46 protein-coding genes (2 of these 46 cut by a window edge) are annotated in these 57,671 nt (G+C 41.2%); 30 read left to right on the plus strand and 16 right to left on the minus strand.

The window, feature by feature from the left end; genetic code table 11:
* The 4 genes from TOL2_RS19145 to TOL2_RS19160 form a co-directional block, all read right to left on the minus strand.
* Nucleotides 1-1,605: the 5' portion of a tetratricopeptide repeat protein gene (locus TOL2_RS19145; protein WP_158406144.1), read on the minus strand. The gene continues 843 nt to the left of window position 1, outside the view; 1,605 of the gene's 2,448 nt are visible here — the first part of the coding sequence; the start codon lies at nucleotides 1,603-1,605; the stop codon falls past the left edge of the window.
* A 350-nt stretch (nucleotides 1,606-1,955) separates the two neighbouring features.
* Nucleotides 1,956-2,987: a sigma-54 interaction domain-containing protein gene (locus TOL2_RS19150; RefSeq protein WP_051012592.1), complete on the minus strand. Its 1,032-nt coding sequence runs from the start codon at nucleotides 2,985-2,987 to the stop codon at nucleotides 1,956-1,958.
* Between the two features lie 29 nt (nucleotides 2,988-3,016).
* Nucleotides 3,017-3,370 (minus strand): response regulator, encoded by a 354-nt coding sequence (locus TOL2_RS19155; protein ID WP_269764184.1) that lies wholly within the window; start codon nucleotides 3,368-3,370, stop codon nucleotides 3,017-3,019.
* Nucleotides 3,371-3,632: 262 nt separating this feature from the next.
* On the minus strand, nucleotides 3,633-5,165 hold the full coding sequence (locus TOL2_RS19160) for an HD domain-containing phosphohydrolase (protein ID WP_014958939.1): 1,533 nt from the start codon (nucleotides 5,163-5,165) through the stop codon (nucleotides 3,633-3,635).
* Nucleotides 5,166-5,404: 239 nt separating this feature from the next.
* Here TOL2_RS19160 and TOL2_RS19165 point away from each other — a divergent pair, with 239 nt between their 5' ends.
* The 3 genes from TOL2_RS19165 (at nucleotide 5,405) to cutA (ending at nucleotide 7,584) form a co-directional block, all read left to right on the plus strand.
* Nucleotides 5,405-5,866, plus strand: coding sequence for an Lrp/AsnC family transcriptional regulator (locus tag TOL2_RS19165; RefSeq protein ID WP_014958940.1), 462 nt, complete (start codon nucleotides 5,405-5,407; stop codon nucleotides 5,864-5,866).
* A 14-nt stretch (nucleotides 5,867-5,880) separates the two neighbouring features.
* Entirely contained in the window at nucleotides 5,881-7,179 is a 1,299-nt protein-coding gene (gene lysA / locus TOL2_RS19170) for a diaminopimelate decarboxylase (protein WP_014958941.1), read from the plus strand.
* A gap of 90 nt (nucleotides 7,180-7,269) precedes the next feature.
* Nucleotides 7,270-7,584: a divalent-cation tolerance protein CutA gene (cutA, locus tag TOL2_RS19175; RefSeq protein WP_014958942.1), complete on the plus strand. Its 315-nt coding sequence runs from the start codon at nucleotides 7,270-7,272 to the stop codon at nucleotides 7,582-7,584.
* A 67-nt stretch (nucleotides 7,585-7,651) separates the two neighbouring features.
* On the opposite strand, the gene TOL2_RS19180 is transcribed toward cutA, so the two are convergent.
* Nucleotides 7,652-8,134, minus strand: coding sequence for a flavodoxin family protein (locus TOL2_RS19180; protein WP_014958943.1), 483 nt, complete (start codon nucleotides 8,132-8,134; stop codon nucleotides 7,652-7,654).
* Between the two features lie 392 nt (nucleotides 8,135-8,526).
* On the opposite strand from TOL2_RS19180, the gene TOL2_RS19185 reads away from it, so the two are divergent.
* Nucleotides 8,527-10,398 (plus strand): GNAT family N-acetyltransferase, encoded by a 1,872-nt coding sequence (locus TOL2_RS19185; protein WP_014958944.1) that lies wholly within the window; start codon nucleotides 8,527-8,529, stop codon nucleotides 10,396-10,398.
* 9 nt (nucleotides 10,399-10,407) lie between these two features.
* On the opposite strand, the gene TOL2_RS19190 is transcribed toward TOL2_RS19185, so the two are convergent.
* The gene (locus tag TOL2_RS19190; RefSeq protein ID WP_014958945.1) at nucleotides 10,408-12,168 is read right to left on the minus strand and encodes an acyl-CoA synthetase; all 1,761 of its coding nucleotides are present in this window, start codon (nucleotides 12,166-12,168) and stop codon (nucleotides 10,408-10,410) included.
* A 170-nt stretch (nucleotides 12,169-12,338) separates the two neighbouring features.
* Between TOL2_RS19190 and TOL2_RS19195 the strand changes: the two genes are divergently transcribed.
* A complete protein-coding gene (locus tag TOL2_RS19195) occupies nucleotides 12,339-13,301 on the plus strand; it encodes a tRNA dihydrouridine synthase (protein ID WP_014958946.1) in 963 nt (320 codons plus the stop codon).
* Between the two features lie 87 nt (nucleotides 13,302-13,388).
* Nucleotides 13,389-13,673 (plus strand): HU family DNA-binding protein, encoded by a 285-nt coding sequence (locus tag TOL2_RS19200; RefSeq protein WP_014958947.1) that lies wholly within the window; start codon nucleotides 13,389-13,391, stop codon nucleotides 13,671-13,673.
* A gap of 7 nt (nucleotides 13,674-13,680) precedes the next feature.
* Here the strand turns inward: TOL2_RS19200 and TOL2_RS19205 are convergent, their stop codons facing one another.
* The gene (locus TOL2_RS19205) at nucleotides 13,681-15,096 is read right to left on the minus strand and encodes an MFS transporter (protein ID WP_014958948.1); all 1,416 of its coding nucleotides are present in this window, start codon (nucleotides 15,094-15,096) and stop codon (nucleotides 13,681-13,683) included.
* A gap of 84 nt (nucleotides 15,097-15,180) precedes the next feature.
* Between TOL2_RS19205 and TOL2_RS25670 the strand changes: the two genes are divergently transcribed.
* The 3 genes from TOL2_RS25670 to dusB are packed head-to-tail and all read left to right on the plus strand — an operon-like array spanning nucleotide 15,181 to nucleotide 17,545.
* The gene (locus tag TOL2_RS25670) at nucleotides 15,181-15,579 is read left to right on the plus strand and encodes a hypothetical protein (protein ID WP_014958949.1); all 399 of its coding nucleotides are present in this window, start codon (nucleotides 15,181-15,183) and stop codon (nucleotides 15,577-15,579) included.
* Nucleotides 15,576-16,523 carry a DUF1848 domain-containing protein gene (locus TOL2_RS19215; RefSeq protein WP_014958950.1) on the plus strand — a complete coding sequence of 316 codons (948 nt, stop codon included), beginning with the start codon at nucleotides 15,576-15,578 and terminating at the stop codon, nucleotides 16,521-16,523. The genes TOL2_RS25670 and TOL2_RS19215 overlap by 4 nt, the downstream gene beginning before the upstream one ends.
* Entirely contained in the window at nucleotides 16,520-17,545 is a 1,026-nt protein-coding gene (gene dusB / locus TOL2_RS19220; protein ID WP_014958951.1) for a tRNA dihydrouridine synthase DusB, read from the plus strand. Before TOL2_RS19215 ends, dusB begins: the two co-directional genes overlap by 4 nt.
* A 5-nt stretch (nucleotides 17,546-17,550) precedes the next feature.
* On the opposite strand, the gene queF is transcribed toward dusB, so the two are convergent.
* A complete protein-coding gene (queF, locus tag TOL2_RS19225; RefSeq protein WP_014958952.1) occupies nucleotides 17,551-17,955 on the minus strand; it encodes a preQ(1) synthase in 405 nt (134 codons plus the stop codon).
* A 395-nt stretch (nucleotides 17,956-18,350) separates the two neighbouring features.
* Here queF and TOL2_RS19230 point away from each other — a divergent pair, with 395 nt between their 5' ends.
* A complete protein-coding gene (locus tag TOL2_RS19230) occupies nucleotides 18,351-19,106 on the plus strand; it encodes a hypothetical protein (protein WP_014958953.1) in 756 nt (251 codons plus the stop codon).
* 66 nt (nucleotides 19,107-19,172) lie between these two features.
* Here TOL2_RS19230 and TOL2_RS19235 read toward each other — a convergent pair whose 3' ends face one another.
* Genes TOL2_RS19235 through hisI form a run of 6 tightly spaced genes read right to left on the minus strand, consistent with a single transcriptional unit; the run spans nucleotide 19,173 to nucleotide 23,393 of the window.
* The gene (locus TOL2_RS19235) at nucleotides 19,173-19,466 is read right to left on the minus strand and encodes an HNH endonuclease (RefSeq protein WP_014958954.1); all 294 of its coding nucleotides are present in this window, start codon (nucleotides 19,464-19,466) and stop codon (nucleotides 19,173-19,175) included.
* A 5-nt stretch (nucleotides 19,467-19,471) separates the two neighbouring features.
* A complete protein-coding gene (gene era, locus TOL2_RS19240; RefSeq protein ID WP_014958955.1) occupies nucleotides 19,472-20,368 on the minus strand; it encodes a GTPase Era in 897 nt (298 codons plus the stop codon).
* Nucleotides 20,361-20,954, minus strand: coding sequence for a ribosome biogenesis GTP-binding protein YihA/YsxC (gene yihA, locus TOL2_RS19245; RefSeq protein WP_014958956.1), 594 nt, complete (start codon nucleotides 20,952-20,954; stop codon nucleotides 20,361-20,363). The genes era and yihA overlap by 8 nt, the downstream gene beginning before the upstream one ends.
* Nucleotides 20,954-22,108, minus strand: coding sequence for a pyridoxal phosphate-dependent aminotransferase (locus tag TOL2_RS19250; protein WP_014958957.1), 1,155 nt, complete (start codon nucleotides 22,106-22,108; stop codon nucleotides 20,954-20,956). The genes yihA and TOL2_RS19250 overlap by 1 nt, the downstream gene beginning before the upstream one ends.
* Nucleotides 22,109-22,984: an ATP phosphoribosyltransferase gene (hisG, locus tag TOL2_RS19255; RefSeq protein WP_014958958.1), complete on the minus strand. Its 876-nt coding sequence runs from the start codon at nucleotides 22,982-22,984 to the stop codon at nucleotides 22,109-22,111.
* A 22-nt stretch (nucleotides 22,985-23,006) separates the two neighbouring features.
* Entirely contained in the window at nucleotides 23,007-23,393 is a 387-nt protein-coding gene (gene hisI / locus TOL2_RS19260) for a phosphoribosyl-AMP cyclohydrolase (protein WP_014958959.1), read from the minus strand.
* 254 nt (nucleotides 23,394-23,647) lie between these two features.
* Here hisI and TOL2_RS19265 point away from each other — a divergent pair, with 254 nt between their 5' ends.
* The 16 genes from TOL2_RS19265 (at nucleotide 23,648) to TOL2_RS19330 (ending at nucleotide 41,466) form a co-directional block, all read left to right on the plus strand.
* Nucleotides 23,648-25,558, plus strand: coding sequence for a PAS domain S-box protein (locus TOL2_RS19265; RefSeq protein ID WP_051012464.1), 1,911 nt, complete (start codon nucleotides 23,648-23,650; stop codon nucleotides 25,556-25,558).
* Between the two features lie 36 nt (nucleotides 25,559-25,594).
* Nucleotides 25,595-27,661: a sensor histidine kinase gene (locus TOL2_RS19270; RefSeq protein ID WP_158406145.1), complete on the plus strand. Its 2,067-nt coding sequence runs from the start codon at nucleotides 25,595-25,597 to the stop codon at nucleotides 27,659-27,661.
* A 48-nt stretch (nucleotides 27,662-27,709) separates the two neighbouring features.
* Nucleotides 27,710-27,841, plus strand: a complete 132-nt coding sequence (locus tag TOL2_RS25835) for a response regulator (protein ID WP_269764185.1) — start codon at nucleotides 27,710-27,712, stop codon at nucleotides 27,839-27,841.
* A 9-nt stretch (nucleotides 27,842-27,850) separates the two neighbouring features.
* Nucleotides 27,851-28,060, plus strand: coding sequence for a response regulator (locus TOL2_RS19275; protein ID WP_269764206.1), 210 nt, complete (start codon nucleotides 27,851-27,853; stop codon nucleotides 28,058-28,060).
* A gap of 354 nt (nucleotides 28,061-28,414) precedes the next feature.
* Nucleotides 28,415-28,519, plus strand: coding sequence for a symporter small accessory protein (locus TOL2_RS25895; RefSeq protein ID WP_332370614.1), 105 nt, complete (start codon nucleotides 28,415-28,417; stop codon nucleotides 28,517-28,519).
* A gap of 59 nt (nucleotides 28,520-28,578) precedes the next feature.
* Nucleotides 28,579-30,183: a sodium:solute symporter family protein gene (locus tag TOL2_RS19280; RefSeq protein ID WP_014958962.1), complete on the plus strand. Its 1,605-nt coding sequence runs from the start codon at nucleotides 28,579-28,581 to the stop codon at nucleotides 30,181-30,183.
* A gap of 408 nt (nucleotides 30,184-30,591) precedes the next feature.
* Entirely contained in the window at nucleotides 30,592-30,753 is a 162-nt protein-coding gene (locus TOL2_RS25675) for a hypothetical protein (RefSeq protein WP_232507968.1), read from the plus strand.
* A gap of 5 nt (nucleotides 30,754-30,758) precedes the next feature.
* Complete coding sequence (locus TOL2_RS19285) at nucleotides 30,759-31,007, plus strand: ATP-binding protein (protein WP_332370624.1); 249 nt, start codon at nucleotides 30,759-30,761, stop codon at nucleotides 31,005-31,007.
* A gap of 48 nt (nucleotides 31,008-31,055) precedes the next feature.
* Nucleotides 31,056-32,393, plus strand: a complete 1,338-nt coding sequence (locus TOL2_RS19290; protein ID WP_014958964.1) for a sigma-54-dependent transcriptional regulator — start codon at nucleotides 31,056-31,058, stop codon at nucleotides 32,391-32,393.
* An 18-nt stretch (nucleotides 32,394-32,411) separates the two neighbouring features.
* Nucleotides 32,412-32,969, plus strand: a complete 558-nt coding sequence (locus TOL2_RS19295; protein ID WP_014958965.1) for a hypothetical protein — start codon at nucleotides 32,412-32,414, stop codon at nucleotides 32,967-32,969.
* Nucleotides 32,970-33,375: 406 nt separating this feature from the next.
* Entirely contained in the window at nucleotides 33,376-36,579 is a 3,204-nt protein-coding gene (carB, locus tag TOL2_RS19305; RefSeq protein WP_014958967.1) for a carbamoyl-phosphate synthase large subunit, read from the plus strand.
* 445 nt (nucleotides 36,580-37,024) lie between these two features.
* Nucleotides 37,025-37,429 (plus strand): hypothetical protein, encoded by a 405-nt coding sequence (locus TOL2_RS19310; RefSeq protein WP_014958968.1) that lies wholly within the window; start codon nucleotides 37,025-37,027, stop codon nucleotides 37,427-37,429.
* 28 nt (nucleotides 37,430-37,457) lie between these two features.
* Nucleotides 37,458-39,956 (plus strand): helix-turn-helix domain-containing protein, encoded by a 2,499-nt coding sequence (locus TOL2_RS19315; protein ID WP_014958969.1) that lies wholly within the window; start codon nucleotides 37,458-37,460, stop codon nucleotides 39,954-39,956.
* A 114-nt stretch (nucleotides 39,957-40,070) separates the two neighbouring features.
* Entirely contained in the window at nucleotides 40,071-40,427 is a 357-nt protein-coding gene (locus tag TOL2_RS19320) for a hypothetical protein (protein ID WP_014958970.1), read from the plus strand.
* Nucleotides 40,428-40,603: 176 nt separating this feature from the next.
* Nucleotides 40,604-41,074, plus strand: a complete 471-nt coding sequence (locus TOL2_RS19325; RefSeq protein WP_014958971.1) for a PaaI family thioesterase — start codon at nucleotides 40,604-40,606, stop codon at nucleotides 41,072-41,074.
* A 38-nt stretch (nucleotides 41,075-41,112) separates the two neighbouring features.
* On the plus strand, nucleotides 41,113-41,466 hold the full coding sequence (locus tag TOL2_RS19330; protein ID WP_014958972.1) for a DsrE family protein: 354 nt from the start codon (nucleotides 41,113-41,115) through the stop codon (nucleotides 41,464-41,466).
* A gap of 68 nt (nucleotides 41,467-41,534) precedes the next feature.
* On the opposite strand, the gene TOL2_RS19335 is transcribed toward TOL2_RS19330, so the two are convergent.
* The gene (locus TOL2_RS19335) at nucleotides 41,535-42,017 is read right to left on the minus strand and encodes an adenosine-specific kinase (protein WP_014958973.1); all 483 of its coding nucleotides are present in this window, start codon (nucleotides 42,015-42,017) and stop codon (nucleotides 41,535-41,537) included.
* Nucleotides 42,018-42,170: 153 nt separating this feature from the next.
* Between TOL2_RS19335 and TOL2_RS19340 the strand changes: the two genes are divergently transcribed.
* From TOL2_RS19340 to TOL2_RS19350, 3 genes are all read left to right on the plus strand, one after another.
* Nucleotides 42,171-42,842: a lysophospholipid acyltransferase family protein gene (locus TOL2_RS19340; RefSeq protein ID WP_014958974.1), complete on the plus strand. Its 672-nt coding sequence runs from the start codon at nucleotides 42,171-42,173 to the stop codon at nucleotides 42,840-42,842.
* 79 nt (nucleotides 42,843-42,921) lie between these two features.
* Complete coding sequence (locus TOL2_RS19345; RefSeq protein ID WP_014958975.1) at nucleotides 42,922-44,718, plus strand: DEAD/DEAH box helicase; 1,797 nt, start codon at nucleotides 42,922-42,924, stop codon at nucleotides 44,716-44,718.
* Nucleotides 44,719-44,993: 275 nt separating this feature from the next.
* Entirely contained in the window at nucleotides 44,994-45,392 is a 399-nt protein-coding gene (locus TOL2_RS19350) for a hypothetical protein (RefSeq protein WP_014958976.1), read from the plus strand.
* 185 nt (nucleotides 45,393-45,577) lie between these two features.
* Here TOL2_RS19350 and TOL2_RS19355 read toward each other — a convergent pair whose 3' ends face one another.
* Nucleotides 45,578-57,412 carry a type I polyketide synthase gene (locus tag TOL2_RS19355; RefSeq protein WP_014958977.1) on the minus strand — a complete coding sequence of 3,945 codons (11,835 nt, stop codon included), beginning with the start codon at nucleotides 57,410-57,412 and terminating at the stop codon, nucleotides 45,578-45,580.
* Between the two features lie 245 nt (nucleotides 57,413-57,657).
* Here TOL2_RS19355 and TOL2_RS19360 point away from each other — a divergent pair, with 245 nt between their 5' ends.
* Nucleotides 57,658-57,671: the 5' end (the start) of a sigma-54-dependent transcriptional regulator gene (locus TOL2_RS19360; RefSeq protein ID WP_014958978.1), read on the plus strand. It continues 1,471 nt past the right edge of the window; the window shows 14 of its 1,485 coding nt (coding positions 1-14); its start codon is at nucleotides 57,658-57,660; its stop codon lies off the right edge, out of view.

Consider the following 57,671-nt stretch of genomic DNA (forward strand, 5'->3'; position numbering starts at 1 on the left):
TTGCATCAGCTTAACCGCTTCATACCGCAAGCCTCTGGGATGCGTGGATAACAAATCTTCTATTTCAGTAATGCATTTGTTGTATTCACCATTTGCCTGATAAATTTCTGCCAGACGCATCATTGAGATTCTGGCAAATTTATTTTCAGGAAATTTATTTTTGATCATCGTATATATATCAATTTTTCCCTGATCTTCTTTCAGATACCGGGCAATCCCTATGGAACTTGCAATATACCCTTGGGAATCAGGAAATTTTTCCCTGACCAGCTCATAAACTCTAATGGCCTTTTCATGATTGTTCTCCATACCATAGGTATCACCTATTTTACTCAAAACAAGATCCCGGTCTTCAATTTCAGGAAACAAATTCAATACACGAGTCAGTGTTTGCCTTGCAGTTTTGATCCTGCCAACCTCAAAATCAGCATTCCCGATATGAAGCAACAGTTCATGGGAAGCATACACTTTTCCGGGATTTGATTGAACAACATAATTTAAAACCTCTAATGCATCCAGATATTGCCTCTTCTTGAAAAGAGCTTTTCCATATCCGATACCGGCATCAGGTATATAACTATTTTCCATGGCATCCTCAAAAACCTTTTTATAATAGGTTAATGCTTTATCCTCATACCCTTTCTGGTCATATATATCTGCCAGATTATACAAAATTTCAGCAAGTCCTGAATACTCGGGATAGCCTTGTTTGACGATATTAAAATAACCTTCGGCAACTGAAATATTATTTATTTTTTTTTGAATCATTCCAATGGCAGCATACCCGTATGGAACCAATGAGGAATCAGGATAAGATACCAAAGCATCCTGAAAAAATCTTTGTGCCTTGACCAGTTGGTTAAAATCACCCTTTTTCACACCAAGATAAAATGCATAGGCCTTTAAAAAAGATACCTGTTCAAGACATGTAAAATTTTCCTGGGAAACATATTGATCCAGAACATCTAAAGCCTCCTCATATAAATTCTTTTTTAAAAAAAGAAGACAATTGGCGATCTGTTTTGAATCGCATCCCATCTTTTCAATGAAATGGACAAGGTCACTGATATCCCCGTTATACTTGCCTTTTTCTCTTTTGGATGGAATATGGACAGACCCGGTCAAAATTTTTGCAGGCTTTTTTAATAAGGGTTTAGCGACATCCTTTAATGTTCCGGGCGATGAAGAGGATTGAATGTTTTCTTTTGCTTTTTCTTTTTGAGACAATTGTTGTTTCAAGGCCACAGCAGATTTTACAGCAGATTTTTTTACAACTTTTTTTTGTCTTCCTTGATCATTGTCTTTTTTTTCAAGGTTAATAAAAAAACTCAAATCAGATGTATTAAATCCTGATTTAATATATCCATACGGACGGTAGCCGGTTAAAATAAAAGCCATAACATTGCCTTGCAAATTTTCTATGGCAATATCCTTAATTGAAGACCGACCGTTTCCTTTTATTTTGAATCCTTTTTCCAACTTCACATTTTTAAATGCAACCAGAATCTCTTTTTTTTCAACCTGAATAAGTTTAACCGGGACTTTTTGCGTCACAAAAATTTTCACAGACAAAGGATTGTCTTGTATTTGTACATTCTTAATCATTGCCTGTTTGGCCAATACAGCATACGGCAAAAAAAGCAACACAAGGATAGATATAGCCAAGACCTGCAAAATGTTTAACAATTTATAGATTGATTTGATCATAATCTTTACTCTAGCTTATGGATTCATATCATCTCAAGATATTCTATTATGCGACCATCTCAAGAAACCGCCTCAAAACTGGAAAAGCAATAATCATGCCATTTTTCAAACACCCACACGCATCATAGCAAATGAAATCAAAATATTAAACAAAGACTCACGTTACACTGATTTTACAAAAAGGCTGGTATTGAATTCAGATGGCTGTAAAGCCATGGAAATGTCAAAAAACTGACATGGGACTATAATCAAAAAAATGGTGTCACACGTTCTTGATCAATATTCATCTTTTTTATTCTTTCCACAAGAGTGGTTCTGTTCATTTTCAGAAGGTCTGCAGCCCTTGCTTTTACCCAGCCGGTTTCATTCAAAGCATGCAGTATCAAAGACCTTTGATACTGATCCACAGCTTCATTAAATCCGATCCCGTTATTAAGAACAGATTCTACGGGAACTGATGTGTTGTCAGACGAGGCATTGGCAATATATTCCGGCAAATCATGAAGCTCAATGTTTCTATCCTCAACAAGAACGGATATTCTTTCAATTAGATTTTCAAGTTCCCGGATATTTCCGGGCCAGTCATAGCGAAGCAATGCCTGCTTGGCACTTTGAGAAAAGGTTTTTATCTGATAACCTTTGACCCTTTTGATCAGATTGTTTTGAAAATGATCTGCAAGTGATAGAATATCCTCTTTTCGTTCACGCAATGGAAGAATCTGTATGGGAATAACGTTCAGGCGGTAAAAAAGGTCTTCTCTGAATAATCCTTCTGCAATTGCAGCGGGCAAATCTTTATGTGTTGCTGAAATCACCCTGATGTCCACTTGGATGGTAGATGTCCCCCCAACGCGTTCAAAGCGTCTTTCCTGAATGGCCCTTAATAATTTGACCTGCAGGTCTGGACTCATATCGCCGATTTCATCCAGAAAGATAGTTCCCTGATCTGCAATTTCAAACCGTCCAACCCTTGAACGATGGGCACCTGTGAAAGCCCCTTTTTCATGTCCGAACAGTTCACTTTCAAGCAGTTCGCCCGGAATGGCACCGCAATTGATCACGACCATGGGGCCATCGCGCCTTGAACTGTTTTTATGAATGGCTTTTGCTATCAATTCTTTTCCCGTACCGCTTTCCCCTGTAATCAGTACGGAAGAATCTGATTTGGAAACTTTTCTTGCCGTATCAAGTACTTTTATAAGCCCTTTGCTGACACCGGCTATTCCTAACCGGTCAAATTCCTTTTTTTCAGATTCCCGGTGAAGGTTATTCTCAGGCATACTTTTTGATCCGGACATGGGGACAATTATCATTTTAAAATCTTTTTAAGCTTGTCGGAAATCGCTTCAGCTGTAAACGGTTTAACAACATAATTTGAAACACCTGCCTGAACCGCTTCAATAACATTTTGCTTTTGAGCTTCAGCCGTAACCATTAGAAAAGGAGTTTTCTTATGCCTATCGCTTGCACGAACTTTCTTCAAAAGTTCAAGTCCGGTCATTTTAGGCATATTCCAATCTGATATAATCAAAGCAATACTCTGCTCTTCCAACATATCCCAGGCAGTTGTACCATCATCAGCTTCAACAAGATTCTTAAATCCAAGCTGTTTTAAAATATTTTTAAGAATACGGCGCATGGTAGCAAAATCGTCAACAATCAAAATTTTGATGGATGTATCCATTGCCAGATTTTCCTCCTATATAGATTAAAAACCTCTTTTCCATCTTTCAAAGCACACTTCAAATGATTTTTTCCATGAATTTCAACAAGATCCGGATTGTTTTTACATATCTTGTTCTGGAATACTTACGGTTTTCATTATTACTATTAAAGACTGCCATAGCAGATTTACTCCATGCTTTTTCTTTTCATGCAGTTAATTTTAAAGCAAGGTAGCACATTTTAATACAACGCTCAAGCCATTAAAAATCATCTGGAAATTCCTGATTTGCAACTTTTAGAAACGCCTCAACAACAATTGGATCAAACTGAGTTCCAGAGTTCTCTTTGATAATATCAAGGACTTTGCTTTTTTTCATTTTTTTTCTATACGCCCTGTCAGAAGCCATGGCATCAAATGAATCAGCAACACATAAAATTCTTGCAAGCTTAGGAATTTGTTCTCCTTTTAAACCATCGGGATAGCCTTTTCCGTCAAATCGCTCATGGTGATGCCGAATAATCTTCATTTCCCGATCCCAAAGCCCCAGCTTACTTATAATATCCGCACCAATAACAGGATGTTCCTTGATTTTTTCGTATTCATCATCTGTCAGCCTGCCCGGTTTTAAAAGGATATCATCTCTGATACCTATTTTTCCGATATCGTGAAGACTGCCGGCAAAACTGATAATATCAAGTTCTTCTTCATTACATTGCATTTCTACGGCAATCATATGTGCGTATTTTGCCACTCTTGTCGAATGTTTTCTCGTATACAGATCCCTTACTTCAAGAGCTGTTACAAATGCGTACAATGTTGAAAAAAGGTTATCATAAATATTTTCATACAAGGCAATATTTTCAATAGCAGCAGCTGCCTTCCGGGTAATAAAACTCATATAATAGATATCTTTTTCATTAAAAAAATTATCCGACCGGAATGAAAAGGCACTGGCAATACCGAATATTTTGTCCCGGATTTTCAACGGGGCCAGCATTAATGAATGAACTACATCATCCAGCCGATCATTGTTTCCCGCTTCTGAAATAAGACATGGGTTGTGATCAGTGCTTAAAAAATCAAGAATAAATTCATGGACATTTGTTGAAAAATCTTTTCCAAATAATGAACATACTGTTTCATCTTCAATACCACAATCCGAACTTGCAACAAGTGCAAGAGATTTCTCCTGCTCCGAATACAGATGAAAAAAAACTTTATCCGCTTTTAATTCTTCCACTCCTAAATCAACAACCTTATTAAAGACACCATAACTTGAATCTGTTGAAGAAAAGTCCTCCATCACCCGGTTCAATGTATTAACTTCGTCAATTCTTTCAAGCAGTTCATGATTTAATTTTTTTAACCGTTCCTGCCGTTCAACTTCTTCTTTTAAAATTAAATTTTCGACAAACAGTGCGCGTTCCCGCAAGATTCTTTTGAGGGTTAACTCCATTTGCTCAAGGTTCATCGGCTTAATCAGATAATCAACAACACCATTTTTCAATGTCTGTATGGAATTCTCCAATGACGGGCACCCCGTCATTACAACTACAGGAAGAGTACTCTCGTGAGCCCTGATCTTTTCAGCCAGCTCCAGTCCATCCATCATCGGCATATTAATATCGGTAAAGACACACCCTATTTTTACCCTGTTCAAAACGTCAAGAGCTTCAATCCCATTGCAGGCAGTATAAACCTCGTAGCCCTTTCTCTGAAAATACCCTTCGGTTACCTCAAGAATACCTTCCTCGTCATCAACAATTAAAATTTTGATTGGATCGTCTCTCATCTTTATTACTATCAACCTTATTTTACAAAATAATATAAATTATACTATCGGTCGAATGTATCTGAAACATTTCATTTTATCAACAAAAATCAAAATCCGACATGCTTCCAAGCCAAAAAAAAGAATATAATTCGCCATAACACACACATAAAACATACATATTCTTGACAAATATAAAAAAAGAGAATATTGTGCTTGAAATAATTGATTATTGAAAATAAACTGGGAAAATTGAATAAATGGACAACACAGACCTTCAAATCCTGAAAATTTTACAGAAAAAAGCCAGGATTCCCAATGTGGAAGTCGCCAGAAAAATTGGAATGGCACCATCTGCGGTTTTGGAACGGATCAAGAAGTTAGAAGCCCAGGGCGTGATTGAAGGCTATGAAGTTCGCCTTAACCCTGACATGTTTAATTGCTCAATGATTGCATTTATCCAAATCAAAACGGCAAGTCCGGGACAACTCATTGAAACAGGAGAAAAGCTTTCAAAAATAGAGCAAATCCAGGAGGTACACTACCTGGCCGGACAGGATTGCCTGATGATTAAGGTGCGCGTGTCCGACAATACCGAGCTTGAAACCATTTTAAGAAAAAAAATTTCACATTTAGATGTTGTCAAAGCCACCAAAACGTTTATTGCACTTTCAACTTACAAGGAAAGTGCCAAAATATTGTTACCCGAAACACTCGAATAAGGAATAGTTTTATCATGCCAATGTCAAACTCATATCAACAAAGACTTGCCGGCATTCTACCACAGATTGTAAATACATTTGGAACCCCTTTCCATATTTATGATGAAAAAGGAATCAAAGAAACCTGCAACAACCTGAACACAGCCTTTGAAAAAATTAACGGGTTCAAGGAATTTTTTGCAGTCAAAGCTCTGCCCAACCCGTCAATCATGAAAATCATGCAGGAAATGGGATTTGGATTTGACTGCAGTTCCATACCGGAAATTCAATTGTCCAGGCAGATCGGCAGCTTTAAAGACGATATCATGTTCACCTCGAACAACACCAGCAACATCCAGTTTGAAACAGCCCTGGACAATGGCGGATGTATCCTGAATCTGGATGATATTTCCTTGATTTCAAAATTAGCAAACATTCCCGATCTTATCTGTTTTAGATACAATCCCGGTCCTTTGCGAAAAGGAAATAAAATCATTGGAAATCCAGTGGAAGCTAAATATGGTGTCAGTCATGATCAAATCATGGATGCCTACCACCGCTCCATTCAGCTTGGAATCAAACGGTTCGGAATTCACACCATGCTGGCATCCAATGAACTCAACTATGAATACATGGTTGAAACCACCCGAATGCTGCTGGATATGATCAAACAGATCAGTGAAAAACTCAATATCACCTTTGAATTCATCAATATTGGCGGGGGCTTGGGCATTCCTTATACACCTGATGCAAAACCATTTGACCTTGATGCCATGGCCAGAGAAATCACCATTATTTTTAAAGAATTTAAAACCATCAATGGATGGGCACCCAAACTCTACATGGAAAGCGGCCGATACATCACAGGCCCCCATGGTGTCCTGGTCACATCCGTGATTAACCATAAAAACATTTACAGAAAATATGTGGGAGTGGATGCGTCCATGTCAGCCCTCATGAGACCGGGCATGTATGAAGCCTACCACCACATCCACATTCACGGCAAAGAAGATTCAACCACACTGGAAACAGTTGATGTGGTCGGTGCTTTATGCGAAAACATAGATAAATTTGCCGTTCAACGAGATCTGCCGGCTACGGTTGAAGGCGACATACTGGTTATCCACGACACCGGGGCACACGGACATGCCATGGGTTTCAACTATAACGGCCATTTAAGGCCCAAAGAATTGCTGTTAAAAGAAGATTCAAGTGTTGAACTGATCAGAAGAGCTGAAACCATGGAGGATTATTTTTCAACACTGACTTTTGAACCCAAGGCAGTCACTTTTACTAACAGCCATGGCATATTGAGCAGCAACAACAAAAAATAAAAGAGTTATGATATCAACCGTTATACATTCTTTCGTATCAAAACTCTGAATTTACACTTAAATCTTTATTTAAAAAAGCATAAAAAAATTATGGAATACTGCATTGTCCTGACAACCTGTCCCAATAACAACGAGGCAAAAACACTTGCTTCAAAACTAATTAAAGAAAAACTGGCCGCCTGTGTCCAGCTAAGTTCCATCACAAGTTACTATACCTGGAAAGGAGACATGCATAATGAAACCGAGATCAGACTGATTATCAAAACAAGATCCCGGCTTTATGAAACTATTGAACAATTCATTCAAAAAAATCATAGTTATGACGTGCCTCAAATTGTTCAAATTCCCATTAATGACGGGTCAGACGAATACCTTGACTGGATAGATGAAAACACAACTGATTAGTTAGTGCCTGACCGAAAAAATTTTCAGTTTTCCGGTCAGGCAATAGTTATAAATTTGACAGCATGCACTAATCCGACAGCTTCAGTGCCAGCTGTGCAACTCTTGCCCCTAATTTTTTAGCATTTTCTTTGATTTCATCATCCGGAGTGCCTACACAGGCAACGCCATAATGACCGGTGGCAGACAAAGGATCACCCGTTATAACCATGCCATATATCAAGAATGCCTGAATAATTGACATCATGGTGGTTTCCTTGCCGCCGCTTGGGTCGCCTGATGTGGTGAATGCAGCCCCCACCTTTCCTTCCATTTTTCTGCGGGTGCTGACAAAATTATCAAATACAGCCTTGAGTTGCGCAGCCATGTTACCAAAATAGACCGGCGACCCGGCAATGATCCCGCCAGCTTCAATAAAATCCTCTTTTGTTACCTCATCCGTACTTTTTAATACACCCTGAACCGCCTCGACACTATTAACACCCTCAACAATTTCCCGGGCAAGCTTTTTGGTATTGCCTCCCTTTGAATAATAAAGAACAAGAACTTTCATATACCCTCCTGTTTAAGCCAATTTATATGAAAGTCTCCAAAAAATCCAAACCGTGACTTTCATGTTTTGTTATGGGCACACCAAAAAGCGATGACAGGTCTGCCCGTGGCAGTTATTAGATGCTCAAACCATACCATTTGATGATATCTTTTGACAAGCCTGCAGATGAACCGACAGATGATGAAATCTATAATTTTCAAGCAACTCATACCGAACAAAAAACAGCAATCAATCGTTTTTATTATAAATATCGTGACCCTTAAGGACGGGGTTTCTACGTCGTACTAAAAATTAAAAACAAATCTCTTGTTTTTCCTGTACTTTAATTAAAATTTATTTAATAATTAGCCAATTTAATGAATTATCTTTTTATCCGCAGCAGGAGAAATTGAATGAATCTTAGGGAAACATGCCCGGAAAAAGTACTGAGTGCAGAAGACAGTGTCAAAAAAATTAAAAACGGCTCAAGGGTATTTATCGGCACCGGGTGTGGAGAACCGCAACGATTAATCAAAGCAATGATTGAAGATCTGTCCATACAGGATATTGTCATTTATCAAATGCTTTCTTCCACTCTGTCAAAATATGTCAATGATGACAATTTTCTTTCAAGATTCTCCATCAAACTATTTTTTATTTCCGCATTAATGCGGCAATCCGCATTTGAGGGAAAAATCGACTATATCCCGGTCTATCTGTCACAAATCCCTGAAATTTTTGAAAACCACGAAATAGGCCTTGATGTTGCCCTGATACAGGTCAGCCCGCCGGACCATCATGGATATTGCAGCCTGGGTATTTCAGTTGACATCACCCTTTCCGGAATGAAAAATGCAGATATTGTCATTGCCCAGGTCAATCCTGAGATGCCCAGAACATGGGGAGACAGTATTGTCCACATTGATGAAATCAATTATCTGGTCGAACATACAGAGCCTATACTTGAATCCCTTCCCGGAATCAAAAACCAGGAAGTCATTGAAAGAATTGGCCATTACGTCAATATACTGGTGGATGACGGTGCCACACTTCAAATTGGATTCGGCCACCTGCCGGATGCCGTGGTTTCCTATCTTTCAGACAAAAAAGATCTGGGTATACACACTCAGGTTATCACCAACGGACTTTTACCGCTGTTTAAAAAAAAGGTCATCACCAACAAAAAAAAATCTCTTCTCCCGTACAAGGTTGTTGCATCGCTTTGTATGGGTTCTAAAGAATTATATGATTATGTTGATAACAATCCAATCTTCTATTTTAAATCTTCTGAATTTGTAAATGATCCCAATGTCATTGCCAAAAACGACAATTTCATTTCCATCAGTTCAGCCCTTGAAGTGGACCTGACAGGTCAGGTCTGTACGGATTCAAAAGGATATCTTTTTTACAGCGGCATTGGTGACCAGGTTGATTTTATAAGAGGTTCAGCCATGTCAAAAGGTGGATTTTCCATTATTATCATTCCATCGACAGCTCAAAATGACAAAATTTCAAGAATCGTCCCCCATTTAAGTGAAGGCGCTGGTGTGGCAACAACCAGGGGAGATATTGATATTATCGTCACAGAGTACGGCATAGCTGAAATGAGAAGAAAAAGCATCTATCAACGGGTTATGGAACTTGCCCGGATTGCTCATCCGAAATTCAGAAAAGAACTCATAGAAGAAGCGAAAAAAAGACATTATATATTCCCGGACCAGATTCCCCCGACAACCCAGGATCTTTTGTTTCTGGATCAATACCACTATTCATTGAAACTGACCAATGGCAAAAACATTCTTTTCAGGCCGCTTTTGCCGTCTGATGAATTTGAATCCAGGCATTTTTACTATTCTTTGCAGGATGACTCTATTTATTACCGTTTTTTTAACAAACGCAAAGTGTTTTCAAGAGACATGCTTCAAAAGCAATGGGCAGATGTTGATTATCGAAGAAACATGACCTTCATCGGGCTGATGCAGTTGGGTAAAAGAAAACAGATCGTTGCTATCGGCTCTTATGCGGAAGCAGATGAGAATTCGGCAGAAGTGGCATTTCTTGTGAAAGAAAATCTCCATGGAATGGGAATTTGTTCATACCTCCTTGAAATTCTGGAAACTATTGCAAAAGAAAACAATTATAAACAATTTATTGCAACGGTTCTGGCGGAAAACCGGAAAATGCTCAAAGTTTTCCAGAAAAAGTATCCGTCTGCAAAATTCATAAGAAGCGGCAGCGGTGAAGTGGAAGTTGAAATGTCATTTCAACTTCCTGAAGTTTTATAAATTTTTATGTTATTTTTTTTTAGAACTCAGTTCCGGAAAATCCCAATAAAAATATTCTTTAATGCCTTCATCAACCGAATTGCCGTGTTTGGTAATTTCAATCTGCCGTAATTCAATTCTCCTGATTTTACCACTTATGGTTTTTGGAACCTCAGGAACAAATTCTATCATCCTGGGAATCTTAAATTTTGGCAAAATGGTAACAGTATGTTTAAAAAGTTCCAGCGCCAGTTCCCTGGATGCCTGATAATTTGGATTTAAAATCACATAGGCTTTTACAAGCTGATACCGGTTTGGATCAGGCGAACCTACAACTGCGGCTTCCGACACGGCAGGATGTTCTACAAGGGCACTTTCAACTTCAAATGGACCAATCCTGTAATCTGAAGATTTAATCACATCATCGGCTCTTCCCACAAACCACCAATACCCGTCCTCATCAAAGGATGCACGGTCCCCGGTATAATAATAATTATCAACAAATACAGAACTCATTTTTTCAGGATTACCGATATATTCTGAAAAAAGTCCGATTGGTCTCCAGTTGTTCAGTTTGACCACAATATGCCCCACTTGGTCCGCCTGAGTGATCTCATTGCCTTCATCATCAGCCAATGCCATATCATACATAAAAAACGGATTTCCAAAAGATCCTGGCCTTATATTTTCTTTCTTCCATGGAGGAGTTCCAATCATGGCTGTTGATTCTGTCTGACCATAAATATCTCTGATTTGTGTTTTTGTATATTTTTTCCATTTTTCAATCACATCGGAATTCAAAGGCTCACCTGCACTGACCGAGTTTCGCAGGCAAGACAGGTCAAAAGAGTCAAGATTCATATTCACAAAAGTTCTCCATACAGTCGGAGGGGCGCAAAAAGTTGTCACTTTATGCCTTGAGACTGCATCAAGATATTGTTCGCCATCCAGAAATGAATATTTAAACCCGATTGTTGTGGCACCGACATTAAAAGGGGCAAAAAAACTTGACCAGCACCACTTTGCCCATCCAGGGGCGCTCAGGTTGTGATGAATATCATCCGGCCTGACACCAATCATTACAGCAGTTGACAAATGTCCCACAGGATATGATACTGCTGTGTGCCCGACACGCTTGGGAAGTCCGGTTGTTCCCGAGGTAAAAAAGCAAAAAAGGATATCGTCAGATTTTGTCTTTGCTGCTTTGGCATCAAAAGATTCATTTTCAATCACATCAAAGCATGTCCATCCTGCCTTTTGTCCTAAAACCAATTTAAGTTTGGGTTGAAATTTTATTTCTTCGAGAGCTTTATCAATAAGATCTGCCGATGCTTGATCAGCCACAACCACATTGGGAGGATAAATTTCAAACCGAAATTCCAACTCTCTTTGAGTCATTGTCGTTGCCGTTGGAACGCTCACTATTCCGGCCTTGATACACCCCAGACAGGCAAACCAGTTCTCAGGCAAGTTCGGCGTCATCATATAGAGGCTATCCCCTTTTTCAACGCCTGATTTATGGAAAAAGTTGATCAGCTGATTCGCCTTTTGAAATAGAGTTCCATAAGAATATGTTTTGGTCTCTCTGGTATCAAGATCCGTCCAGATCAAAGCTTTTTTATCTGGATTTTCTTTGACATGAAGATCTTCAAATATGTCTGAGGCCCAATTAAAATATTCAGGGATCTCCATTGCATTTAATTGGATAAATAATTTTTTGGCACACTCTTGAGTGGCCAAGGCGTCTTCCATCATATTTATCCTGATAACCTCTTTAAAAAGCTCTTTCATACCTTTAAAACACTCCTTGCATTCTGTTTTAATGTTATATATAAGCTAAGACCAAAAACACTTGGTTGTATAGTTTATCATAATAATGTTTGTCAAAGTTTTTTTCTGATTTTTACAATATATATACCCTATTACACAAAATGAGTCTCCAATTTATGAGTCCTTTGTTTATGAAAAAAGACCATATTACAATAATACTTGCCCCGCTTCAGGGGTTTACTGATGTGACCTATCGAAATGTATTTTCAGATCATTTTTCAGGCGTGGATGAGGCCGTAGCCCCTTTTATCTCAACCATGGGTCAGATGCGCCTGAAGCCTTCCAGGATCAAGGATGTGGCACCTGAAAACAATAAAAAGATTTTTGTGATCCCCCAAATCCTCGGAAATGTTGCCAAAGATTTTATATTCCTTGCAGATCACCTTTATGAAATGGGGCATGAAAAAATAAACTGGAACCTGGGTTGCCCTCATTCAAAAATTGCTAAAAAACAAAGAGGATCAGGGCTTTTAATGTATCCTGATAAAATTGATGCCTTTCTGGATACCGTGCTGCCCAGAATTTCAAATACACTTTCTGTAAAAATCCGGTTGGGAAGACGATCAAAAGATGAAATATTCAAGCTGCTACCTGTTTTGAATCAATATCCTCTGGATGAAATCATCCTTCACCCCAGAACCGGAATACAGATGTATGAGGGAACCTCGGATCATGATGCATTTGCAAAAGCTCTTTTAAACTGTCAGCTACCATTAACCTACAATGGTGATATAACGGATTTAAATTCATTTTGCACTGTTCAAAAAAGATTCCCCCATCTCAAAAGATTCATGATTGGCCGGGGAATTTTATCCAATCCATTTCTTGCAGAGCAAATAAAAAAAATTGCAGTGGATAAAAACATAATTCAAAGGTTAAAAGATTTTCATGACGCTCTTTTTACCGGCTATCAAAAAATTTTCTCGGGCCCGGGCCATTTAACCGGCCGGATGAAAGGATTCTGGAGCTATCTTGGCCCTTCTTTCAAAAATAGTAAAAAAGAATTTAAAGCCATCTTAAAAGCTGATTCCATTACAAAATATCAGGACAAAGTGGATATTTTTTTCAAAAAAAACCCTGAGTTTATTAAATAACTAGGGGTTTTTACCTATTGAATTATCCTTTGTTTTTTTATAAAAACATATTTTTTTTAATTGTTTAAGATAATATGGAGAGAATTAATGAATAAGCTTGAATTGATTGAAATGCTGAAAAATAGATCTTCCCTGACTCTGGATGAAGCAACCAAGGTTGTAAATTTATTCTTTTCTGAAATAGCCCTTGCCCTGCAAAAAGGGGAGCGAGTCGAACTGAGAGGATTATGGTCCTTTCATCTGAAAAAATATAAATCCTATACCGGCAGAAATCCGAAAACCGGTAAAATTGTTCAGGTTGCCTCTAAACACCTTCCTTTTTTCAAATGTGGCAAAGAGTTAAAAGATAGAGTCAATTTCCCGCCCAATTAATCATTATTTATTCTTTGAGTTCTTTACCTCTGGCAAAGGTCACACCGATTCCAACAATTGAAAGAACAACCCCCATTAACATTGTTCGCTTAAAGCTGATCATAAAAAAAGGTTCCATTACAGCCAAATAATTTTCAAGGCTTGACCCATTGGTAAGCGTTGAAAAGGAACTGGAAAAAATCAATCCGGCCAGGGCCACACCAATCACCATCCCGATATTCCTGGCCGTAGCAACCGCCCCGGATGCAATCCCCCGTCTTGATAACGGCACACAACTCATAACAGCAGTATTATTGGGTGACACATAAAGGGCGGTTCCAATTCCGGCAAGGGCAATTCGCCACAAAATTGACACACACCCCATTGCCGGATGCAGATACATCAATGACACCAGGGACAGCATCAAAACACTCATGCCGGTCACGCACAACCTCCTTGATCCAAGCCGGTCATACAACATCCCTGATATGGGGCTGACAAACAAAAGAAACAAAAAAGGAACAATCATTATCATTCCAGTTTTTGATGCTGAAAAACCACAAGGATATGTCAGGTAAAACGGCATCATAAAAATAATCACAAAAAGGGCTGCAAACAGTATGGACGAAGACATCACCGGAAAAACAAATAATTTAATTTTCAAAAGTTCCAGATCAAACAATGGGTAGTCGGATTTTGCCTCGTTTACCGCAAAACCGATACTTGCCAGAATACAAAGAGCTGCAAAAAAAAAGAAGGGAATTGAAAATACTCCCCACCTGGACAACTGTGTCATAAAAACAATCAAACTGGACAACATAATTATCAATAAAAGGCTTCCTGTTTTATCCATGGGTTCCCGGCTTGCTTGAGCGCCTTTGACATCATTTAAAACAAATATTCCACCAATGGCTGCCACAATACCAATGGGAATATTGATATAAAAAATAAACGGCCAGGAAAGATATTCCAGAATCATCCCACCGGCAACAGGCCCTGTTGTCAGTCCAGCCGCCACCACGGCCCCGATCATCCCAAGGGCTTTGCCTCTTTCCTGAACCGGAAACGCATCAACAATAAGTGCAGGAGAACAGGCCATCAACATGGATGCACCCACTCCCTGTAATATCCTTGCAACAATCAGAAACAAAGGGGTTTGAGCCATGCCGCAAAAAAAAGACCCGACCACGAATATGGTAAATCCCATAACATACACAGGTTTTCTGCCTTTAATATCCGAAAGCCTGCCAAAGGTTAAAAGTAATGCGGAAACCGTCACCAGATAAATCAACACCACCCATTGAATGGTTTGAATATCTGTCTGCAAATCCTGCATCATATATGGGAGTGCCACATTAACAATACTGGAATCCAGTGTTGACATGAAAATCGAGGTTGCAACAAGGAAAAAAATCTGCCATTTTTTTTCATACGCAGGTGTCATAAATTTATTCCATTCTTTTGGTTATAAAAAGATTATGTTATATAAGACCAAATAATAAAAAAAATCAAACAGTATGAGGAGACCATGACCACTGTCAATGATGTTGTCTTAATTTATCTTGAAGATGCACCCGTATCGTTTGCAAGGGTTGAAAGCATCCTGCCGGATGCCAAAAAGGACTGGTATCATATCAAATTATTAATGCTCCAGATTCCTTTACAGGTGGTCACATGGATTTTAAAAGATGAGTATATCAATGGCCTGCAATTTCATATGAATGGCAAAAAAATGAAACTGGAAAAGGTTGAAAGCCCTGTTGAAGATTTGCCGTTGTCAAACTCTGAGAATCCTTCTGATCTGAAAACCCCTGAAAAAATAAAATCCGGAAAAATAAAATCTGAAAAGACCGAATCTGAAAAAATCGGGGCAGAAAACAAAAAAGAGGCCAAGATCATTTCCTTTTCAGACTTTAAAAAGTCATGACCCAAAATCCGCATATAATCTTATCAGCATCAAGAAGAACAGATATTCCCGCTTTTTACACAGACTGGTTCATGGACCGTATAAAACTTGGAGTTTTCAACATAAAAAACCCATATACCAAAACCATTAAAGCTGTTGAAGCATCCAAGGATACCATTCATTCAATTGTTTTCTGGTCAAAAAACTATGATGCCTTTATCAAGGCAAAGGCCGGAGAAAAGCTTACCCGACTGGGATTTAACATCTATTTTAATTTTACAATAAATTCCGAATCATCTTTGCTTGAACCTAATATTCCACCATTAAACAAAAGACTGGAACAATTAAAAGAACTTGTTTGCTTGTTTGGACCTGAAAAAATATCCTGGCGGTTTGATCCTGTTTGTTTTTATAAAACCTCAGACACAGGGAGGGTAAAAAACAATCTTTCTAATTTTCCCGTAATCGCAAAAAAGGCTTCGGAACTGGGAATTCAAAAATGCGTTACCAGCTTTTTTGATCATTATCCCAAGATTAAAAGACGGCTTAAAATTTTATCTAAAATAAATCATCCTTCTGTTTTTTTTACCGACCCGGCCATGGATAAAAAGACACAAGTGATTCATCGAATGGAAAAACTTTTGAACGGCACTAGGATAAAACTGTACTTGTGTTGTGAAAAAGAAGTCTTATCAAATCTTGACACACAAACCCGTGACATACAAAGCCCTGAAATAAAAAGCAGGGTATCGGCGAATTCATGTGTTGACGGCAATTTATTAAAAACAATCTTTGGCGGAAATCCCGAACTTAAAAGAGATTACGGCCAACGCTCAAAACAAGGGTGCAGATGCACCGAATCCATTGATGTTGGATCATATGACGACCACCCTTGTTTCCATAATTGCCTTTTTTGTTATGCCAACCCTAAAATCGATACCACATTGAAAAACGCAATCCAATGAAAGCTAACAACCTGAAAATTCACGATCTGAAAATTCACGGCAAAACTTTTTTAGCGCCCCTTGCAGGTATAACCAACCTGCCGTTCCGGCTTCTTGTAAAAGAATGCGGCTGTGCAATTGTCTGTTCTGAAATGATCAGTGCCAAGGGGATTTTTTACAACTCGGAAAAAACCCTGACTCTGTTATCCTCAAAAAAAGAAGAAATACCCCTGTCGGTTCAATTGTTCGGATCTGATCCCGACTCCATGGCAAGGGCGGCAAAAGTGGTACAGGATCTGGAAGTTGCCGCTATCATTGACATTAATTTCGGCTGCAGTGTAAAAAAAGTTGTAAAACAAGGTGCAGGGGTGGCATTGATGAAAGACCCCAAACTAAGTGAAACTATTTTGACTGCCGTACGAAAAGCAACCTGCCTGCCCTTGACCATAAAAATCAGGTCCGGCTGGGACCATTCGGGACACCAGGCGTTCAATATTGCACAAATCGCTCAAAATGCAGGAGTAGATGCCATTGCAATGCATCCCAGGACCGCAAGCCAGGGATTCAAAGGCACGGCGAACTGGGACCTGATTAAAGAGCTAAAACAGCGTGTGTCTGTTCCTGTCATTGGCAATGGTGATATTAATTGCGTTGAAGATGCCATCCGGATGATCGCTCACACAAAATGTGATGCCGTCATGGTTGGACGTGCAGCCATGACAAATCCTTTTATACTTTCCCAGATAGATGATTTTCTTGAGACCGGATCTTATCAAACACCTTCAGAACAGGACATATTCAAAATAATGAAACGATTGACACAAATGTATGTGGAATATTTTGGGGAACAGCCTGCCTGCAGAATGCTCAGAGGCAGGCTTTCATGGTTTGTCAAAGGCTTGCCCGGATGTTCTGATTTCAGAAAAAATCTATCCCGGATTGATTCAATGAATCATGCACTGGAACTGATCAAAGAATTTGAAACCAAACTGCTTGAAACCAGACCACCTAAAATCGGACAGTTTGAAACCAGACCGGTATAAGCTTTTTATTCCTTTTCATAAACAGCCGTTGCAATGGAACTGATCCCCCCTCTCGGAGTAAATTCGCCTGTGACCTCCATTTTCAAAGGTGTTAAAACTTGAACCAGGTCGTCTAAAATCTTGTTGACCACATGTTCATAAAACATGCCCACGTTTCTGAATTGCAACAGGTAATATTTTAATGATTTAAGTTCCACAATGGTCTGGTCCGGTCTGTATTTTATCGTGATGCAACCATTATCCGGCAGACCTGTCATTGGACACACCGACGTATACTCCGGCTGTTTTATGATAATATCAATACTTCGCTTGGATTTGTATGCGTATGGGATGGGTTCAAGAAGATCTGCTTTCACAATGCTCGGATCTTCAATTTTATAACGTGTCACATAAGCTTTATTTTCGGTCATGTTAATTTTGTCCTTAATGTCCATAAAAATTTTTATATGAAACTCCATTCAAAATACTGTAATAACAAAAGTTCCATTTTTTTTGTTCTGGCAAGCCAATCTGCCATGGGCGTTATTTAAAAAAAATAAATTTATCACAAAGCAAATCGTGTTTCAAACGAATAAAAATAACCACAAAGCGAATCCTTGTCGTCATTTTGAGAATCCTAAAAAAAGCTTGACAAAGGCTTGAAAAAAATAGATAAATGACAAACCGACGTATTATGTAACCGAAATTAAAGAAAATCTCAGAATTTTCTTTAAAAATTTATCAAAGAGTTGAAAAATTCAAGTATATAGTCAAACTTGGTGATGCCATTTTGACGTTTTAATAGTCCGAGGAGGATACAAACCCAATGAACGATTTCCTACAAAGCCTTCGTAATGGCCAATCTGAAAAACCGCGCACCCCTAAAACGCGCAAAAACTATGATAATTCTTATCATTATACAAGCCAGCCAAGATTTAATTCACATGGCGGATATCAGAACTCTAGAAATCAACAAATGAAAAGACCCCCCATACAACATCAGCCTGGAAATCAGATTCCAATGGATGAGACTACTACAACATCCATACTGGCAGAGGCCATTGAAAATTTAAGCACTCATTTTGAAACCCTGGCTAAAAATCAAGATTACCTTATCAATGTTCAAGAACGAACTGCAGATATGTTGGAACGACAGGTCATTGCTATTGAACGGATTGTAGATCATCTTAATATCGCCCCAGCACAGGAGACAGAACCTGAACAAGAGAGTGTGCCAGAAAGAATATTTGAACACCATTATGTAACCTCTCAGGAACCGGAAATAGAACCTGAACTGAATATCGCTGAACCTGTAAAAGCACCTGTTGAAAATATCGAACCTGTAAAACCTGTGGTTAGAAAAAGAAAAAAAATCGTAGCAAAACCGACCCAAAAAACAATTGCAACTGAAAACACACTTCTTAGCCGTGAAGCGATCATGGATATAATCCACAGCATGCGGTCCGAAGGCGCCACATTTGATCAGGTTGCCAGCCGTTTGATTGAATTGAATCAGCCTACCTTCTCAGGTCGAGGAGAATGGCACGCACAAACCATTCACAGGCTCTGTAATAAAAAATAACAAAAAATCTTAATTTTAAAATAAAAAGCGGGCAAAACAACGCTTTAAATAATGCTTGTCCGCTGTTTATTTCTTTAAGGAGTCCATGTACTCCTTCCATTCAAAGGGAAGAAGCTGCCGTTTTTTTGTATTACACTCTTTACAGCATGGCACAAGATTAAATTTTTCCGATTTTCCCCCTCGGGATAGAGGAATGATATGATCCATAGTAAGTTCTTTGGGCAAAAAAGCATTATGACAATAGTGACAAATCCCTGAAGCTCGTTTGCGCTTCCACCATTGACTGGATCTCAGCTTTCTTGCCTTGTCCCGTTCTTTTTTCAAGAACGCTTCATCTGTAAAAGTAAAAAACTGATCCATGGCAGTTAGTAACCAAATTCGCTTAACATCCTTCCATTGTCTATCCAGTTTTTGGTAACCTTTACAAACAACTTCAGAAGCACTTTCTGCCCTGTCATTTTTTCGATATCTTTTCTTGCCTTCGACCCGATTTTGGACAGCATTGAGCCTTTTTTCCCGATAATGATACCCTTTTGAGAATCCCTGACAACATGAATACTGGCATGGATCACAATCAGCTTTTTTTCCATTTTAAACGAATCCACAGTAACTGCACTTGAATACGGTATCTCCATACCGGTCAATCGAAATACTTTTTCCCTGATAATCTCCTTGACCATAAATTTTTCCGACACATCCGTAAAAGTCTCCTCCGGAAAAAGCCTGGGACCTTTGGCCAATAAACTTTCAACTTCTTCAATTAGATTTTTCACCTGAATATCTTTTATAGCTGAAACCGGAATAATGGCTTTAAAGTCATGCAGTTTTCGGAATTCCTCAACAAGCCGATAGACAAGTCCCTTATCCACCAGATCAATTTTATTCAACGCAAGAACAACAGGCTTAGATGTTTTTTTCAATTGGGATATGATCAGTTTTTCTGCAGAATAATTCCTGGCAGCTGCGTCCACCATAAACAAAATAACATCTACATCTTCCAGAGCCAGCAGAGCCTGATCAACAATTCTCCGATTCAGTAATGTGGTGCTTTTATGAATTCCCGGCGTGTCAACGAAAACAATCTGGGAGGAAACAGTGTTAACAATGCCAAGGATTCTATCCCGGGTCGTCTGAGGTTTTTTTGATGTAATGGAAATTTTCTGGCCCAGCACCTGGTTGAGCAAGGTGGATTTGCCTGCATTGGGAGCGCCGATAATGCCTGCAAACCCGGATCTGAAATTGGTTTCATTTTCCTTATTCATTATATATGCCCATTAAATTTTCAATTTCTTCTAGAACCGTATCTCTTCCTTGTTTTGTCTTGGTTGAAAAAAGAATAACACCGTTCTTTTCCCGGCCCAGCCGGGTGCAAATGGATAACAGTCTTTTTTGCTGATTTGTTTTTGACAATTTATCCGATTTCGTTAAAATCACCAGATAAGGAATGTCATGGGTTTCCAGCCAGTCCATCATATCAAATTCTTCTTTTTGAGGGTCTCTTCGAATATCAATCAATAAAATCAACCCCAGAAGATTTTGGCGATGTGAAAGATACAGTTCAACCATTGGTTGCCATTGTGCCCGGATTTTTTTTGACACCTTGGCATATCCATATCCCGGCAGATCTACAAAGGAGAGGATCTCATTGATCATAAAAAAATTGATCAGCTGTGTACATCCAGGTTTTGAACTGGTTTTCACCATATCTTTTCTCTGGATCAATGTGTTGATCAAAGAAGATTTGCCTACATTGGAACGACCCGCAAAAGCAATTTCCGGGAAATCATATTCCGGGTACTGGGAGGGTTTGACAGCGCTCTTAACAAATTGAACTGTTTTAATTATCATTACAGACCTTTTAAATATCCTTCCAAACGGTCTAAACCAAGTTTCAGATTTTCCATGGAATTGGCATAGGAAAATCGCAAATACCCTTCCCCGTTTGCTCCGAAATCAATCCCAGGGGTGACCCCTACATGGGCTTTTTCCAGGATATCAAAGGCAAGGGCATATGAATCATTTGAAATATGTTTTGCATTGACAAAAACATAAAATGCACCAGTTGGCTCTATGGTTATCCCAAAGCCCATCTGCTTTAATCGCCCAATAACATAAAGGCGACGTTTATTATAGATTTCTCTCATACGCTCAGTTTCTTTATGAGCATCGGTCAAGGCGGCTGCACCTGCGAGCTGAGCCACGGAATTAGCGCAGATGAAAAAATTCTGCTGAAGGATCTGCAATGCCCGTACAAACTGAGGCGGCGATATCAAATATCCAAGACGCATACCGGTCATGGCAAAAAGCTTTGAAAACCCGTTCAACACAAAGGCCTTGTCTGTAAATTCATAGATGGAATGTTCCTTTCCCTCATAGACCAGCCCATGATAAATTTCATCTGAAATCACATACAGATTGTTAATCTCTGCAATCTGTACAATCTGCTGCATTCTTTGTTGGGAAATGACATTCCCTGTTGGATTGGACGGGGAATTAATGAAAATAGCCCGGGTTTTAGAGGTTATTTTCTCTTTTATTGCTTCCGGAGTATACACAAACCCTTCATCCTCAAAAACCGGAACCGTCACAGGAACCCCTTGAACATAATTGATAAAATTTGCATAGCAGGCATAATGCGGGTCGGAAATAATGACCTCATCCCCTGGATTTAAAAGAGCGGAAAACAACAGCAGCATAGCAGGAGATGTGCCCGATGTTACAAGTATCTGTCCCGGATCAATGGTTGTTCCATAGGTTGTTTTATGATACTGGCTGATGGCTTCTCTAAGACGAATATCGCCCAGGCTGTGAGTATAATGTGTCTGATTTGCCAAAAAAGATTCAATGCCTACTCTTGTGACGCATTCGGGCACATTAAAATCCGGCTCCCCGATCTCCATATGCACAACCTTAATACCTTCCGCCTCCATTTTATGAATTTTTTCAAGAATCTCCATAACAATAAAGGGAGTGATTGTTTCACATCGAGTGGCAGGTTTCATTTACAGCACCTTGTTCAACGAGTATTCAATTATTCCTTCCGCACCTTCTTTGAGCAGCTTTGGAATCAAATCCCTGACCAGCCCTGTATCAATAATGCTTTCAACGGAAAACCAGTCGGATTGATACAAGGTGGCAATGGTGGGTGCATTCAGGCTTGGCAGAAGAGAAACAATCCTGGCGATTTTATTTTCAGGAACATTCATTTTTATTCCCACCAGCTTGTCTGCAACCAGGGCTGCCTGCAGCAGCATGGCAATCTGTTCTATTTTTTCTCTTTTCGCAGGATTTTCCCAGGCAGTTTTGTTGGCAATCAACTGGGTATTTGTTTCCATGACTTCATGGATCACCCTTAAGTTATGAGCCCTTATCGTACTTTCGGTTTCCGTAATCTCCACAATAGCATCAGCCAGCCCGGAAACAATCTTGGCTTCTGTTGCACCCCAGGAAAATTTCACGTTCACATCAATGTTCCGATCCCTGAAAAACCGCTTTGTAAACTTTACAAGCTCGGTGGAAATAGTTTTTCCTGCAAGGTCTTCAAGAGTTTTTATAGACGAATCATTTGCCACGGCAATCACCCATCTGGCAGGGCGGGCACTGACCTTTGAATAAATAAGATCAGCCACCACATGAACATCTGATTCATGCTCTGCGATCCAGTCAAGCCCTGTCAATCCAGCATCAATAACACCGCTTTCCACATTAATGGACATTTCCTGGGCACGGCACAGGGCGCATTCAATGGTATCATCATTAATATCCGGAAAATAACTTCTGCCTTCAATATTAATTTTCCATCCTGACCGTTTAAACAGATTGATTGTTGCATTCTGAAGACTTCCCTTTGGAATGCCCAATTTGAGTATTTTTTCCATTTATTTATATACCTTTATACCTTTATTTATATACCTCTTTGGGATCAAAAATTTTTGACTCTACTATTTTCAAATCATTGTCCTGAACTTTTGAAAAAAAGCAGCTTTTATAGCCCTTATGACAGGCTGCACCACCGACCTGATCCACCTTTAAGAGAACCGTATCATTGTCACAATCCACCCGGATTTCCCTGACATTCTGTACATGGCCGGATGTTTCCCCTTTTTTCCATAGCGTTTGTCTTGATCTGCTGTAATATGTTGCTCTATGTGTTTTCACGGTTTCATCAAAGGCTTGTTTATTCATATAAGCAAGCATCAACACCTCACCTGTTTTATAATCCTGTGCAATGACCGGAATCAAACCATTGCCTTTTTTAAAATCAAGTTCAAAATCAAGTTTTAGCATGACAAGCACCAACTCCTTATAGGATATAATAATCAAAACTCTACTAAATACCCGGTATTGTTCAAAAAGTCAAATTTTAAAATTTTATTTTTTGAACAATACACAAATAACTTTTTCAATTTTATGGATAAAACAACAAGGATAACAATGGCACCTTTAATCTTTTTTAAGATATTCTATTGAAACTATGACCATATTCTGAGTATAAGTACCTGTCTAACACAATCAACCTGTATTTTTTTCAAGGTGTATAAATGAAATCGGCAGACAACCCATCAGCACTTCAAAACGCACAAAAAGCAGAAAAATCAGCCAGAAAATTGTACCAGAAAAGCCGTCTTGCACAAAAGCGGCTCCACACACTCTTAAAATTCCTGCCTGACCCGGTTTTTGCATTCACCCTTGACAAAAAAGTCGAATACATCAATCCCGCATTTGAAAGAGTCTTTGGCTGGACCCTAAAAGAGGTAAAGGGAAAAAACATTAAATTCATTCCTGATCACTTGATTGCACAGGCAAAAAAGGGAATGAAACAATTGTTTGAAAACCAATCAATTCATGAGTTTGAAACCCAAAGATACACTAAAGACGGACGAATTCTTGATATATCAATTGATGGCTCAATTCTGTACGATGAACAGAATAAACCGGCAGGACAGGTATTGATACTGAGAAATATTACTACAGAAAAGCGCATGGAAAAAAGCAACCAGATTCTGTTCAGGATCTCCAGGGCATTGCACCAGTATCTGGAATTAGGAGATCTGATCGCTTTTATCAACAAGGAAATCCAGAAACTGATATCCGTGGAAGGTGCTTTTATTTTACTTGCGGACAAATCAAAAGATCAACTCTATTTTTTTTCTGCCCAGTACCGGAATGCTGAATCGGAAAAAAAGTTTAAAAAAATCAGGTTTTCTGCTGACCAGGGGGTTTCCGGACGTGTTTACAAAACCGGAGAACCCCTTATTATCTTAGATGCTGCAAATTGCCCGTTTTTTCTGCGACGGGTTGAAGATGAAACCGATCTTGTTACAAAAAACATGCTGTCTGTTCCGATAAAACTCAAAGACCGGATCATTGGTGTCATTTCGGTTACCAATAAAAGCCATGGAGAATTTGACAACACGGATGTTGAACTTTTGAGCATGGTAACCAATACCATTGCTCTGCCCATTGAAAATACCCGGATACATGAAGAATTAAAAAGATCTTATAAGGAACTTAAAACATTAAACCGTGCAAAAGACAATGTGATCAACCATCTTGCCCATGAATTAAAAACTCCTGTTTCAGTTTTGGGTGCATCCATGAAACTTTTATCAAAAAAACTTAAAGCCGCTGGATTACAAGACCCGCTCATTGAAAAAATTCTCACAAGAGGACAAAGAAATCTTAACAGGATTCTGGACATTCAGTATGAAGTTGAAGATCTGTTGAGAAAAAAAGATTTCAAAGCCTATCACATACTCAACAGGCTTCTGGATGCATGCAAAGATGAATTAAATATCCTCATTGAAAGTGAAACCGATAACATTGATATTATAAAAAGGGTTCATGATGCCATAGAAAACCTTTTCGGTCCAAAGAAAATCCAATCCAAATATCTTCTCCTGAATGAATATCTTATCAACAGGATTGATCAGCTTCGACCGGAATTCCAGCATCGAAACTGTGTTTTAAACACTCGAATTGACAAAAATATTCCTGTTTTTATTCCGCCTGAAATTCTTGATATCATAACAAAAGGAATCATCCGGAATGCATTTGAATATACCCCGGATGCCGGTCAAATTGACATTGTCTTGAAAAATACAGGAAATGATCCTGAACTGATTGTCACGGATTCCGGCATTGGATTTACCCGAGAAAAATTACACCTGATATTTGAAAACTATTTCACGCCTCCCGACTCAATTGATTATTCAACAAAAAAACCCTATGATTTTAATGCAGGCGGCAGGGGCTTTGATCTTCTGAGAATAAAAATTTTTTCCGAAAAGTATCACTTTAAAATATGGATTGATTCAAACCGATGCGGCGTCATACCAAAAGATAATGATATCTGTCCAGGTGACATTCATCTATGCCGGGCATGTAAAACTCCCAATGACTGTTTTGCTTCAGGAGGAACATCCATACATATTAAATTTCCGGTAACCTGATAAATCTGTTACAGGAACGCTGTCATGGATTTTTTTATGAAAAAAAAATATTATTATAAAGATTTTACCAAAATCCATTTGATTATATTCTTCATAGGACTTTTTACTCTTTTTATTGTGATAGAAACCTTGATCCTGTCATCAGAGTATCGAAGCAGCATGACCAATGATGTTCTGGAACAATTTAATAATCAGCAGATACACCTTGCCCGGCAGACTGCAAACGGGATTGAAAAATTTTTTGAAGACATTTTAAGGGATTTGACATTGCTCAGTCAATATCCCAATATTACAGGACAAAATCAAAACGACATCGACCTGACCCTGGAACAGTTTTATAAAAAAAGCAACCATGATGTGATTCATTTTTACAAACTTGATGCCAATGGGATCATGACCAACATTTACCCTAAAAATGTTGCACGCGGCAAAACTTTTTTATTTCGAAATTATTTTATTCAGACCAAAGAAAGCCTTAAACCCCACGTCAGCAAATTTATTAAGGTTCAAGCTGATTACTGGACCATTGTTCTTTCCTGTCCCATTCTACGGATTGAAAATAAAAAAACAGTCTTTGATGGACTGGTTGCCGCTACAGTCAGCGTAGACAAACTTCGCACCCTGTTTTTTGAACCGTTTAGACTCTCTGCAAACGGTTACGGATGGATGATGGATGATGATGGTACGGTTACCATCAATCCCATTGAAATGGGATGGACGGGAAAAAATATCAATGCCCTGTTTGACCATCCAGGTGAAAAAGGACTTGAAGCATTGACATCACGAATGAAGAAAGGAGAGGAAGGTCTTGGCAATTACACCTATCACTTTATTGATAAATCAGCGGCATTCAGCCCTCTCAAGATAGGCCAGAGAGTTTGTTCGGTTGCCATCTGTACACCAATTGAAGAAATCAAGCAATTTATGCAAAAAACCTTTATCAAGGAAAAAAAACTTCTGGCGTTTGTCATTCTGGTGATCATTATCGCAGGGGGCTGTGTCATGTTTCTCACCCGTCATATCTATCTTTCCCGCATGGAGGAACACTCCTGGGACAAGCTTATGGGAATCTTCAAAGCCATGTCCAGCGGTGCCTGTATTATTTCACCGGACCACACGATTGCATTCATTAATCCCGCTCTGATGAAAAGCCTGGGAATTGATGAAAATAAAATCATGAATATTCCGTGCCATACCTTTTTTATGGGACAAGATAAGCCCTGCAAAGAATGTCCCATGGAAGACACATGGGGTCAGGGCATTCCAGGCTATGCCCTCAAACGATTCACCCCTGTTTCAGGCCAGGCTTTTTCTGCTGAAGTGCTTACAATTCCACTTTCTGAAACACATGAAACACCTCCCCATGTTTTTTGCTATATTAAAAACCTCACAGAAGAGATCACCCTTAAAAGGAAACTGACACAGTCCCAGAAAATGGCTGTAATCGGGGAGCTTGCCGCCGGCATAGCCCATGAGATGCGCAATCCTCTTTTATCCATCTGTTCAGCCAGCGAGATGCTTCTGGACAGTCCTAATCATGACAGTGAGGAAGCCACTCTGGCACAAGTCATACACACCGAGGCCAGAACACTTGAAACCGTTATCCGGGAATTTTTGCTCTATGCCCGGCCACCTGTACTGAACAGAACACATACCCAGCTCAACGACCTGGTTAAAAAAATATGCAAACAAGCAAAATCAAGGAATGACTTTGGATCTTCCATTATCATAGAAACAAGCCTTGCCCATGATTTACCCAAGGCGTACCTGGATAAAAACAGACTCTCACAAATTATCTGGAACCTTGTTCAAAATGCCAGAGACGCAATAGAAGACCAGGGTATCATAAAGGTTATCACTGAATGGAAAAACACAAAAGGGATAAGAAAAAATATTATATTAATTGTGGAAGATTCAGGCAAAGGAATTGATCCTGAAATGAGCAAAGATCTTTTCAAGCCTTTTTTTACCACAAAAGAACATGGACTTGGCATGGGCCTTGCTCTTGTAAAGCAAGCGGTTGAATTGCATCAGGGCAGCATTAAATTTGAACAAAATTCTTTTGGAACACGATTTACTATTGTATTGCCACTGATGTCATAAAACAATAATATGCGGTTAATTTAAACTGAAAACAGGATCAGAGGACAAATGACAAAAATCCTTCTGGTTGATGACCAGGAATCCGTATTGACAAGTCTTTCTATTCTTTTGCGCAGAAATGGTTTTCATGTCGTTACCGCAAAAAATCCAACTGATGCAAAATGCCATCTGGTTAAATAAGATTTCGACCTGGTATTAACGGATCTTCGTATGAAAAAGCCCTATGACGGCTTACAAGTACTCAAAGATGCCAAGGCATTAAGATCAGGAATCCATGTGATCATCATGACTGCCTTTGGAACCATTGAAAATGAAGTTGATGCAATGACAATGGGGGCTGATGACTATGTTACAAAAGGATTTTCCAACAAGGAATTGAATAAAAAAAGAGTTTCATAAAATTATCGGCAAAAGCAAACCCTTGCTGCATAATTCTGTTTCACTTCGAAGCAAAGCGTTTCAACTTGAAACAAATACCTGAACCATTTAAATCTCCTCAAAAAGCAAGAATTATCAAAAAATAATTTAGTCTCATTTAATTTCTCCGGAATAAAAAATTAAAACCATCCACAGAGGTAACCCCTTAAACTGTTTTTCTTATATTTGCTACAGTCACGTCAACTTGGAGAGCAGGCCTAAAAATCCATTTGGCATTTAATTTGCTTTAAGTAAACAATGAACAAAGATGCTGCAGCTCTAAGATTGTGTAAAAAAATACAAACCGTTTAAATCAATTTATCAGGAGGTAAAAAAATGTTTGGATTAACAGATATCGGAATACTTATGGCATACGGTTTATCCGCTTTAAGTACACTGCTTTGTGTTGTATACGGAGCGATAAACTGGAACAAGGATTAAAATCAAACAGGATTTGTCAACTCGTCTAACCTAATTAATTTCAGGAGTATATAAAGGCCATGAACTACACGTTATTAAACAGTATTATTGTGATCTATGTCGGATTAATCGCCTATCTAGGGTACTTGGGATACAAACATACAAACTCGACCAAAGATTATCTTGTTGCTGGCGGAGAAATCAATCCTTTTATCATGGCACTTTCCTATGGGGCCGCCTTTATCAGTACGTCTGCAATAATAGGATTTGGTGGAGCTGCAGGCGCATTTGGCATGGGGCTGTTATGGTTGACTTTTTTTACCATATTCGTCGGTATTTTCATCGCCTTTGTCTTTTTCGGAAAAAGAACCCGGCAGATGGGACAAAACCTGGAAGCCACAACATTCCCGGATCTTTTGGGAAAACGTTATGATTCAAACCTTATAAGGGCTTTTTCCAGTCTGATTATTTTTGTATTCATGCCCCTTTATGCGGGAGCTGTTCTCATTGGTGCGGCAAGATTTCTTGAAACCGGCCTTGGAATAAGCTATATTACGGCCTTAATTGTTTTCACTGCCATTATTACCGTATATGTCACCACAGGGGGATTAAAAGGCGTGATGTATGCAGATGCGTTCCAGGGCTCCATCATGTTTCTGGGTATGGCATTCCTTATCATTTACACCTATGTCCAGCTTGGCGGATTTACTAATGCTCATGTTCTTTTAACCGACATGGTCCACCTTGTGCCGGCAAAATTACAGGCCATAGGCCACCAGGGGTGGACCAGTATGCCGAAATTCGGCTCAGCCCTCTGGTGGGTAGTGATATCCACACTGGTCCTTGGTGTCGGAATTGGAACCCTTGCACAACCCCAGCTGGCCGTTAAGTTCATGACCGTTAAAAGTAATAAATCCCTGAACCGGGCCACCCTTATAGGGGGGATTTTTATATTTTCAATGACCGGTGTTGCTTTTGTTGTGGGCGCATTGTCTAATGCCTATTTTTTTAAAAATTTTGGAAAAACAGCATTGGAAATGGTTGGAGGCAATTTTGACAAGGTGATTCCGCTGTTTATTAAAACATGTATGCCGGAATGGTTTGCATATATTTTTATGCTGACCCTTATTGCCGCTGCTATTTCAACCCTGTCCAGTCTCTTCCATGTAATGGGTGCCTCCATAGGCAAGGATCTGTACGAAAGCATGATCACAAAAGACAATAGGGGTTCCCAGAAACAATCAATGTTTCTTATCCGCACAGGCATTGTTGCCGGTATTCTCCTGAGCCTTTTGCTTGGGTATATCCTTCCCATCAGTATCATTGCCAGAGCAACCGCCATGTTTTTCGGCATCGCTGCAGCCACCTTCCTGCCCATGTTCATGCTGGGTATATACTGGAAAGGCGTAACCCGGATAGGTGCTATTTCAGGTATGTTCACCGGCGCACTAAGTTCAATCTTCTGGCTGGTATTTATCCATAAAAAAGAAGCCGTTGCCTTAGGGATATCCCAGGCGATCTTTGGGAAACCTTTTTTAATTGAAACCTTTCCATGGATGGTTGTTGATCCCATCATCGTTGCACTTCCCCTTTCTCTTGCGGTTACCATTGCCGTCAGTTTTTTTACAGGCAACACTGCCATTCAACCCCCTCACCTGAAAAAATGTTTTGAAGGAATTGGATAACTTTTTGGGAGGGGTCAGGGCAAACGCATTAAAAAAAACGGTTGTAATAAATTCAGTCGATTGAAAGATGTAGTTGAAATGTTTTTTTAGTTTTTTAAAATTCATTAATTCTATAACTATTTAAATTTATTAAAATCAAAAAACATGCCAAATTTTAATGCGTTCACCCTGCCCCATTAGTCCATAAGTGTTGCCATGAGACATATAATTTGATAATAACGACCTAAAAAATAATAAATTTTGAATCATTTTTCAGGTCGTTCAGAAGATTGTACCAGAAAAGCCGTCTTGCACAAAAACGGCTCCACACACTCTTAAAATTCCTGCCTGACCCCGGTGTTTGCATTCACACTTGATAAAAAAGTTGAATAAATCAATCCTGCATTTGAAAGAATCTTTGGCTGTACCTTGAAAGAGGTAAAGGGAAAAAACATTAAATTCATTCCAGATCACTTGATTGAGCAGGCAAAAAAGGGAATGAAACAATTGCTTAAAAACCGATCAATTTATGAGTTTGAAACCCAAAGATATACTGATGGACGAATTCTTGATATATCAAAGGTATCATAAAGGTTATCACTGAATGGAAAAATACAAAAGGGATAAGAAAAAATATTATATTAATTGTGGAAGATTCAGGCAAAGACATTGATCCTGAAATGAACAAAGATCTTTTCAAACCTTTTTTTACCACAAAAGAACATGGACTTGGCATGGGCCTTGCTCTTGTAAAGCAAGCAGTTGAATTACATCAGGGCAGCATTAAATTTGAACAAAATTCTTTTGGAACACGATTTACTATTGTATTGCCACTGATGTCATAAAACAATAATATGCGGTTAATTTAAACTGAAAACAGGATCGGAGGACAAATGACAAAAATCCTTCTGGTTGATGACCAGGAATCCGTATTGACAAGTCTTTCTATTCTTTTGCGCAGAAATGGTTTTCATGTCGTTACCGCAAAAAATCCAACTGATGCAAAATGCCTTCTGGTTAAAGAAGATTTCGACCTGGTATTAACGGATCTTCGTATGAAAAAGCCCTATGACGGCTTACAAGTACTCAAAGATGCCAAGGCATTCAGATCAGGAATCCATGTGATTATCATGACTGCATTTGGAACCATTGAAAATGCAGTTGATGCAATGACAATGGGGGCTGATGACTATATTACAAAAGGATTTTCCAACAAGGAATTGATTAAAAAAATCAATAAGATCCTCAAAAAAAAGAGATTCAAATCAATTGACCAGCCAAAAGCAAAAGAATTTCATAAAATTGTCGGCAAAAGCAAACCCTTGCGCAATGCCTTGGAAATCATTCGAAAAGTGGCCCCTACCGACAGTTGCCTGATGATCCATGGAGATTCGGGTACAGGAAAAGAACTGATTGCCAAAACCATTCACAGTCTATCCCTTAGAAAGGACAAAATTTTTCTGCCCGTAAATTGTGCGGCTTTTTCCGATACACTCCTTGAAAGTGAACTGTTCGGACATATCAAGGGAAGTTTTACGGGTGCAGATGCTGATAAGCACGGCCTTTTCTGTGCTGCTCATACCGGCACTTTATTTTTAGACGAAGTGTCGGAAATGTCAAAAGCCATGCAGGCAAGACTTCTGAGGGTATTGCAGGAAAAAAATGTAACTCCCGTTGGAAGTACTTCCACCTATCCTGTTGATGTCAGGATTATTTGTGCAACGAATAAAGACCTTCTGGAAGAAGTTTCAGCAGGAAATTTCAGGGAAGATCTTTATTTTAGATTGTGTGTTATTCCAATTGTATTACCATCACTTGAGGAGAGAAAAGAAGACATCCCTCTGCTGATTGGTTTTTTCATCAACAACCTGAGCAAAAAATTTCTTAAAAAACCTATAAAAATTGACAAAAAGGCCATGGACTTGATCATGGAGCGACACTGGCAGGGAAATATAAGAGAACTTGAAAATTTTATAGAACGAATGATACTTCTGCTGGATAAACCTGTTTGCAACGAATCGGATATTATATCTCTTCTGCCACCGGTCCAAAGCCACAAATTAACACCATCTCCTTCTTCTCTTTCAATGACTGAGAGTGAGCAGATTTTAAACGTTCTTAAATACTGCAATTGGAATCAAAGCCTTGCTGCGAAAAAACTGGGTATCGGCCGAACAACACTCTGGCGAAAAATCAAACAATATAAAATTACACATAAGCTTCAGGTCTGATCCTGATCGGTTAAAACAATGTTTGAAGGTTTAACCCAAAAATCGAAAAAACCACTGATGGTTTTGGTTTTTCTTTTAACAGTTGCAGTTATAACCAATATAGTTATACTCAAATTATTTGATCAAAAAAGTGCCTACAGGGAAGCTCATAGCCTGGTTGGAATCATAACGCTCATGGGATTTGTTTATACATTTGCAGATGACAAAACCTCACGAATCAAATTATTTTCCTTGTTCCTTATCTCCCTGGTTCCATGCTATTTGGGGACTGTATTTTCAGATCTGGACATAAAACTCCTGGGTATTGGCGGACACCGAAATCCTTTATTCCATAGCGGATTATTGTTCTTTATCTTATTGATTCCTGCAAAGCGGTTCAGGTCTTTTGTCCCTGCAGCAATTATAGCATCATTTGGGGTTGGTTTAGGCTCTCATCTGATATGGGATCTGTTCGATCATGCCGATGTCCGATGGATTCCAGGGTTGAACCTTGATCGTCTCTGGCTTGGCACAAACGGGCTGTTTTGTATTTTATCGGCAAAACTGTTTTTGTCGTCACGTCTCAACAAATCATGAGTCAAAAATCATGTCTGAATAACTTGCTGAATGGCTTGATATGAATGACCTATGACAAAAGCGCTTAGAAATATTACCGAACAGCCGCACTCTTGTTTTCAGTCAATACTTATGTTAAAAACAGCCAAATTAACAGGGCTCATTTACAGGGGGCTGAACACCCCGGAAATACGCGCTCATAAAAAATGGGCGCACAAAAGGAGTTGAACCGGACACCGTGAACCGAACAATAAAACTGCGTTTGCCTGCACAACCCCGGCACAGCTCAGCAATGCAATCAGAGCCTGCAAAAAATGAAAACAAATTATTTTTAAAAGGCCGTAAAAGATGCAAAAATTTTATACCCATTTTCACTGAACCCTGATTTTCCGTAACAGCAAACCCAAACAACAACCAAGGAAAACTTATGCCAAAACGCAATGACATCAACAAAATACTCATTATCGGCTCCGGGCCAATCATTATCGGCCAGGCTTGTGAATTCGACTATTCCGGCACCCAGGCCTGCAAAGCCCTGCGCGGTCTTGGCTATGAAATCGTACTGGTCAACTCCAATCCGGCCACCATCATGACCGATCCCGAAACAGCCGATATCACCTATATAGAACCATTGAACCTTAAGGTGCTAACCAAAATCATTGACAAGGAACGGCCGGATGCCCTGCTGCCCAATCTGGGCGGTCAATCCGCATTAAACCTGTCTTCCGAATTGAACGAAGCCGGTGTGTTGAAACAATATGGCGTCAAGATTATCGGGGTTGATATGGAGGCCATCAAACGCGGAGAAGACCGCACAGCCTTTAAAGAAACAATGGAAAAGTTAGGCATTGCAATGCCCAAAAGCAGGACAGTCAACACAGTTCAAGACGCCGAAAAAACAGCCGAAGAGCTTGGATACCCAGTGGTGATCCGACCGGCTTATACCATGGGCGGCACCGGCGGCGGCCTTGTATATAACCGTGAAGAGCTTCAAACCATTGCAGCCCGGGGTATAGCTGCCAGCATGGTGGATCAGATTTTGGTGGAAGAATCGGTCCTGGGCTGGGAAGAACTGGAGCTGGAAGTTGTCAGGGACGCAAAAAACCAGATGATTACGGTTTGTTTTATTGAAAATGTGGATGCCATGGGCGTTCACACGGGTGACAGTTTCTGCACCGCCCCCATGCTGACCATTGATGAAGAACTGCAGCAGCGTCTGCAAAAATATGCCTATAAAATCGTTGAAGCCATTGAAGTGATCGGCGGCACCAATGTCCAGATGGCCCATGATCCCAAAACCGGTCGTGTCGTGGTCATTGAAATCAATCCGCGCACATCCCGCTCCTCTGCCCTGGCATCCAAGGCCACAGGTTTTCCCATCGCCCTTGTCTCCGCCCTGCTGGCAGGTGGCCTGACACTGGATGAGATTCCCTACTGGCGTGACAAAACCCTGGACAAATACACCCCTTCCGGAGATTATGTGGTGACCAAATTTCCCCGCTGGGCCTTTGAGAAATTTGAAGGCGTGGAAGATGTTCTGGGCACACAGATGCGGGCCGTGGGAGAAGTTATGTCCATCGGCAAAAACTATAAGGAAGCCCTTCAAAAAGCCATCCGCAGCCTGGAAATCAGCCGTTACGGTCTGGGGTTTGCCAAAGACTTTAATGACAAATCACTGGATGAACTCATGACCATGCTCAACCGGCCCAGCAGTGAACGCCAGTTTATCATGTACGAAGCTCTTCGCAAAGGTGCCGACATCCAGGCTCTCACAGACAAAACCCATATCAAGGCATGGTGGATTGAGCAGATGAAAGAGTTGGTTGACCTGGAAGAAAAAATCATTTCATACAAAGGTAAACTCCTTCCTGACGACCTGTTGATTCAAGCCAAAAAAGACGGTTTTGCCGACAAATACCTGGCTCAGCTGCTGAACGTACCGGAAGAGCAAATCCGGGAAAAACGTCTGTCACTTGGCCTTGCAGAATCATGGGAACCTGTTCCGGTAAGCGGTGTTGAAAACGCGGCCTATTATTATTCCACCTATAACGCCCCGGACAGCGTACCTGTCAGCAGCCGGAAAAAAATCATGGTGCTGGGCGGCGGACCCAACCGAATCGGCCAGGGAATTGAATTTGATTACTGCTGCGTTCATGCGGCTTTTGCCATCCGGGATGCCGGATATGAATCCATCATGGTCAACTGCAACCCGGAAACCGTTTCCACGGATTATGACACATCCGATAAATTATATTTTGAACCTCTGACCGTTGAAGATGTCTTAAGTATTTATGAAAAAGAAAAACCAGAAGGAGTTATTGTCCAGTTCGGAGGCCAGACACCTCTAAACATTGCCAATGAACTGGCCCAGGCCGGGGTGAAGATTCTGGGCACCACACCTGAAACCATTGACCTTGCCGAAGACCGTGACAGATTCCGCAAAATTATGCGCAAGCTGGGCATCCCTCAGCCCAAAGCAGGCATGGCCATTGATATTGATGAGGCACTGAAAATTGCCGATACAATCGGTTATCCCCTTATGGTCAGGCCGTCCTATGTTCTTGGAGGACGGGCCATGGAGATTATCCATGATGATGACATGCTCAGGCATTACATGGCGGCAGCCGTGGATGTTTCACCTGAACGTCCGATTCTCATTGATAAATTTCTGGACAATGCAATTGAAGCCGAAGCCGATGCCATATCGGACGGTACGGAAGTGTTTGTACCCAGCGTGATGGAGCATATTGAACTTGCCGGGATTCATTCAGGTGATTCAGCCTGTGTCATACCGCCGGTGAGCATCCCCCCCAAACACATTGACACCATAACAGAATACACCAAAGCCATTGCCACAGAACTTAATGTGGTCGGGCTGATGAATATTCAGTATGCCATACACGACAACACCGTTTATATTATCGAAGCCAATCCCAGGGCATCGCGGACCGTGCCGCTGGTTTCCAAGGTATGTAATATCTCCATGGCCCGTATCGCAACCCAGCTGATGCTCGGAGAAAAAATAGAGGACATGAATATTAAACATCGGGAGATCCCTCACTTTGGCGTCAAAGAGGCGGTTTTCCCGTTCAACATGTTTCCCGAAGTGGACCCCCTGCTCGGACCTGAGATGAGATCAACCGGTGAAGTTCTCGGTATGGCCGACAGCTTCGGACTTGCATTTTTCAAATCCCAGCAGGCTGTCCAGCTTCCATTGCCCCTTGAAGGCAGCGTGTTGTTTACCATTGCAGACCGTGATAAATACCCGGCTCTTGAGTCTGTCAGGCTTTTCAGGGACATGGGATTTAACATCATTGCCACCAAAGGAACCTATGATTTTCTGGTTGAACAGGGAGTCGAGTGTGAACTGGTGAATAAACTTGGCTATGGCCGTCCCAACCTGATTGATGCCATCAAAAACGGAAACATCCAACTTGTCATCAACACCCCCAGCGGCCGACAAAGCCAGCATGACAGCTCCTATATCCGTAAATCCGCCATCAAATACAATATCTTGAATATTACCACCACTGCAGCAGCGGTCGCGGCTGCCAAAGGGATTGCAGCACGAAAGAATGGAACCGGCAAGGTAAAATCCCTACAGGAATACCATGCTGACATAAAAGACTGATATAAAAACTGATTCGATTAAAGCTAAAAGCGTAAAAATTAAGTTGAAGGCCATCAGAGGGACAGATGGCCTTCAACTTTACAGGCATACAATCCACGATCATCTCTACCTCATCCTCCCCCTTTTTTTACCTGAAATTTTTCATAAAAACCTTAAAAAATTCACACAAAGACACTCAATCTTTATTGACGACAAACCTGAATAAAATACAAGGGTTGCCTATATAAGTTTTATATGAAAGTCTTAAAAAATCCAAACAGTGACTTTCAATCTTTGTTGTGGGCAAACCAAGCTGAAATACCAGTTCTGCCCGTGGCAGTTATAGAAAACTTATAACTTGCTGGAATCAAATATGTTTCAAGAATAATCCGCAAAGCTCTCATTGATCAGGCTAAGTTTCTGTGCTAATAATTAAAACCATTCATAAGGAGGTTGTATAAAAGAGATGAGCAATGGAAGTGATACAAAAGAAATTGTAAAAGTCAAAATGGGCCGCATAGGTGATCGACCCTATTGGGTTTTAATCTTTTCGATATTTGTCAGGGCGCTCCATCAAGTAGGGGCGGGTGTCTTCCTGGCCTCATTTCTCCTGAAGGACATGATTACCCTGCCGCCTTTATATCTTATTCTTGTTGCCGTAAGCGGTGTCATACTGATGGTCACAGAAGGCCTGAGACACAGGCAGTTATTCAGAGAAGTATCCGGATTCAGCACTATCCTCAAATTGGTTATTCTGGGACTGGCATACCACAAAATGGTGTCGGCCACACTTGTCGTATTATTTGTCTTCATACTGGCCTCAATTTGTTCCCATGCACCCAAATTTATCCGGCATCGGCTGCTTTTTTAAAATTAATCGCACATGATTGGAAAACCATATGGCATCCACACCATCAATAAACCATGAACTTCAGCTGGCCCGGGAATTTGTTCAATACACGGACAGCCATATTTTTTTAACGGGAAAAGCCGGCACCGGCAAAACCACATTTTTGCATGACCTGAAAAAAGATACTGCAAAACGAATGATCATAACCGCCCCTACCGGGGTTGCAGCCATTAATGCCGGCGGTGTCACCTTGCATTCTTTTTTTCAGCTGGCCTTTGGACCTTTCATTCCGGGCAGTGATGCCTATGAAAACAACCGGCAGCGCATGTTCAGATTCAGCAAAGAAAAAAAACGGATTATCAAGAGTCTTGATTTGCTGGTGATTGACGAAATCAGCATGGTACGGGCTGATTTGCTGGATTCAGTGGATTCGGTACTTCGGCAGCACCGCCGAAATGATCAGCCGTTTGGCGGTGTTCAGCTGCTCATGATCGGGGATCTGCACCAGCTCTCGCCTGTGGCAAAACAAGATGAATGGAAGCTTTTACAGCAATATTATGACTCGGTTTATTTTTTCAGCAGCCATGCCCTTGCCCGGACAAAATTGCTGACCATTGAATTAAAGCATATTTACCGGCAATCCGACGTCAGGTTTATCGAACTGCTTAACCGGGTCCGCAACAACCGGCTTGATGCCGACTCAATCAAAAAATTAAACCAGAGGTATATTGAAAACCATACCCCTGAAAAAGACCAGGGCTATATCACACTGACCACCCATAACAGCAGTGCCGACACCATCAATAGAACCCGGCTTGCAGAATTGGCAGGAAAAGAATATCGTTTTAACGCCAAAATTTCCGGGGATTTTCCCGAACATACCTACCCTACCCCGGGTTCCCTGGTACTCAAAGAGGAAGCACAAGTCATGTTTCTTCGCAATGACAACTCTGCTGAAAAGCGATATTACAACGGTAAAATCGGAAAAATAACAGATATTTCCATGGAACGGATCAGCATTGCCTGCCCTGACGAAGCAGAAGAGATTGAGGTTGAACCCGTTGAATGGGAAAACATCAAATATACGGTAAATGAGGAAAACAAGGAGATCCAGGAGGAGATTATCGGCAAATTCAAACAATTTCCCCTGAAACCGGCCTGGGCCATAACTGTCCACAAAAGCCAGGGATTGACCTTTGACAAGGCAGTCATTGATGTCAACTCAGCTTTTGCCCATGGCCAGGTTTATGTGGCTTTAAGCAGGTGTAAAACTTTTGAGGGCATGGTTTTGAGTTCTCCGATCCCCTCCCAGGGCATTGAAACAGATGATGCTGTCCTGGACTTTGTTGAAACGGCCAGGCAGGCCCCGCCCTCTGATGACCTGCTCCGGACTGCAAAAATATCCTTTCAGCAAAAACTGATCATGGAATGCTTTGATTTTCAATTGCTGCACAACCGTCTCAACTATCTTGTCCGGCTTTTGCTGGGCAATGCCAACCTGGTTCAGTTGTCCGGCATAACCGATATGGGCCGTTTGCAGGAAATGGCCTGGAAAAATATTTTTACGGTCAGTGAAAAATTCAAACAGCAATTGCGTACCATTTTTGAAGATAACAGCCTGCCGGAAACAACTGATTATCTTCAAGAACGGACCCGCAAAGCATCCGCATGGTTCCAGGAACAGTTCTCATTGATTTTTGATGATCTTGTTCAAAAATTCCAGGTAGAGACAGACAACAAAGAACTTGCCAAAAAAATTGCCAATGCTTTAAACAATCTAAAGCAAGACATTATTATCAAACGCGCCGGCATCCAATCTTGTGAAAACACATTTTCGCCGTCCCATTATTTACGATCCATATCCAAGGCCGAGCTTGACTTTACCCCTGAAAAAATAAAAAAAGCCCAGGCCCCTGCCTACAGTGCTTCAGACATTGAGCATCCGGAACTATTCCAGCAGCTTAAAGACTGGCGGACAAGAACAGCCAGGGCTCACGGCATTGCCCATTTCCAGGTTCTCCACCAAAGAATATTGATCCAGATAGCAGTCAGCTTACCAGACACAGAAGCAGAACTGAAAAAAATAAGCGGTGTTGGCAAAAAAACCCTGGAAAAATACGGCAAAGAAATCTTGGCACAGGTTGTGGAATATCGTAAAAATCATGGGATAGAAAAGGTTATACTGCCGGAACCAAAAAACATACCAGAAAAAAAAAACTCCCCAGGAAAACCCACAGGCGCATCAAACACAATGCAGACAAGCTTTGACATGTTCAATAAGGGAATGGCCATTGCCGACATTGCCGAAGAAAGGGGTCTTGTGGAAAGCACCATCCAGGGTCACCTGTGTTTTTTTATAGAAAACAGCCAATTGGATATCAACAAAGTACTCTCGCCTGACAAACAAAACGCCATCGAAGCTGCACTGGCAAAAGGCCCGGCAGATTCCTTCAAAGCCGTCAAACAAAATCTGGGAGACGGTTTTTCATATGGTGATATCAAACTTATGCTGGCACACCAGAAGCACCTGGAATCAAAAAAAAATTAATCCCAAAGAAAATCAGCAACTTAAGTTTTTTGTTCCAGTGTACGATATATATGTCATAGAGTAAAAATATTTTTGCAACAGTCTTATCTTTGACACTTAAAGTTGGATGGGGCAATGAAAGACATATCCAAAATAAATCAGAGCGAGTCCATTCACCCGGACAAGCCAAACATCAATTCTTATGAGAAAAAAAAACATAAGAGAAAAAAGCACAGTCAGGAAGCTAAAAAACATTATGATGAATTAATCAAAATTGTGGATGAAACTCATAAGGATCTGGAAGAAAAAAATTCTCCGTTCCGTCTTTGCGTATACCATGAAGGTGATGATATTTTCATTGATGTTGTCGCCATTGACAACTTGGGCAAAATCACCCAGGTGTTCAAGCACGACATCTCCCATGCTCAATTTGAACACCTTATCCATCAATTAAAAAGCGGCCGGGGTCTTATTCTTGACACTGACGCATAATCTGTTTTTTTATAACCAAATCAAATTTTTGCTATCCTGTTTTCTTGCTGTCATACATATCTTATTACATCTAAAAACAAAAAGAATTGCAAAAATCAACAAATCTAAAGATAATAAAAAAATTTGATTGTTTATCATAATCTAAAAACAACCTTTTTTCAAAGGAGTCATAAAAGATGGAACAAAAAGCATTTCAAGATTATTATTCAGATGATTTCAGCCAATGCTATGGCTGCGGCAAACTAAATGAACACGGATTACAGATCAAAAGCTATTGGGACGGAGACGAGACTGTTGCAAGATTTTCTCCCAAAGAATACCACACAGCCACATCCAGATTCGTATATGGCGGATTGATCGCGTCCCTGGTTGATTGCCACGGAACAGGATCGGCATCAGCAGCAGTTTATCGACAAGAAGGCCGGGACATGGATACTCAACCCAGCATACGGTTTGTAACAGCTTCCATAAAAGTTGATTATCTTGCACCCACCCCTTTGGGAGTGGAACTTGAAGCACGAGGTAAAATAGCGCAAATTAAAGGAAAAAAAGTGGTGGTTGATATCAGGGTGCTTGCAAACGGTCAAACTTGTGCAACAGGAAGTGTGGTGGCAGTCAGAATGCCGGAAACCATGATGATAAAATAAACAAATTTTAATCCCGACAAATACTTAAGGAGTATAAAATGACAAATCAAAAATCAGTGATTTTTGCATTCCGGGGCGACCCACTGTGTTTTATTCATGTTCTTCTCAATGGCATTGATCTTCATGAACGCGGCCAGGAAGGCTTGATCATCATTGAAGGGGAAGCGGTTACACTAATTCCTCAAATGGCCAAACCAGAACATTTTCTTTCAACCCTTTATCAGAAAGCAAAAAAACTGGGCCTTTTGCACGGAGCCTGCAAGGCATGCTCAGCTAAACTTAAAGTTGAAAAAGAGATTGAAAAACAAGGCATTCCTTTTATAGGTGACATGTCAGGTCACCCTTCCATGGGAGAATTTATTGAAAAGGGATACCAGATCATTACATTTTAAGGATTTATACTTTATACAACAGCAGGCATGGAATTTTATAATCCATACCTGCTGTTGCAGGGTTGAATCTATAGTTTATACCCGATCATTTTCAAAAATCCTTTTCTTTTTTCAATATCCTCTTCAGTCTCGATACCTTTTGGTGAAAACCCGTCAATCACTCCAAGAATTCCCCGTCCCTGATCTGTCTGGGCCACGATAACCTGCACGGGATTTGCCGTTGCACAGTGAATCCTGGCAACCTCTGGTACATTTTTAATGGTATTGAGAATATTGATGGGAAACATATCTTTCATAAAAATAATAAAAGAGTGACCTGCAGAAAGTTCAAAAGCATTCTTCTTTGCAAGTTCAATCAAATCTTCATCTGTTCCGCTATACCTTACCAGGCGCTCTATGGATGCCTCACAGAATGCCACACCAAACTTTGCATTGGGTACTGTACAAACAATAGCTTCATGAATGTCTTCAACGGTTTTGATAAAATGAGAATGGCCCAGAATAAAATTTAATTCATCCGGATTTTCAATTGTTATGGTTTTCAGTTCCATACTAACCTCCAAAATTGACCTCCAAAAATTCTATTAAAACAGGTAGCCTAAAGAAGTGTTTACTATAGTCATAATTCAAATTGAAAAACAAGTTGCGTTCTTCTGAGAAATTGGTAAATTGCTCATAATTTAATGAATTTCAAGAGAGCCGACATGTTTAAAAAATTAAAATTTCTTATTTATACCCGCCCCTTTATTGTTTTTGCCTATTACCTTATCCGGGTTTACAGTCTGACCTTCCGCCTTAAGGTCATCAATGAAGAAAAATGGCAACATCTGTTGAAACAGGGAAAACCAATCCTGCTTTGCGCCTGGCACCAGCAGTTTTTTTCCGCCATCCGGCATTTTAAGACCTATTCAAAATTCAATCCAGGCCTCATGATCAGTCAAAGCCGGGATGGAGAGCTTATTGCCGGGGTAGCCAATAGAACCGGGTGGCATACCCCCAGAGGTTCCTCCTCAAGGGGAGGTAAAAAAGCCATGGATGCCATGATCAATCACCTGACAACATACAAGCTTGGTGCCCATATACTTGACGGTCCCACAGGACCCATAGGAAAAGTCAAGGCCGGTGTTATTAAAATAGCTCTGGAAACAAACGCTTTAGTGGTGCCTTTTTATACCCATGCGGAACATGCCTGGTTTTTTAATTCCTGGGACAGGTTCATGCTTCCCAAGCCTTTTTCAAAGGTTGTTTTGACCTTTGGAAATGAACTGCAATTTTCCAAAGCCGACACTCCTGAAGAATTTGAAGCCCAGCGGCAGCTTGTGGAAACGACCATGCTGCCCGGACTTATGCTTAAACCCAAAAAAAATGGTTCTTGATTAATATAACGAACTCATGTATAATTTCAATTTTTGATTTCTTTAGTCGGTGATCCCGGCCTTTTATGTAAGGAACCTTATGCCCCAGAACAACTTGCCCTTGACCGGGTTTGACGAAATGAACTTGAGCCCCCCTGTGTTTTCTGCATTGCAGGATGTGGGCTATGAAACTCCAACCCCGATCCAGGCAATGACCATCCCCCATCTGATCCGGAACAAAGATGTGCTGGGCCAGGCCCGGACCGGCACCGGCAAAACAGCCGCCTTTGCCCTGCCACTGCTATCCCGGATTGACCTTGACAACAAACGGCCCCAGGTATTGGTATTGACCCCCACCCGGGAACTGGCCATCCAGGTGGCAGAATCCTTTAAGACCTATGGTGCAAGAATGAAAGGGCTGAACGTATTGTCCGTTTACGGAGGACAAAGTTACGGAATTCAGCTGAACCAGCTCAAAAAAGGCGTCCATGTGGTCGTGGGAACACCCGGCCGGCTCATGGATCATATGCGAAAAAAAACCGTGTCATTTGCAGACCTTTTTTGTGTAATCCTGGATGAGGCAGATGAAATGCTTCACATGGGCTTTATTGATGATGTGGAATGGATACTGGACAGAACGCCACCCGATTCACAAACCGCTCTTTTCTCAGCCACCATGCCCAGGCCAATCCAAAAGATTGCCCAAAAATATCTTACATCACCGGAAGAATTTTTTATCAAACCGGACAACACGGAACTTAATACCATCAAACAGCAATACTGGATGGTCAATGGAGCTAAAAAAGCGCACGCCCTGACCCGTATACTGGAGGCTGTCTCCTTTGACGGGGTGATTGTGTTTGTTAAAACCAAAACCGCAACACTTGAGCTGGCAAAAATTCTTGAAGACAAAGGATTCAAAGCCGAGGCCCTGAACGGGGATCTTGCCCAGAATGCAAGAGAACGAACCGTTAACCGGCTTAAAAACAGCCATATCGACATTCTGGTGGCAACTGATGTTGCGGCCAGGGGTCTTGATGTGGACCGAATCTCCCATGTAATTAATTATGATATGCCTTCCAAGGTTGACCCCTATGTCCACAGGATCGGCAGAACCGGCAGAGCCGGCCGGACAGGAGAAGCCATCCTGTTTGTTTCCCGAAATGAACGCTGGATGCTGAAAGTTATTGAAAAAGCCACAAAACAAAAAATTCAGGAAATCAGCCTGCCCTCCAACAAAACCATTAATAAGAAGAGAATAGCCGACTTTAAGCAGGCCATTACTCAAACCCTGGAATCAAAAGACCTGAATGTTTTTCAAGAACTGCTTGAAGGATATGCCCAGGAACAGGACATCCCTGTTGTACAGGTTGCAGCTGCCCTTGCGAAATTAGCCCATGGAGACAGCCCTTTCCTGTTGCCTGCGGATAAAGACAAAAAAACCGCAACAGCTAAGCCAGCCCGAAAAAAACAGGCTGCCCCGAAAAACATTTCAAATAACAGGAACACGACAGAAAGAACAAACAAGCCGGGTAATACAGCAAGAAAACAAACACCCAAACCAATGAAAAAACAAACCTCCTCCCAAAAAGCAAATATTACTCCCACAAAAGAAACAAACATTGCTCCCCAGGAACAAGCAAGTGTGCCACCCCTGGAAAAAGGCATGGAAAGATACCGAATTGAAGTGGGACGTCTCCACGGGGTCCAGGCTGGAAATATTGTCGGAGCCATTGCAAATGAAGCCGGTCTTGACAGCAAACACATCGGCCATATAAATATCAACCAGGATTTTTCCTTTGTGGATCTTCCATACGGTATGCCAAAAGAAATTTTCAGGCTCCTGAAAAGAACCTGGGTAAAATCCCAGCAAATGTCAATCTCAAAATGTGCCTGAAGAACCCTATCCGCATTATTGCACCCCTAAAAAAAACAGGAACAAGGACAATCCATTAAGGAATCTGTCCTTGTTCTACAGTCTGTTGACTTGGTTTTGTTATCAACTTTTCCCATAAGCAGGCCCCCTGCCCGTTTTTTTGCCGTCTTATAAAATAAAAAATTTAATTCATTATTGAAGCGTATACGAGATTTATGGTATCTAATAATTTATAACTCTATCTTGTTTGTTCAGCAAAAAAAAAACAATCCCATAAACAATAAGGACGGTATGCCATGGATGAAGCAATCAAATTGTTAAGTATCAGCAGAGTGTTGGAAAAAATGATAAATCATACGGCAAATGACATTTTTTATACATACAGAGATATGTTTTTGATGATGGAAAACACCTACATTGTTCCAGCTGTCTGGGGTGCCATGGAAAACGGGGAACTGGACGAGACACAAAAGGAAATACACAAAAAAATAAAAAAACTGGTGAACGATTCAATATCAGCTCTTTTCATAAAAAATATGACTGACCCGCAGGCCTTTGCCATCAAGTATCTTGTAAACAGAACCATGATTTACACCATATCATACATGATTGAAACGACTAGAAATCAAGTATCCCAAGGGGCCATCACAGCCAATGACATGTTGACCAACCTGAAACCCATGGGAAATGCCTGAATCAAAACATGTGTTATCAACGCTTTTATAAGCGAACCTGAAAATAAAAAAAAAGAAATCAAATCGTAGGGTGAGATCGCCCGTTATGGAAAGGCGGCAATAAAAAGATGGCGACAAGTTAACATACGCCTCTGCCCGGTATTCCAGCCAGAGGCGTATGTATTTATGTATTCAGGAAAATATATTTACCTGACCGTTGAATCCACCTTTTCTTCTGAAAAAGAAAACTCAACCTGATCAGCGATCTGATCCTCGGAATCAAGCCGGTTGAGCTTCACCATTTCAAAGCTGTCCACCTCAATAAACACAACCCCTTTTTCATCCACCAGTGTCAGGTCATAGGTATTTGTCTCTTCACCTGAGTCTGTCTTTTGGGTGATGCAAAAATATTTCGTATGTTTTTCAACATCTTTATAAAATTTAAAGGATTTTATTTTATAAGGCAAAACAGTTCTTGAGGAGGTAAAAAACTCAAGAAGGCCGCCTGTCTGGAACATGGCATCCACAAGTATGGGGGCTGCCACAAAATTGGGATTTTTCACCCCTTTGAAAAACTCTTTGTTGCTGTTGTCTTGCACTGTTGTGACCAATGTCGTGCCGTCAAAGGAATTAATATCCGTGATGGTGTTGAAAAGCCCGAACATGAACAAGCGTTTGGGGTTATATACCAAAGTTTCCAGATCGCCTTTCCAGGAAACCGGTTTAAATTCCGGCAATTTGATCTTTTTTGTTTTTAACGGCTTTTGTGCAAACCTGTACTTGCCTTCATAATGAAGCTTTGGATCACCCATAACAACTCCGTTGGGATTTTTAAATACAGAAGTGATCCGGCAGTCAAACAGGCCGTCTTGCTCACGTTTTCCTGAAATCAGCAATTCTTTGGGACGTTGCTTTAACAATTTGATACCGTAAGGAATCTGAAAATCGGACAATTCCACAAAAAGGGCCTTGTCTTCGGACAGGGAACCTGCCACTTCAGCCATGGTTTCAATGCCTGTGGCACCAAGGAAAAGCGGCACACCGTCCATGGTATGATCGTGGAGGAAAAGATCCCTTTCAATATCCAGCACCCTTGAATAGGTCATGCCTGTATCGGTCTTTTCAACCGGGGTGTCCAGAAAAGGAAAAGCAATATCTGCAGGGTCACCCAAAATACCATCCTTGTCAAAAGAATAATCAAGGCCTGAAAAAACCATTTCAGACTCTGTTTTATCCAAAAGATCAGCCATGAAAAACTTGACTCCCTGATCCATGGGCAGAAACTGGATGCCTCTTTCCTCCAGAACCATTTTCACAGTTGGATTGGTTGCCATTCCCACCCCGCCCCAGGCAGTCCAGGCATATACTTTGTAGGTTCTTTCAGGATGAAGCTGTTTTTGCCTGAAAAGTGTTTTTCCAAGGAAATCATTGGCTGCTGTATAATCTGCCTGGCCTTCGTTTCCAAAACGGGCAGTGACCGACGAGAAGGTAAAGAAATATTTATAATCCCTGTCCTGAAAGGCTGCCAGAAGGTTTCTCATGCCCTTTACCTTGACATCCACCACCAGCTCAAAAGACCAGAGTTCCTTTTTGGGGATAAACTGACTCATCTCCATGCCGGCGGCATGAAAAACGCCGTCAATCCTTTCATATTTGTCCACCGTAGCTTTTACAGCATCGGCATCTGTTACATCAACACAATTGTATTCAACACTGACCCCCATGGACTGAAGGGTTTCAATATTGTCAATGGATTGTCGCACCCTCATCAGGCGATCCAAAGCCCGCTTGATTTCAACGGGTTTCACTCCCGGCATATCGGCTTTCAGCAGGGCCATAAGATCCGGCTGGGTGGATGCTTTATCCAGGTACTTTTGATCTGTGCTGTAAATATCATTGATATCCAGGATAATCAGGTTTGTTTTGTACTTTGTCACCACCTTTTTTATGATTTCATAAGTAATGCCGCCTGCTCCGCCCGTAACAAGCATCGTATCGTTATCGGATATGATTTGCTGCGTTTTATCTGCAATGGACGGTTTCATGGAGATGACATACCGTTTTTTATTCTTGTATCCCACCTCTACTTGTGTGTCATCAGATAAAAGCTCATTCAAGAACAGATCCGTAATCTTATCAACACTCTTTTTCGGATTTTTGTAGGAAAAATCCACCACCTTGACCATGGTGTCGGACAACTCCTTGTTTACCGTCTTCATAAGCCCAGAAAGCCCTGCAAACAGAGGATGAATATCACCGCACTCTTCCATATAAGGAAAAACAACCGAATCAAAGGATATGGTTCCAATTAGGGTCTCTTTTTGATCAAGGTTTTCAAACAAGCTTTTGATCATCACGAAAAAAGATTTAATGGTTGTGTTAAGGGCCTCATCCAAATCCCCTTTGGCATCAAAATAGCTGTCAAGTGGGGCCAAATGGATAAAACCGTTGATTTGCGGGTAGGCTTTTTTAAATTCTTCCACCCTTTTTTCCGTGGCCTTCACATCTGTCAGGTCAAAGGCGAAATCAGCGTCTTTGGCACCAATGGTAATAACCTCGCCCTGTTTTTGTTGTATTTTTTTGATAATCTCTTTGGCAAATCCGTGACTGTCAAGGGAGACAATGATCTTTTTGTCTTTAAAATCCTTGTCAGCCAGTTGCGGGACATCTGATTCACAGGCCCGGACAATCAAGCGCTTAATGGGGGATGCCGGATCAGGAAACTCATCGTCCGCCTTTGAAGGCGTAAGAATTTGCTTTGCCTGTGAGGCATCATCGCCTGCCGAAAGAACTGCTGGTTCCGCCTGGGGTGCTTGTGCCTTGCCTGACCTGTCCTTAATATAGTCGGCCAGCTTGGCAATGGTGTTCAAATCCCGGAGCTTTAAATCATCCGGTACTGAAAAACCAAAATGAGAAGCAACCTTGGCAAAAATTTCAACCTGTTTCACCGTATCTATCCCAAGATCAGCTTCAAGATCCAGATCATCTTCCAGCATGTCTTGTGTATACCCGGTCTGGGCTGAAATCACCTGTTTAACTATGAAAATCGCATCCTCTTCTTTTGCCGGTGCATCGTCAGCCACATGGATCGCTTCTGATGATTTTTCCTGTGTTTGCACTTCACCGGATATGTTTTCACCTGATGCACTCTCAGTTGCACCGCTGGTTCTGGATTGAACATACTCAGCCAGTTTGGCAATGGTGTTCAAATCCCGGAGCTTTAAATCATCCGGCACTGAAAAGCCAAAATGAGAAGAAACCTTGGCAAAAATTTCAACCTGTTTCACCGTATCTATCCCAAGATCAGCTTCAAGATCCAGATCATCTTCCAGCATGTCCGTTGTATAGCCGGTCTGTTCGGCAATCACTTCCCTGACCGTATCAACGACATTGGAAAAACTTTGAGCGGCAGCTGCTTTGACTTTTGCGGCCCCCTTTTCGGGCTGTGATTGACCGGGCTGTGTTTGACCGGACGGGTCGGGCTCAGTCTCGTTTTGTCCGGTCACATCCGTTCCAATCCTTATATGAACATAATCTGCAAGCTTTGCAATGGTGTTCAGATCCCGAAGCTTTAAATCATCCGGCACTGAAAATCCAAACGTGGATGAAATCTTTGCAAAAATTTCAACCTGCTTTACCGTATCAATGCCGAGGTCTGCCTCCAGATCCAGATCATCTTCCAGCATGTCAACCGTATACCCGGTCTGTTCGGCAATCACGTCTCTGATCATGGCAACCGCATTGGAGGGAACTTTTGCGTTTTGTAACGGTCTGGATTCTGATTTGACCGTATCCGATTTAACAAGATCAGACTGAATCACATCCGGTGTCACCGCAGCCGAATTTGCCGCAGACATACCAGCTCTTGTCTCAACATACTCTCCCAGCTTGTCGATAGTGTTCAGATCCCGAAGCTTTAAATCATCAGGTACTGAAAATCCAAAACGCGAAGCAATATTTCCAAAGATCTCAACTTGTTTTACAGTATCAATTCCAAGGTCTGCTTCAAGGTCCAGATCCTTTTCCAGCATATCTACCGTGTATCCGGTCTGCTCGGCAATAATTGTTTTAATTGCTGTAAAAATGGCAGCCTGGCCTGGTACGGCAACAGGATTTGCATCAATCTGTGCTGCTGTCTGTGCCACAACCGCAGCCGGGACAGCTATGGTCGGCTTGGCAGGAACAGCCTGGATTCCTGGGCTTTCAACTTTTCTTGTTTTCTTGGTTAACGAAGGCAAAGCTTCTCCTCCTGCCACGGCACACAAGGTATTGTCAATAATCTTCAGCTCGGGATTTTCCGATCCGGTGATCTTTTGTAACCAGGCCTGGTATCGGTCATTGCCTTTAACAGCATTTTCCTCCACCCGTTTGACAAACATAAAAGCAAAATGGGAACCAAACCCTGCAGCCAGGTGCAGGCCATATTCAGAATCAATCTTGTCCTGGCCTGAAAAACTGAGTTTCTTAAAATGCTCGGGAATTTTTTTCAGGTTGGCAATGGGAGGAGCTTTTCTTTTTTGCAGAGCTTTAACCAGGACAACGTCTTCCACGGCAGCACCCAGAGTATGGCCGGTAAACCCCTTTGTGTTGGATATGCAGATACTGTTCAGGTGTTCGGCAAATGTTGTCTCAAGGGCAGTGACTTCTGCATCAGCACTTCCTCCCCTTGCAGGCGTATATGTTTCATGAGACATAAACAATAATTTGTCGGCATAATCTTTTTTGCGCATGCCGTTTTGCTGTTCCACTTTTGTGATGAATTTATCCATCTCGTGGGACATATGGGGAACATCAATATTATAGGTGTGATAAGCGGAATTGGCAATATGAGTGCCCAGGATCTCGCACTGGCCGTTCATACCTCTTTTTTTTGCACAGGTTTCACTTTCAATTACCAGGCCAACTGCGCCCGAACCCAGAATGGTTCCGTTCCGGTCTTCATCAAAGGGTTTGGCAGCTTCGGACACACGTTTTTTAATGGTGGCTGCTCCAAGAGCCAGAAAGCCTGATCCCACCCACTGGTTCTGATTGGTGGAAGTTGCGTTTTCACCGCCCACCACAAGCACACGCTTGCATCGACCGACCCTGATCCAGTCTTCGGCTATGCCGATGGCAAGTGTGGTGGAAGCACAGGCGGAACTGACCAGCGTATTAGGTCCCTTGGCCTTGATGATCTGGGCCAGATGAGCTGATCCTAATGGACAGGCATTGGCAAGAAAATTACGGTCAAACTTGTAGGTGTCAAAATCCGAACGTTTTCTTGCTTTTGCCTTGAAAAACCAGTCTGTAAGGCGTTCTTTAATCTCCAGATCCTTGATTTTCTCCATGAGAAAATAATAGATATTTTCAAACTCTTCATAGGGTTTGAGAAATAATTTTTCATAAAAATATTTCTCCATCTCCGACATCAGGGTTTCCCCATTGGGCCATAAAGAGGTAATGATCACACCGGTTTCTTCCTGCATATCTTCAGGCAAAGCAAAGCCGTTGGGAATCATTGTCTTGCCGTCTTTCACCTTTTTATACTGCATCACCAAAGGTATGTTTGCATCTTTTAACGCCTCGATTCCGGCGGCAATACCCATACCCATGGTGATATCGTATTGTTCTTTAATACCGTATTCATCAGTCAGATCAAAATAGCCCAATTGTCCGGCCAGATGAATAACATCTTCGGTTTTGGTGATCTGGACAAACCTGGCATTACCATCAGGCTGTTTGTAGAGCTTGATGATATTCTTGTCTGTTATTTTTTCCTGTTCTTCAATTGTAAGAGAATCAATAAAATTTTCACCGTTTAAAATGGCATCAAAATTATCACTTGCAAAAACCCGTCTTGTTTTGCCTGGAAGGCCCACTGAAACCCCTGAAATCACAATTCTGTTGGTATTAAAATTATATCTTTCAATGGCCTCAATGGCGTTTTCACGCTGCTGGCGCTGATATTCCTTGAAAAGGATCTGATCAACCAATTTGCTGTTATTCAGCTTAAAGGATTCAAAATCTTCAGACATCTCTATTTGAGGCAGCTCCTCTTTGGGTTTTCCGGTAAATTTTGGTTCAACTGCCTGCACAGATTTTACCTCAAAAATGCTGTTGCAGTCTGCCAGGTATTTTCTACAGGCATCAAATGATTTCACCTCGCCTACTTTGGCATCCACGGATACGGCAGTATCATATTCCCCGATATTGATGTTTTTCAAGAGATTCACCAGCAGCCGTGAAGGCCCGATCTCTATAAAATGGGTTCTGCCGGATGCATACACATGTTCAATGGATTTGATAAATTCAACTGGCGAAATAATCTGTCTGGCTAAAAGGTCTTTGACCTCGGCCCGTCTTTCCGGATATGGTCCGGCAATGGTGTTGGAGATAATTCTTCCAAATCTTGTCTCATTAAAGGTAATGGTGTCCAGATAGGCTCTTAACTTATCCGAAGCATCTTTCAGCAACGGGGTATGGAAAGCACCGGTCAAATTCAGTTTTTTGTAAAAAACCTCCTGCTGTGTCAAAAAAGCACAGAATTTTTCAATCTCTTCGGCCTTGCCCGAGACAGCCGTCTGTTTTTCACTGTTTTTATTGGTGATATAAATATTGGAAACAAAAGATTTTCTGATCAAATGCTCTGTCTCTTTTTCATTTTTAAACACCACCATAATTTTTCCAGGAACCTTGAGAGTGGAATCATACATGAGATCCGAGCGTTTGATGATCAGGCGCATGGCATCTTCAAACCCGAGCATGCCGCTGCAGAACAGTGCTGTGTATTCTCCCACACTGTGACCGATAAAGTAATCCGGAGAAAACCCCTCCTGGGACAAACGGCTGTAAACAGCAGCAGACGACAGGAACACAGCAGGCTGGGTATTCTGTGTTGAATTAATGGCATCATCCGTGCCAAACATCATGTCCAGCAGGGAATATCCCCGTTGTTCAACAAAAATTCTTTCGCCTTTTTCCATCACCATTCTGATGTGGGCATCTTTTTCAAAAAGCTCTTTCATCATACGGCTTCTCTGTGCGCCCTGACCTGAAAGAAGAGCCACCATTCTCAATTTTTGACCCCTGTTGTCCGCTGAATAGGCATGATCAATTAATACGATATCATCCCCGGATGCTGCCTTGAATTGGGCTTCAATTACCGGCTGTTCTTTTTCAAGCACAGCAGGCAGAGTACTCATGATCATATGGCAGTGGTTGCCGCCAATGCCGTTGACATTGGACGCAAACCTGAAGGGCTGTCCCTTTGGCCTGACCTTTATCCGGTCCGCAGGTTTTAAAATTTTACTGTCATTTAAAATGGAATGTTCAGACTCATAATTAAAGTCAGGCAAAATTTTTCCCTTATGGTTCATAAGCATCAATTTTGCCATGGCAACTGCTGGATTGGCAGCCTTGAAATACCCGAACTGAGGCTTGACATTTCCACAATGCATTTCATGATCAAAACAATTTTCAACCACCTGTTTTTCAACGATATCCCCAAAAATATTGGAAAATGCAAACAGATCCAGATGCTGGATATCCTGCTTTCTGATGCCGCTTTTATGATAGGTTTCATTGATAGTGGAGACAAATGTTTTTTCCGAAGGCGAAAGCAGGTGATCCGGCACGCTTGAGCGCACTGCACAATCATTGATCTCACCCAGGATCTGCATATCATATTCCCGTGCTTTCTTATAAGTGGTCATCAAATGAATGGCTGCACCCTCACCCATCACATAACCGTCAGCCCTTGAATCAAAAAAGTTGCAGTCCCCTTCCGACAACAGTCCAAGACGCTTGAACGCCATGAGGACAGCCGGGTACAGGTTGCAGTCGACTCCGCCTGCAAGAACAAAATCAAGATCTTTGTGTTTCAGGTTCCGGGCGGCATTTCTCATGGCAATAAAGGACGAGGCACAGGATGCGTCAATCACATAATTGGCACCGTTTAAACCGAAATAATTGGCAATCCTGCCGGAAATGATGTTGGACAACAAACCCGGAGTGGTATCCTCGTTGTTCTCGGGAAAGGCGTTGCGGATAGATTCCACAAGTTGTTCGGAAAGACGTGTGCAGGAATCAGAGTCAATCTTGGAACAATTTTTAAGCAGATTGCCGACAAAGTGTTTTCGAACCCGGATAATATTTTTGCTCTGCCGCTCTCCTGCAATGGTGCCCAGGATGGTACCAACCTTGTTGGCAGCGCTTAACTGACCCAGAAGGCCTGAACTTTCAAGTGCTTCGTTGGCTGCCTCAAGTCCGAAAATCTGACCCCTTTCAATGGATTTGACCATCATGGGCGGCATCCGGTATTTCAGGTTGTTGAATTTATAATCTTTGACCACACCTGCATTGACTTTGGGAAGCCAAAAGGGAGATTTTTTATCAAGGCTTGAATACGCATCATTATCAAAATGAGAAGCCGGGATATCGGACAATTGTTTTTTTCCTGATTCAAGCTTTTCCCAGAACTCTTCGGTGTTTTTTGCACCCGGAAGAAACACTCCAAGGCCTGCAACCACAATGCGGTCATCATTAAAATCATAGGCTGTATCCGTAAAAATATCCCGGGGAACCGACTTGTAATTCTGTGTCATCTGCTCAACCACAATGTGGTAATTAATCCCCCCAAACCCATAAGACGAAACCGCAGCTTTCCTGGATGTTTTGCCGTCAGAAGACCATTCTTTGGCGTCTTTTACAATAAACAGGGAAGATTCTTCTAAATTATGATTTTTAGAAAGAGTTTCAAATTGCCCGTTGGGCGGCAGCATACCTTTGTTGACCGTTAATAATGCCTTTAAAATACCTGCTGAACCGGCACACCCCAAAAGATGTCCGATCTGGGATTTAATGGAACTGATACCGGCACCTGCATTTTTATAGACTGAATTCAAAGTCTCAAGCTCTGCCTGGTCACCAATCGTCGTGGATGTTCCGTGTGCTTCAATAAATCCGATATCTTCAGGTTTAATGCCGGGTCTTATATTTTCAAAACAGCGCTGTACACTCAATACCTGACCCGCCGGATTTGGTGCGGCAATGGCTTTTCCTTTGCCGTCGGAACTGGACCCAATGGAATTGATAACCCCGAAAATACGATTTTTGTCCCGGATGGCATCTTTCATTCTTTTTAAAACAAAAATAACCGAGCCCTCACCCAGGATAAACCCGCTTGCCCGCTCATCAAAAGGATATGACCCGACGCTGGACAAGGTTCCCATTTTTGCAAACCCGATAAAGGATTCCGGAGCCAGATGGGTATTGACCCCACCCACAATGACCTGATCATGGTCACCGCATAACAATTCACCGATTCCGGCATCAAGGGCGGTCACAGAAGAGGCACAGGCTGCATCAACAATGTAGTTTACACCCCTGATACCCAGGTGGCGGGCAATCCGTGAGGCTTCAATGTTTAAAAGCATGCCGTGAACCGGATCATATCCTGGATTTTCACCTTCCATACCTTCCAGCAGGGTCTGCTTTACGCTGAGTTTTTCTTCATCACTTAAGACCTGGTATTCATCTGTTTTTTCAATCATGGAAACCAGTTCCGGATACCAGTACTTGAGTTGAAGGTTGTTTCCCAGTTCATTGGAAAGGCAGGTGGCAACAATAACAGCAGTCCTTGAAGGGTCATCACATATAAGCTGGTTATTTTCGCCCAGGAGTCCGGCATTTTCAACTGCTTTGTATGCGGTCTGCAAAACCATTTGCTGGCTGCGGGACAATTTTTTTGCCTTTTCTTCGGCATACCCGAACCGTTCCAGGTCAAACTCAAAATCATCTATATGCCCGGCAAGGGTTGTGTATGTCTTGTCTTCAGCACTTCTGTCCGGGTCATAGTAAAGGTCATGGTCAAATCTTTCCTCGGGCATCCGGCTGATGGAATATTTTTTGCTCAGAATATTCTCCCACAGGCTTTCAGGGTCATGTGCATGCGGCAGTGTACACCCTATACCCACAACGGCGATCTCATCGTTGATTTTGTTTTTACGGCTTGAAAAAATTTCAAGAAAATTGACGTTTTGATAAAGGGTTGATTTGGCTTCAAAATATTTGTCATGGATCTGTTTGATGGTAACGGGCCGGTCAAAAAAGGCCAGGCTGTCCCCCACAAGAAAATTGCCTTTTTCCTTGTGTTCATCATCCTCAAACCATGTGTAATGCTCGGGGCCTGGATTTTTAAAATCCGGGATAAATCCTTTGGCACCAATGAGCAATGAGCCGATGTTTCTTTTTTCAAAAGCTCTTTTTCTAATCTCAAGACTCTCTTTGTCCTTGATCATCCGGGCTTCATTTTCCACCATCATCCTTGCAAATTCTGTTGGAGCGGTCCTGGAGGCCAATCCCAGGCTTTTGCCGATCAGCATGGTTTCGTTTTCTTTGAGAATAATATCCCTGTATTGCGGCTTAATGCATTTGGTTTCCACGATTTCATCGGCAAAAAGATAGGCGGTTCCCACCTGGATACCGATTTTAGCCCCTTTGGCTGCAAGAAAAGAGGCAAACCCTGAAACAAAAAAAGAGGCAAAGCAGGTGGAAATACCACCGGCAAATACCAGGTACAGATCTGACAAATCATATTCTTTATTGATCAAAGCGGCAATGGCAGCTTCCCACAGCACCATGCTGGAAAGGGTTCCCACATGGCCACCGGCTTCCCCGCCTTCAAAGATAAACCGTTTGCACCCGCTTTTCAAAGCATTTTCCATCATGGAAATTGAAGGAGTGTGAAGATAAGTTTTGGTGCCTGCTTTTTCAAGTTCCGCCACTTGGGAGGGAATCCCGCCGGCAAACAATGCATAGGGAACCTTATACTTTTTCACCATATCCAAGTGCTGTTTTACAGAAGGATTAAAGGCTTCAATACCCACAAGCCCTGCACCGAAATTATCCACTTTTCGGGCACCGTCTTTGAGCATATCATCTGCCAGCTGTTCAGGAAGACTTCCCACTGCAAAAAACGGCAAAGCCCCCTGTTCAAGAACCTTGTTTGCAAAATCAGAACTGTCGGAAATATTTGCCATGGGTCCCTGGATCAGCGGAAATTTCGTTCCTTGGGCTTCGGCAAATGCAGAGTCTGGTTTTACAGGGTCAAACTCATCAATAAAATTTAAATTTTCACCAATGGTTTTAAATAAGCTTGAAATAATATCACCCAGACAACTTGACTCTTTTATAAAGTCTTTTGCAAATATACCGTCCTGGCCCAGATAAAAAAGAGACTGGATAAACTGGACATCTGTTTTGTCAAATGCAGTCATATTATCTTCGATCAATTCATACAGTTTTTTTCTTCCCTGTGGATCATCAGCAAATTCAACTGCTTTGAGTTTCAGGTCTTTAACAATTTTAGTTCCCAGTTTTGCAAACACCCTGTAAATATCGCTGCCGTCAACCGTAATATCGGTGGAATCACTTTCATCCACCATTCCCAGAAGCTTTTTAAAATTATCCGATACCGGGGCTTCATCGGTCATGAGAAACTGGCTGTCCATGACAAGACCTGAGACACCGGCGGCAAACATGCCTGCTGCCGTATACTTTCCCACACCGCCATGAATGAACAGGGGCAGTCCGCTGTTTTTCAAATACCACTGCATCAAGATAAAAGAAGAATATTTTGACACCATTCCACCGGCTTCATTTCCTTTCAGGACAAGGGCATGGGGATCAACTGATTTAATCTTATCGTTGATATTAATATCTTTTATTTCAAGAACAATTTTAGTGTCTGCAAAATTGCTGAAATCCGCAGGTGTATCATCTTTTGAAAGAGGACAAACTAATAGATCAAGATTCACCATCTGCAGATGTTTGATTTTTTCGATCAGGTCTGTGTCATGATTTGAAAGTCGAATACCAAAACTTAATTTTTCTCTGGAAAGCAACCTGGCGTTTTGAAGGATCTCATCATGGGGTATAAATTCCGTATCAAATACCGGAAGAGCGCCAGCGTTGAAAATTTCTATAAAATACTTTATATCAAATACCTTTACCGGATTATAAACCATCAAAGGAAGTCTTGAATTCAGTATTCTTCTAATCATAAGTGTTTCTCCATAATTTTTTTGTTTTTTATTTCCACGGCACTACCATGGAAATCACATTGCGCCGCCTTATAATACAAATATTGTGCCAACACAAATCAAACATACAACATATTGAAAATATACAGTTTTTTTTACTATATCTTTTTTACGGCTTTCACATGACGATTTTTAACTTGCATTCTATGCATATGACATGTACAAAATTGCACATTATCAAAAAATACTCTTTTATGGAGAACCGAGTGAAAAAAGCAAA

The sequence above is a fragment of the Desulfobacula toluolica Tol2 genome (genome assembly GCF_000307105.1).
Taxonomy (GTDB): Bacteria; Desulfobacterota; Desulfobacteria; order Desulfobacterales; family Desulfobacteraceae; genus Desulfobacula; species Desulfobacula toluolica.

Bases quoted from the DNA above. Each gene is read 5' to 3' on its own strand.
- TOL2_RS19150 (WP_051012592.1), bottom strand. From the start codon at position 2,987: ATGCCTGAGAATAACCTTCACCGGGAATCTGAAAAAAAGGAATTTGAC.
- TOL2_RS19160 (WP_014958939.1), bottom strand. From the start codon at position 5,165: ATGAGAGACGATCCAATCAAAATTTTAATTGTTGATGACGAGGAAGGT.
- TOL2_RS19165 (WP_014958940.1), top strand. From the start codon at position 5,405: ATGGACAACACAGACCTTCAAATCCTGAAAATTTTACAGAAAAAAGCC.
- lysA (WP_014958941.1), top strand. From the start codon at position 5,881: ATGCCAATGTCAAACTCATATCAACAAAGACTTGCCGGCATTCTACCA.
- cutA (WP_014958942.1), top strand. From the start codon at position 7,270: ATGGAATACTGCATTGTCCTGACAACCTGTCCCAATAACAACGAGGCA.
- TOL2_RS19180 (WP_014958943.1), bottom strand. From the start codon at position 8,134: ATGAAAGTTCTTGTTCTTTATTATTCAAAGGGAGGCAATACCAAAAAG.
- TOL2_RS19185 (WP_014958944.1), top strand. From the start codon at position 8,527: ATGAATCTTAGGGAAACATGCCCGGAAAAAGTACTGAGTGCAGAAGAC.
- TOL2_RS19190 (WP_014958945.1), bottom strand. From the start codon at position 12,168: ATGAAAGAGCTTTTTAAAGAGGTTATCAGGATAAATATGATGGAAGAC.
- TOL2_RS19195 (WP_014958946.1), top strand. From the start codon at position 12,339: ATGAAAAAAGACCATATTACAATAATACTTGCCCCGCTTCAGGGGTTT.
- TOL2_RS19200 (WP_014958947.1), top strand. From the start codon at position 13,389: ATGAATAAGCTTGAATTGATTGAAATGCTGAAAAATAGATCTTCCCTG.
- TOL2_RS19205 (WP_014958948.1), bottom strand. From the start codon at position 15,096: ATGACACCTGCGTATGAAAAAAAATGGCAGATTTTTTTCCTTGTTGCA.
- TOL2_RS25670 (WP_014958949.1), top strand. From the start codon at position 15,181: ATGACCACTGTCAATGATGTTGTCTTAATTTATCTTGAAGATGCACCC.
- TOL2_RS19215 (WP_014958950.1), top strand. From the start codon at position 15,576: ATGACCCAAAATCCGCATATAATCTTATCAGCATCAAGAAGAACAGAT.
- dusB (WP_014958951.1), top strand. From the start codon at position 16,520: ATGAAAGCTAACAACCTGAAAATTCACGATCTGAAAATTCACGGCAAA.
- queF (WP_014958952.1), bottom strand. From the start codon at position 17,955: ATGACCGAAAATAAAGCTTATGTGACACGTTATAAAATTGAAGATCCG.
- TOL2_RS19230 (WP_014958953.1), top strand. From the start codon at position 18,351: ATGAACGATTTCCTACAAAGCCTTCGTAATGGCCAATCTGAAAAACCG.
- TOL2_RS19235 (WP_014958954.1), bottom strand. From the start codon at position 19,466: ATGGATCAGTTTTTTACTTTTACAGATGAAGCGTTCTTGAAAAAAGAA.
- era (WP_014958955.1), bottom strand. From the start codon at position 20,368: ATGAATAAGGAAAATGAAACCAATTTCAGATCCGGGTTTGCAGGCATT.
- yihA (WP_014958956.1), bottom strand. From the start codon at position 20,954: ATGATAATTAAAACAGTTCAATTTGTTAAGAGCGCTGTCAAACCCTCC.
- TOL2_RS19250 (WP_014958957.1), bottom strand. From the start codon at position 22,108: ATGAAACCTGCCACTCGATGTGAAACAATCACTCCCTTTATTGTTATG.
- hisG (WP_014958958.1), bottom strand. From the start codon at position 22,984: ATGGAAAAAATACTCAAATTGGGCATTCCAAAGGGAAGTCTTCAGAAT.
- hisI (WP_014958959.1), bottom strand. From the start codon at position 23,393: ATGCTAAAACTTGATTTTGAACTTGATTTTAAAAAAGGCAATGGTTTG.
- TOL2_RS19265 (WP_051012464.1), top strand. From the start codon at position 23,648: ATGAAATCGGCAGACAACCCATCAGCACTTCAAAACGCACAAAAAGCA.
- TOL2_RS19270 (WP_158406145.1), top strand. From the start codon at position 25,595: ATGAAAAAAAAATATTATTATAAAGATTTTACCAAAATCCATTTGATT.
- TOL2_RS25835 (WP_269764185.1), top strand. From the start codon at position 27,710: ATGACAAAAATCCTTCTGGTTGATGACCAGGAATCCGTATTGACAAGT.
- TOL2_RS25895 (WP_332370614.1), top strand. From the start codon at position 28,415: ATGTTTGGATTAACAGATATCGGAATACTTATGGCATACGGTTTATCC.
- TOL2_RS19280 (WP_014958962.1), top strand. From the start codon at position 28,579: ATGAACTACACGTTATTAAACAGTATTATTGTGATCTATGTCGGATTA.
- TOL2_RS19290 (WP_014958964.1), top strand. From the start codon at position 31,056: ATGACAAAAATCCTTCTGGTTGATGACCAGGAATCCGTATTGACAAGT.
- TOL2_RS19295 (WP_014958965.1), top strand. From the start codon at position 32,412: ATGTTTGAAGGTTTAACCCAAAAATCGAAAAAACCACTGATGGTTTTG.
- carB (WP_014958967.1), top strand. From the start codon at position 33,376: ATGCCAAAACGCAATGACATCAACAAAATACTCATTATCGGCTCCGGG.
- TOL2_RS19310 (WP_014958968.1), top strand. From the start codon at position 37,025: ATGAGCAATGGAAGTGATACAAAAGAAATTGTAAAAGTCAAAATGGGC.
- TOL2_RS19315 (WP_014958969.1), top strand. From the start codon at position 37,458: ATGGCATCCACACCATCAATAAACCATGAACTTCAGCTGGCCCGGGAA.
- TOL2_RS19320 (WP_014958970.1), top strand. From the start codon at position 40,071: ATGAAAGACATATCCAAAATAAATCAGAGCGAGTCCATTCACCCGGAC.
- TOL2_RS19325 (WP_014958971.1), top strand. From the start codon at position 40,604: ATGGAACAAAAAGCATTTCAAGATTATTATTCAGATGATTTCAGCCAA.
- TOL2_RS19330 (WP_014958972.1), top strand. From the start codon at position 41,113: ATGACAAATCAAAAATCAGTGATTTTTGCATTCCGGGGCGACCCACTG.
- TOL2_RS19335 (WP_014958973.1), bottom strand. From the start codon at position 42,017: ATGGAACTGAAAACCATAACAATTGAAAATCCGGATGAATTAAATTTT.
- TOL2_RS19340 (WP_014958974.1), top strand. From the start codon at position 42,171: ATGTTTAAAAAATTAAAATTTCTTATTTATACCCGCCCCTTTATTGTT.
- TOL2_RS19345 (WP_014958975.1), top strand. From the start codon at position 42,922: ATGCCCCAGAACAACTTGCCCTTGACCGGGTTTGACGAAATGAACTTG.
- TOL2_RS19350 (WP_014958976.1), top strand. From the start codon at position 44,994: ATGGATGAAGCAATCAAATTGTTAAGTATCAGCAGAGTGTTGGAAAAA.
- TOL2_RS19355 (WP_014958977.1), bottom strand. From the start codon at position 57,412: ATGATTAGAAGAATACTGAATTCAAGACTTCCTTTGATGGTTTATAAT.